Source organism: Pseudomonas sp. 7P_10.2_Bac1 (genome assembly GCF_025465935.1).
GTDB lineage: Bacteria > Pseudomonadota > Gammaproteobacteria > Pseudomonadales > Pseudomonadaceae > Aquipseudomonas.
Window position 1 is genome coordinate 1 of sequence record NZ_JANLNV010000023.1, and the last position, 57,671, is coordinate 57,671.

The 57,671-nt window shown below is 56.7% G+C and carries 48 protein-coding genes and 2 tRNA genes; 17 read left to right on the forward strand and 33 right to left on the reverse strand.

Annotated elements, in window-relative coordinates; all coding sequences use genetic code 11:
• Positions 1 to 29: 29 nt before the first annotated feature.
• The 9 genes from msrQ to mrcB form a co-directional block, all read right to left on the reverse strand.
• On the reverse strand, positions 30 to 641 hold the full coding sequence (gene msrQ, locus NTD86_RS04470; protein WP_262200967.1) for a protein-methionine-sulfoxide reductase heme-binding subunit MsrQ: 612 nt from the start codon (positions 639 to 641) through the stop codon (positions 30 to 32).
• Positions 641 to 1,654 carry a protein-methionine-sulfoxide reductase catalytic subunit MsrP gene (gene msrP / locus NTD86_RS04475; RefSeq protein WP_262200968.1) on the reverse strand — a complete coding sequence of 338 codons (1,014 nt, stop codon included), beginning with the start codon at positions 1,652 to 1,654 and terminating at the stop codon, positions 641 to 643. The genes msrQ and msrP overlap by 1 nt, the downstream gene beginning before the upstream one ends.
• Before the next feature lie 63 nt (positions 1,655 to 1,717).
• Positions 1,718 to 2,575, reverse strand: a complete 858-nt coding sequence (gene pssA, locus NTD86_RS04480; protein ID WP_262200969.1) for a CDP-diacylglycerol--serine O-phosphatidyltransferase — start codon at positions 2,573 to 2,575, stop codon at positions 1,718 to 1,720.
• 145 nt (positions 2,576 to 2,720) lie between these two features.
• Positions 2,721 to 3,737 carry a ketol-acid reductoisomerase gene (gene ilvC, locus NTD86_RS04485; RefSeq protein ID WP_262200970.1) on the reverse strand — a complete coding sequence of 339 codons (1,017 nt, stop codon included), beginning with the start codon at positions 3,735 to 3,737 and terminating at the stop codon, positions 2,721 to 2,723.
• Between the two features lie 50 nt (positions 3,738 to 3,787).
• Complete coding sequence (gene ilvN, locus NTD86_RS04490; protein WP_019410366.1) at positions 3,788 to 4,279, reverse strand: acetolactate synthase small subunit; 492 nt, start codon at positions 4,277 to 4,279, stop codon at positions 3,788 to 3,790.
• A gap of 2 nt (positions 4,280 to 4,281) precedes the next feature.
• Positions 4,282 to 6,006: an acetolactate synthase 3 large subunit gene (locus NTD86_RS04495; protein WP_262200971.1), complete on the reverse strand. Its 1,725-nt coding sequence runs from the start codon at positions 6,004 to 6,006 to the stop codon at positions 4,282 to 4,284.
• Positions 6,007 to 6,437: 431 nt separating this feature from the next.
• The gene (locus tag NTD86_RS04500) at positions 6,438 to 6,767 is read right to left on the reverse strand and encodes a YqcC family protein (RefSeq protein WP_262200972.1); all 330 of its coding nucleotides are present in this window, start codon (positions 6,765 to 6,767) and stop codon (positions 6,438 to 6,440) included.
• A gap of 7 nt (positions 6,768 to 6,774) precedes the next feature.
• Positions 6,775 to 7,527 (reverse strand): tetratricopeptide repeat protein, encoded by a 753-nt coding sequence (locus tag NTD86_RS04505; RefSeq protein ID WP_262200973.1) that lies wholly within the window; start codon positions 7,525 to 7,527, stop codon positions 6,775 to 6,777.
• A gap of 16 nt (positions 7,528 to 7,543) precedes the next feature.
• Positions 7,544 to 9,868 carry a penicillin-binding protein 1B gene (gene mrcB / locus NTD86_RS04510; protein WP_262200974.1) on the reverse strand — a complete coding sequence of 775 codons (2,325 nt, stop codon included), beginning with the start codon at positions 9,866 to 9,868 and terminating at the stop codon, positions 7,544 to 7,546.
• A 116-nt stretch (positions 9,869 to 9,984) separates the two neighbouring features.
• Between mrcB and NTD86_RS04515 the strand changes: the two genes are divergently transcribed.
• The 3 genes from NTD86_RS04515 (at position 9,985) to NTD86_RS04525 (ending at position 12,491) form a co-directional block, all read left to right on the forward strand.
• Positions 9,985 to 11,541, forward strand: a complete 1,557-nt coding sequence (locus NTD86_RS04515) for an AAA family ATPase (RefSeq protein ID WP_262200975.1) — start codon at positions 9,985 to 9,987, stop codon at positions 11,539 to 11,541.
• 89 nt (positions 11,542 to 11,630) lie between these two features.
• Positions 11,631 to 11,972 (forward strand): pentapeptide repeat-containing protein, encoded by a 342-nt coding sequence (locus NTD86_RS04520; RefSeq protein WP_262200976.1) that lies wholly within the window; start codon positions 11,631 to 11,633, stop codon positions 11,970 to 11,972.
• Between the two features lie 246 nt (positions 11,973 to 12,218).
• The gene (locus NTD86_RS04525) at positions 12,219 to 12,491 is read left to right on the forward strand and encodes a TfoX/Sxy family protein (RefSeq protein WP_262200977.1); all 273 of its coding nucleotides are present in this window, start codon (positions 12,219 to 12,221) and stop codon (positions 12,489 to 12,491) included.
• A gap of 233 nt (positions 12,492 to 12,724) precedes the next feature.
• On the opposite strand, the gene NTD86_RS04530 is transcribed toward NTD86_RS04525, so the two are convergent.
• Genes NTD86_RS04530 through NTD86_RS04540 form a run of 3 tightly spaced genes read right to left on the reverse strand, consistent with a single transcriptional unit; the run spans position 12,725 to position 15,401 of the window.
• The gene (locus NTD86_RS04530; RefSeq protein ID WP_410016951.1) at positions 12,725 to 13,495 is read right to left on the reverse strand and encodes a heme ABC transporter ATP-binding protein; all 771 of its coding nucleotides are present in this window, start codon (positions 13,493 to 13,495) and stop codon (positions 12,725 to 12,727) included.
• Complete coding sequence (locus tag NTD86_RS04535) at positions 13,492 to 14,475, reverse strand: FecCD family ABC transporter permease (RefSeq protein WP_262201084.1); 984 nt, start codon at positions 14,473 to 14,475, stop codon at positions 13,492 to 13,494. Before NTD86_RS04535 ends, NTD86_RS04530 begins: the two co-directional genes overlap by 4 nt.
• A 50-nt stretch (positions 14,476 to 14,525) precedes the next feature.
• Positions 14,526 to 15,401: a hemin ABC transporter substrate-binding protein gene (locus NTD86_RS04540; protein WP_262200979.1), complete on the reverse strand. Its 876-nt coding sequence runs from the start codon at positions 15,399 to 15,401 to the stop codon at positions 14,526 to 14,528.
• 171 nt (positions 15,402 to 15,572) lie between these two features.
• Here NTD86_RS04540 and NTD86_RS04545 point away from each other — a divergent pair, with 171 nt between their 5' ends.
• The gene (locus NTD86_RS04545; protein ID WP_262200980.1) at positions 15,573 to 15,911 is read left to right on the forward strand and encodes a Rieske (2Fe-2S) protein; all 339 of its coding nucleotides are present in this window, start codon (positions 15,573 to 15,575) and stop codon (positions 15,909 to 15,911) included.
• Here the strand turns inward: NTD86_RS04545 and sfsA are convergent.
• Positions 15,894 to 16,601: a DNA/RNA nuclease SfsA gene (sfsA, locus tag NTD86_RS04550; RefSeq protein WP_262200981.1), complete on the reverse strand. Its 708-nt coding sequence runs from the start codon at positions 16,599 to 16,601 to the stop codon at positions 15,894 to 15,896. The genes NTD86_RS04545 and sfsA overlap by 18 nt on opposite strands.
• Entirely contained in the window at positions 16,601 to 17,773 is a 1,173-nt protein-coding gene (locus NTD86_RS04555) for a pyridoxal phosphate-dependent aminotransferase (protein ID WP_262200982.1), read from the reverse strand. The genes sfsA and NTD86_RS04555 overlap by 1 nt, the downstream gene beginning before the upstream one ends.
• Positions 17,774 to 18,094: 321 nt before the next feature.
• On the opposite strand from NTD86_RS04555, the gene dksA reads away from it, so the two are divergent.
• The 12 genes from dksA (at position 18,095) to NTD86_RS04615 (ending at position 35,648) form a co-directional block, all read left to right on the forward strand.
• The gene (dksA, locus tag NTD86_RS04560) at positions 18,095 to 18,538 is read left to right on the forward strand and encodes an RNA polymerase-binding protein DksA (RefSeq protein WP_262200983.1); all 444 of its coding nucleotides are present in this window, start codon (positions 18,095 to 18,097) and stop codon (positions 18,536 to 18,538) included.
• Positions 18,539 to 18,634: 96 nt separating this feature from the next.
• A complete protein-coding gene (gene gluQRS / locus NTD86_RS04565; RefSeq protein ID WP_262200984.1) occupies positions 18,635 to 19,531 on the forward strand; it encodes a tRNA glutamyl-Q(34) synthetase GluQRS in 897 nt (298 codons plus the stop codon).
• A 239-nt stretch (positions 19,532 to 19,770) separates the two neighbouring features.
• Positions 19,771 to 22,725: a sensor histidine kinase gene (locus tag NTD86_RS04570; RefSeq protein WP_262200985.1), complete on the forward strand. Its 2,955-nt coding sequence runs from the start codon at positions 19,771 to 19,773 to the stop codon at positions 22,723 to 22,725.
• A 22-nt stretch (positions 22,726 to 22,747) separates the two neighbouring features.
• Positions 22,748 to 24,184, forward strand: a complete 1,437-nt coding sequence (locus NTD86_RS04575) for a sigma-54-dependent transcriptional regulator (protein ID WP_262200986.1) — start codon at positions 22,748 to 22,750, stop codon at positions 24,182 to 24,184.
• A gap of 752 nt (positions 24,185 to 24,936) precedes the next feature.
• Entirely contained in the window at positions 24,937 to 26,331 is a 1,395-nt protein-coding gene (locus tag NTD86_RS04580) for a polynucleotide adenylyltransferase PcnB (protein WP_262200987.1), read from the forward strand.
• A gap of 3 nt (positions 26,332 to 26,334) precedes the next feature.
• The gene (gene folK, locus NTD86_RS04585) at positions 26,335 to 26,835 is read left to right on the forward strand and encodes a 2-amino-4-hydroxy-6-hydroxymethyldihydropteridine diphosphokinase (protein WP_262200988.1); all 501 of its coding nucleotides are present in this window, start codon (positions 26,335 to 26,337) and stop codon (positions 26,833 to 26,835) included.
• A gap of 203 nt (positions 26,836 to 27,038) precedes the next feature.
• The gene (panB, locus tag NTD86_RS04590; RefSeq protein WP_262200989.1) at positions 27,039 to 27,839 is read left to right on the forward strand and encodes a 3-methyl-2-oxobutanoate hydroxymethyltransferase; all 801 of its coding nucleotides are present in this window, start codon (positions 27,039 to 27,041) and stop codon (positions 27,837 to 27,839) included.
• Positions 27,836 to 28,696, forward strand: a complete 861-nt coding sequence (gene panC, locus NTD86_RS04595) for a pantoate--beta-alanine ligase (protein ID WP_262200990.1) — start codon at positions 27,836 to 27,838, stop codon at positions 28,694 to 28,696. The genes panB and panC overlap by 4 nt, the downstream gene beginning before the upstream one ends.
• Positions 28,697 to 28,963: 267 nt before the next feature.
• Complete coding sequence (gene pgi / locus NTD86_RS04600; protein WP_262200991.1) at positions 28,964 to 30,628, forward strand: glucose-6-phosphate isomerase; 1,665 nt, start codon at positions 28,964 to 28,966, stop codon at positions 30,626 to 30,628.
• A gap of 47 nt (positions 30,629 to 30,675) precedes the next feature.
• Positions 30,676 to 31,545 (forward strand): oxygenase MpaB family protein, encoded by an 870-nt coding sequence (locus NTD86_RS04605; protein WP_262200992.1) that lies wholly within the window; start codon positions 30,676 to 30,678, stop codon positions 31,543 to 31,545.
• A gap of 56 nt (positions 31,546 to 31,601) precedes the next feature.
• Positions 31,602 to 32,615: a class I SAM-dependent rRNA methyltransferase gene (locus NTD86_RS04610; protein ID WP_262200993.1), complete on the forward strand. Its 1,014-nt coding sequence runs from the start codon at positions 31,602 to 31,604 to the stop codon at positions 32,613 to 32,615.
• Positions 32,616 to 32,723: 108 nt separating this feature from the next.
• A complete protein-coding gene (locus NTD86_RS04615; RefSeq protein WP_262200994.1) occupies positions 32,724 to 35,648 on the forward strand; it encodes a DUF748 domain-containing protein in 2,925 nt (974 codons plus the stop codon).
• Positions 35,649 to 35,940: 292 nt separating this feature from the next.
• Here NTD86_RS04615 and NTD86_RS04620 read toward each other — a convergent pair whose 3' ends face one another.
• The 16 genes from NTD86_RS04620 to rlmE all read right to left on the reverse strand — a co-directional run bounded on the left by NTD86_RS04620 (position 35,941) and on the right by rlmE (position 51,967).
• Positions 35,941 to 36,294, reverse strand: coding sequence for a BON domain-containing protein (locus NTD86_RS04620; protein ID WP_262200995.1), 354 nt, complete (start codon positions 36,292 to 36,294; stop codon positions 35,941 to 35,943).
• 280 nt (positions 36,295 to 36,574) lie between these two features.
• The gene (pnp, locus tag NTD86_RS04625) at positions 36,575 to 38,680 is read right to left on the reverse strand and encodes a polyribonucleotide nucleotidyltransferase (protein WP_262200996.1); all 2,106 of its coding nucleotides are present in this window, start codon (positions 38,678 to 38,680) and stop codon (positions 36,575 to 36,577) included.
• 225 nt (positions 38,681 to 38,905) lie between these two features.
• Positions 38,906 to 39,175, reverse strand: coding sequence for a 30S ribosomal protein S15 (rpsO, locus tag NTD86_RS04630; RefSeq protein ID WP_262200997.1), 270 nt, complete (start codon positions 39,173 to 39,175; stop codon positions 38,906 to 38,908).
• A 162-nt stretch (positions 39,176 to 39,337) separates the two neighbouring features.
• The gene (truB, locus tag NTD86_RS04635) at positions 39,338 to 40,255 is read right to left on the reverse strand and encodes a tRNA pseudouridine(55) synthase TruB (protein ID WP_262200998.1); all 918 of its coding nucleotides are present in this window, start codon (positions 40,253 to 40,255) and stop codon (positions 39,338 to 39,340) included.
• A gap of 3 nt (positions 40,256 to 40,258) precedes the next feature.
• A complete protein-coding gene (rbfA, locus tag NTD86_RS04640; RefSeq protein ID WP_262200999.1) occupies positions 40,259 to 40,657 on the reverse strand; it encodes a 30S ribosome-binding factor RbfA in 399 nt (132 codons plus the stop codon).
• Positions 40,658 to 40,815: 158 nt separating this feature from the next.
• A complete protein-coding gene (gene infB, locus NTD86_RS04645) occupies positions 40,816 to 43,341 on the reverse strand; it encodes a translation initiation factor IF-2 (protein ID WP_262201000.1) in 2,526 nt (841 codons plus the stop codon).
• Between the two features lie 27 nt (positions 43,342 to 43,368).
• Positions 43,369 to 44,850, reverse strand: coding sequence for a transcription termination factor NusA (gene nusA, locus NTD86_RS04650; protein ID WP_019410397.1), 1,482 nt, complete (start codon positions 44,848 to 44,850; stop codon positions 43,369 to 43,371).
• Positions 44,851 to 44,897: 47 nt separating this feature from the next.
• The gene (gene rimP, locus NTD86_RS04655; protein WP_262201001.1) at positions 44,898 to 45,356 is read right to left on the reverse strand and encodes a ribosome maturation factor RimP; all 459 of its coding nucleotides are present in this window, start codon (positions 45,354 to 45,356) and stop codon (positions 44,898 to 44,900) included.
• A gap of 143 nt (positions 45,357 to 45,499) precedes the next feature.
• A tRNA-Met gene (locus tag NTD86_RS04660) sits at positions 45,500 to 45,576 on the reverse strand.
• A gap of 97 nt (positions 45,577 to 45,673) precedes the next feature.
• Positions 45,674 to 45,759 (reverse strand) — tRNA-Leu (locus tag NTD86_RS04665).
• A gap of 29 nt (positions 45,760 to 45,788) precedes the next feature.
• Positions 45,789 to 46,172, reverse strand: a complete 384-nt coding sequence (gene secG / locus NTD86_RS04670; RefSeq protein WP_048373267.1) for a preprotein translocase subunit SecG — start codon at positions 46,170 to 46,172, stop codon at positions 45,789 to 45,791.
• Positions 46,173 to 46,176: 4 nt separating this feature from the next.
• On the reverse strand, positions 46,177 to 46,932 hold the full coding sequence (gene tpiA, locus NTD86_RS04675; protein ID WP_262201002.1) for a triose-phosphate isomerase: 756 nt from the start codon (positions 46,930 to 46,932) through the stop codon (positions 46,177 to 46,179).
• Positions 46,933 to 46,998: 66 nt separating this feature from the next.
• Positions 46,999 to 48,336 (reverse strand): phosphoglucosamine mutase, encoded by a 1,338-nt coding sequence (glmM, locus tag NTD86_RS04680; protein ID WP_262201003.1) that lies wholly within the window; start codon positions 48,334 to 48,336, stop codon positions 46,999 to 47,001.
• Between the two features lie 16 nt (positions 48,337 to 48,352).
• Positions 48,353 to 49,204 carry a dihydropteroate synthase gene (folP, locus tag NTD86_RS04685; protein WP_262201004.1) on the reverse strand — a complete coding sequence of 284 codons (852 nt, stop codon included), beginning with the start codon at positions 49,202 to 49,204 and terminating at the stop codon, positions 48,353 to 48,355.
• Between the two features lie 8 nt (positions 49,205 to 49,212).
• Positions 49,213 to 51,126 carry an ATP-dependent zinc metalloprotease FtsH gene (gene ftsH / locus NTD86_RS04690; protein WP_262201005.1) on the reverse strand — a complete coding sequence of 638 codons (1,914 nt, stop codon included), beginning with the start codon at positions 51,124 to 51,126 and terminating at the stop codon, positions 49,213 to 49,215.
• Positions 51,127 to 51,316: 190 nt separating this feature from the next.
• Positions 51,317 to 51,967: a 23S rRNA (uridine(2552)-2'-O)-methyltransferase RlmE gene (gene rlmE / locus NTD86_RS04695; protein WP_262201006.1), complete on the reverse strand. Its 651-nt coding sequence runs from the start codon at positions 51,965 to 51,967 to the stop codon at positions 51,317 to 51,319.
• Between the two features lie 107 nt (positions 51,968 to 52,074).
• On the opposite strand from rlmE, the gene yhbY reads away from it, so the two are divergent.
• Entirely contained in the window at positions 52,075 to 52,383 is a 309-nt protein-coding gene (yhbY, locus tag NTD86_RS04700) for a ribosome assembly RNA-binding protein YhbY (RefSeq protein ID WP_262201007.1), read from the forward strand.
• Positions 52,384 to 52,677: 294 nt separating this feature from the next.
• Here the strand turns inward: yhbY and greA are convergent, their stop codons facing one another.
• The 3 genes from greA to carA form a co-directional block, all read right to left on the reverse strand.
• Positions 52,678 to 53,154, reverse strand: a complete 477-nt coding sequence (gene greA / locus NTD86_RS04705; RefSeq protein WP_262201008.1) for a transcription elongation factor GreA — start codon at positions 53,152 to 53,154, stop codon at positions 52,678 to 52,680.
• The gene (gene carB / locus NTD86_RS04710) at positions 53,151 to 56,372 is read right to left on the reverse strand and encodes a carbamoyl-phosphate synthase large subunit (RefSeq protein ID WP_262201009.1); all 3,222 of its coding nucleotides are present in this window, start codon (positions 56,370 to 56,372) and stop codon (positions 53,151 to 53,153) included. The genes greA and carB overlap by 4 nt, the downstream gene beginning before the upstream one ends.
• Before the next feature lie 114 nt (positions 56,373 to 56,486).
• On the reverse strand, positions 56,487 to 57,623 hold the full coding sequence (gene carA / locus NTD86_RS04715; RefSeq protein ID WP_048373250.1) for a glutamine-hydrolyzing carbamoyl-phosphate synthase small subunit: 1,137 nt from the start codon (positions 57,621 to 57,623) through the stop codon (positions 56,487 to 56,489).
• Positions 57,624 to 57,671 lie beyond the last annotated feature (48 nt).

Here is a 57,671-nt window from a genome sequence, read left to right on the forward strand (position 1 = left end):
GAATTCCTGAGTCAAGCCTTAATTGCGTTTTATGTAACCACCGCTCTCTTCTTATATAGACGCGGGATCCGTCGCATCACCGCCGGGACCCGCAAGAGCAGAAGGCACGCACCTATAAAGGCATAGATCGACCACTCCTTCAGATCTGCACGCACAATCCAAAGCATGTGCAATAACCCCAGCCCCAATACCACATAGACCAAACGATGAAGCTTCTTCCAACTCGCCCCCATTCGTCTTTGGCTGAAACGATTGGATGTCACTGCCAGCGCCAACAGGCACAGAGCCCCTAAACTGCCGACAATAATATATGGCCGCTTGCTCAGTTCTACCCCCAACTGGGACCAGTCAAGCCCAAGCACAAAGAACAAGTAAGCACACAGGTGCAGCACTACGTAGGCGAAACACCACAGACCGATCTGACGACGGACCGCAATCCATCCTGGCCAGCCCGTCAGCTTTTGCATGGGCGTCATGCACAACGTCACTAGCAGCAAGATCAAGGTGCCAAGGCCAAGGCGATCAACCAAAACCTTCCCGGGGTCCGGCCCCAAGGCAAAACTCCATGCCTCATAGAGCCAATACAAAGGCCATATCCCCACGGCCGCAAACACACCAATACGCCAAAGTGGAAACTTCATCAGTAATTCTTCCGCAGATCCAGACCGGTGTAGAGAGAAGCCACTTCGTCCGCATAGCCATTGAACATCTGCGTATCGCGCACATTGGGGCTGAACAAACTGCTCGGTAGACGTCGCTCACGCGCTTGAGTCCAGCGAGGGTGATCCACTTGCGGATTCACGTTGGCATAAAATCCGTACTCATTGGACGCGATGCTCTGCCAAGTAGTTTTCGGCTGTTCTTCTACCAAGCTGATTCGTACGATCGATTTCACACTCTTGAAGCCATACTTCCACGGCACCACTAAACGCAGCGGTGCACCGTTCTGATTCAGCAGTTCACGGCCATACATGCCCACCGCCAGTATTGCCAATGGATTCATGGCTTCATCCAGACGCAGGCCCTCTACATAGGGCCAGTCAATCAACGCAAAATCAGAGCGCTGCCCCGGCATCACCTTCGGATCCTTCAACGTTTCAAAGCGGATGAATTTGGCTTTGGATGTGGGCTCAACTTGCTTAAGCAGCGCCGAGAGTGGGAACCCCATCCAGGGAATGACCATCGACCACGCCTCCACACAGCGCAAACGATAAATCCTCTCCTCCAGCTGATAAGGCTTCATAAAGTCTTCAAGGGCATAACGTCCCGGCTTACCCACCTCACCATCCACGACAACGGTCCATGGCTCGGTTTTCAAGCTCCCCGCGTTCTGCGCCGGATCGCCCTTGCTAGTACCGAACTCATAGAAATTGTTGTAATGCGTGGCATCCTTGAAAGGCGTGATCGCCTCCCCTTTGACCGTAATCGCTTGCCACTTGGTCTGCGGGAGCTTCTCTGTAAACCAGCCCGGTGCATGGCCCGGATCAACATCAGCGTAACGTGATGCATCATCCGCATTCGCCCAACGCGGCAGTGCGCTCACCGCCAATCCCGCAAGCGAACTGCCCAATAATGTACGGCGAGATAAATAGAGGGACTCAGGCGTAACGTCCGACTCTTTGCAGTCGGACGCTTTAGGCAACTTGATGAGCATGACAACTCCGCAGTATTGGAGGACTGATGCACCAATAGACTACGGAGTGTGGGAGAAATTACATCACTGGGCGTTTTTGTTACGGCGCAGATGCAATAAATATTGGATCGGGCCAGAGGCCGCATAGACCAGGAAAGCCAGCAACAAAATGCGCGGTGGATCACTGAACACTACAGCAAACACCAACACAACAGCCAGGATCGCCACGAACGGCACGCGGCCTTTCAAATCCAATTGTTTGAAGCTGTTGTACTTGATGTTACTGACCATCAGCATGCCTGCAGCAGCCACCAGCAAGGCAACCAGGAACGACATTTTAGAGCCCTGGATACCGTAGTCACTGAATGCCCAGACAATACCTGCCACCACACCCGCCGCAGCCGGGCTGGCCAGACCGATGAAATAACGCTTGTCCGCTGTACCGACCTGCGTATTGAAGCGAGCCAAACGCAAGGCCGCGCCCGCAACATAGATAAAGGCAACCATCCAGCCCACCTTACCCATGTCGCCCAACGCCCAGCCAAATGCCAAAAGCGCTGGAGCCACACCAAATGCAACCATATCTGACAAGGAATCATATTCAGCGCCGAAGGCACTTTCAGTATGGGTCATACGGGCAACACGACCGTCGAGGCCGTCCAGCAACATGGCGACAAAAATCGCAATGGCCGCAAACGCAAAATACTTGCTTGCCCCCGCCGCATCACCGGCGCTCATGGCGCTCTGAGCACTCATCGAGCTGATGATGGAATAAAATCCGGCAAACAGGTTTGCCGTTGTGAAAAGGTTCGGCAGCAGATAGATACCACGATGCCGGACTTTACGGCCTTCAGCGTCATGCCCTTCTTCGACATGCTCATCGATAGGCAGCAGGCTATCGGCGTCAGAGGCCGATTTTGGCTCTTCGGGACGTTCGCTCATGGACATTACCTTGCAACGATATGGAAAGTTTCAATAGAGGCTTGCAGACTCACCTTCACCCGCAAACGCTCCTGCTTTATACCAGAAGCCGCCGCTTAAACGAAAAAACGCGGCCTAGGCCGCGTTTTCTCAAGATCGTACAGACTTAGTTTTTGGCTTTGTCGACGATTTTGTTTGCACCGATCCACGGCATCATCGAGCGCAGTTGCTCACCGATGACTTCGATGCCGTGAGCAGCATTGTTACGACGCTTGGCGGTCATCGAAGGGTAGCCAGTAGCACCTTCGCTGATGAACATCTTCGCGTATTCGCCGTCCTGAATGCGCTTCAGAGCGTTACGCATAGCCTGACGGGATTCGGCGTTGATCACTTCCGGACCCGTCACGTACTCGCCGTACTCGGCGTTGTTGGAGATCGAGTAGTTCATGTTGGCGATACCGCCTTCGTACATGAGGTCAACGATCAACTTCAGCTCGTGCAAGCATTCGAAGTAAGCCATTTCTGGCGCATAGCCTGCTTCAACCAGGGTTTCAAAACCGGCTTTAACCAGCTCTACGGTACCGCCGCACAGAACAGCTTGCTCGCCGAACAGGTCGGTTTCGGTTTCGTCTTTGAAAGTGGTTTCGATGATACCGGTACGACCACCACCCACGCCCGAAGCGTAAGACAGTGCAACGTTTTTGGCGTTGCCCGAAGCATCCTGGTAGATAGCGATCAGGTCAGGGATACCGCCGCCACGAACGAATTCGGAACGTACAGTGTGGCCCGGCGCTTTTGGCGCGATCATGATGACGTCGAGGTCAGCACGCGGAACAACCTGGTTGTAGTGGATCGCGAAGCCGTGAGAGAAGGCCAGGGTAGCGCCCTTCTTGATGTTCGGCTCAATTTCGTTTTTGTACAGAGTCGACTGGAACTCATCCGGGGTCAGGATCATGACCAGGTCAGCTGCAGCAACAGCGCTGGCAACGTCAGTCACTTTAAGACCATGTGCTTCAGCCTTGGCAACAGTGGCCGAGCCTTTGCGCAGACCAACGGTCACATCCACACCGGAATCCTTCAGGTTGCACGCTTGAGCGTGACCCTGGGAGCCGTAACCGATAATGGCTACTTTCTTGCCCTGGATGATCGAAAGGTCGCAGTCTTTGTCGTAATAAACTTTCATGATTTTCCTTTATGTATCCAGGCCATTCAGGCCGTTAGCACTTGTAAGTTTTAGATGCTGAGAACTTTGTCGCCACGGGCAATGCCCGTCACGCCACTGCGAACTGTTTCCAGGATTGAAGCCGTACCAATCGACTGAATGAAACTGTCGAGCTTGTCGCTGGTGCCTGTCAACTGCACGGTATAAACACTGGCGCTGACATCCACGATCTGCCCACGGAAAATATCCGTGGTGCGCTTGATCTCTGCGCGCTGTGCACCGGTCGCCTTGACCTTGACCAACATCAGCTCACGCTCGATGTGAGCGCTCTCCGACAAATCCACCAGCTTGACCACTTCGATCAGCTTGTTCAGGTTTTTGGTGATCTGTTCAATCACCTCATCGTGGCCCACGGTGGTGAGCGTCAGACGCGACAAAGTCGGGTCTTCTGTTGGCGCCACGGTCAGGCTTTCGATGTTGTAGTTGCGTTGCGAGAACAGCCCGACAACACGAGACAAAGCACCGGGTTCGTTTTCGAGAAGCAAGGAAATAATGTGCCGCATGATTAAGTACGCTCCGTCTTGCTCAGCCACATGTCACGCATGGAGCCATCTTTGATCTGCATCGGGTAAACGTGCTCACTGGTATCAACCTGGATATCCAGGAACACCAGGCGATCTTTCATGGCGAAAGCTTCTTCCATTTTTGGTTTCAGATCCTTGAGATCAGTGATCCGAATACCAACATGGCCATACGCCTCAGCCAGCTTGACGAAGTCAGGCAGCGATTCCATATAGGAGTGCGAATGACGACTGCCGTAGTTCATGTCCTGCCACTGACGAACCATCCCCAGAACACCGTTGTTCAAGTTGATGATCTTGACCGGCAGGCCGTACTGCATGCACGTCGACAATTCCTGAATGTTCATCTGAATACTGCCCTCGCCCGTCACACACGCGACATCAGCATCAGGGAAGCTCAGTTTTACGCCCATTGCCGCCGGGAAACCGAAGCCCATCGTGCCCAGGCCGCCCGAGTTGATCCAGCGATTAGGCTTGTTGAAACGATAATACTGGGCAGCGAACATCTGGTGCTGACCCACGTCGGACGTTACGTACGCATCGCCCTTGGTAACCTCACAAAGCATCTCGATCACAGCTTGTGGCTTGATCTTGCTGCCGTCGCCCTTGTCGTAAGGGAACAACCCGCGGTCACCGCGCCACTCGTCGATCTGCTTCCACCAAGCGGCAACAGCCTCGGGATTTGGCTTCTCGCCGATCTCCTTGAGGATCGTAACCATCTCGGTCAGTACGCTGTCGACAGGGCCGACAATCGGCACGTCTGCCTTGATAGTCTTGGAGATCGAAGCCGGGTCGATATCGACGTGAATGATCTTGGCGTTAGGGCAGAACTTTGATGCGCCGTTGATAACGCGGTCATCAAAACGTGCTCCCACAGCCAGGATGACGTCCGCGTTGTGCATGGTCATGTTGGCGGTGAAGCTGCCGTGCATGCCGAGCATGCCAATGAACTGACGGTCAGTGCCCGGGTAGGCACCCAAGCCCATCAATGTATTGGTCACCGGAACGTTGAGCATTTTCGCCAGCTCGGTCAACGGTGCAGCACCGCCGCCCAAGATAACGCCGCCACCTGCGTACAGGACCGGGCGCTTGGCCGCCAACAGCATCTCGACTGCTTTGCGGATTTGCCCCGAGTGCCCACGTACAGCTGGGCTGTAAGAACGCAGCTTGGCTTTTTTCGGGAAAACGTATTCGAACTTTTCAGCCGGGTTGGTCATGTCTTTCGGGATATCGACCACGACCGGGCCAGGACGACCGGATTGCGCCAGGTAGAACGCCTTCTTCATGACTTCCGGAATTTCCGACGGATGCTTGATCATGAAGCTGTGCTTCACGATCGGCCGAGAGATACCGATCATGTCGGTTTCCTGGAAGGCATCGGTCCCAACCATAGTGCTAGGCACCTGACCAGAAATGACCACCATCGGAATGGAGTCCATGTAGGCAGTAGCAATACCGGTAATGGCGTTGGTAGCACCCGGCCCGGAAGTCACCAGTACCACACCGGCTTTACCGGTGGCACGGGCGTAACCGTCAGCCATATGGGTAGCAGCTTGTTCGTGACGAACCAGGATGTGGGTAACGTCCGGTTCCTTGAACAGTGCGTCGTAGACATGCAGGAGAGCACCACCCGGGTACCCGTAGATATATTTGACACCTTCGTCGCGCAAGAAGCGGACGACCATCTCACCGCCAGATAAAAGCTCCACGTTGTTCACCTCTAAAACGCCAGAATACCGCTCACAAAATACGAACGGGTCTTAATAGGTTTACTTCTCAGCAGAGCATGAGCGACGGTGGTCGCCGACTACGTCAGCACTGACTGAGCAAGTATTGGGAGCTCCCCAAGTATTGCGGGGTTTTCCCACCCAGCGCGAGGTAACGCGTTGCGGGTGTAACAGGTCGGCGCGGGTATGCGCCTCATGATCTGCTGAGAGGGTCTGCTTCTGGCAGTCCCTATACAGCGGTGTCTGGATTCTTCTGTTTCAGCCCCTCCAAGTCAAGCAATAATTGCGCTTTTTTCCAACTAAGCGCATGAGAACGCATAAGAAAGGGGCTTGAGAAGGGATAAAACTCGCCTAGATGGCGCAAAGCGGTAGAAATATGCGCAAGACTGCCGAAAAAACCGGCAGCCAGGCAATTAACGAGCGTCGACGATCAATTGGTCGAACTTTTTCAGCGCGGATCGCAGCCCAAGGCTCTCTTCAGGCTGCTCGGCATACACCATCTCGGCCATCTCCAAAATGCCCGAGGCATTAGGCAACGGAAGGTCCTGCTCAAGGATCTGCTTCATCCGGGTCAGGAAAATCCATTGCAGCCATTGGTGGAAGTCCAGCGTGTCAACCGAAAAAGGCTCGACACTGCTCAGTGCTTCAACACTGGGAGACACCTCGTCCCACCAGCCCTGCGCACGCAACTCCCGCTCAATCAGCAATAATTGTTCGGCAATCGCCGGAAAACGCTTATCCATCAGAAACTCACCGTGCTTTTTGACGGGCCAATGCAGCGCCAGCCGCATCACCTTGTTTATCTCGCGCTTGAGCGATCAAGCCCCACAAGCTCGCCTGCAAATCTGGGCGACCGCTCGCAAAGGACAACCCGCGACGGGCAAACTGCTCGGCCTGAGCCGCATCCCCTTGCGCCATGCGCACCTCTGCCAGGCGATAAAGCACTTGCGGCTCGCGCGGCGCCACACGCTGCGCACGCTCAAGACTCGAAGACGCGCCGTTCAGGTCGCCACTCGCCTGCTGCTGCTGAGCCGTAGTCAGCAACGCCAGGACTGGCCCGTCCAATTGCTCATCCGCTGCCAACCCACCGCTGTTAGACGGGATACCACTCGGCGTAACCGGGGCAGGCGCGGTATAAGTCGTTGATGGCGCGTAGCTGCCGGTACTGATCGGCGCTACTGCTGCCGGGCCAGTTGTAATAGGTCCTGGCGAAATAGGGCCCGGCGTAATCGGCTGGGTCTGGATCGGCGTCGATACGGCTGCACCGCCCCCCGGAATCATCACCACCACGCCCGAGTCCTGAGGAATCGCTTGTGCTTGTGCCTGGGCTGCACGCGGCGCCGAGGCCTGTGGATAATTATTCGTTGCGCGCTGCGCCGACACACGTTCGCTGTTCGACACAGGAACCCCAGAGTCGACCACAGGGATCGAGCCCTGTGGAACGCTGGCGCAACCATTGAGCAAAGCCAGGGCTGAAACAGCCGGAATCCACCACTTGTTCACGTCACACCCTCTTTGCTTAATTCAACCAGCCCTTGACCCAATCCATCACCGCCTCACCTGTTGCCGGCGCCTGCGCGCCACAACCGGCTCCAGCAGGCGGTTCACTGCCGCGAATATACGGCATCTGCACCGCACCAGGGCAGCTGGCATCAGACCCTTGCCCGGTATGCGGATCAATCCAGGCCTGAACAATATTGTCCGGTTGCGGCATATCAAGCGGTAACGGATCAGCCTTGCTCATAAAGCTGGTCCATACCTGCAAGGCTCCGCTCGCGCCGGTGAACGGGGTTTTACCGTTGTCATCGCGTCCCAGCCAGACCACTGCCAGCAGATCCTGGCTAAAGCCTGCAAACCAGCTGTCACGCGAATCGTTACTGGTACCGGTTTTACCCGCCAGCGTAAGATTTTTCGGCAATACGTTATAGACCGAACGCCCGGTCCCTTCTCGCATCACGTGCTGCATCGCGTTCTGGATCAGGTAGATGGACCCCGGATCGAAGCGCTGTTGAATCTGGAACGGATAACGCTTGAGCGGCTGACCTTCAGCCGTCAACACGCTGCGAATGCCGCGCATCGGCGTGTTGAAGCCTCCATTGGCCAGCGTCTGATACATCGTTGCCACTTCCATCGGGCTCAACGCCCCAGCGCCCAAAAGCATCGATGGGAATGCCGGGAAGTCACGCTCAACCCCTAGTCGCGCCAGCGTCTTGAGCACGTTAGGCACACCTACCTGCTGTCCTAGCCGAACGGTACCGAGGTTCAAGGAATTCATCATGACCTGATAAAGAAACATCGTGCCGTGAGAGCGGCGATCAAAGTTCTGTGGTGTCCAGACCTGACCATCGGCGCCTTTGATCGAGATCGGTTCATCCGACAACCAACTGGTCAGCGTGAACTGACTCGGACGCTCAAGTGCCGTCAGATAGACCGCTGGTTTGATCAACGAACCGATCGGGCGCACAGCATCCAGAGCCCGGTTAAAGCCGGCATAGCCCGGCAGACGGCTGCCAATCAATGCCTGGACTTCACCTGTTTCAGGGTTGGTAACCACCATCGCGGCTTCAACTTCGTCAGCGCCCTTACGACCACCCAGACGCTTGAAGGTGTCGCCCACGGCCGCTTCAGACTTCATCTGCAAGATCGGATCGAAGCTGGTGAAAATCCGCAGCCCCTCTTCGGTCAAGTCTTCGTCGCGATAGTCTTCACGCAGTTGGCGTTTAACCAGATCCAGGAAACCCGGGAACGAGCTGTCCGCCAGGCTGCCGCGCTTGGTCACACCCAGCGGCATCTTTTTAGCGGCTGCCACTTGTTCGGCGGTCGCAATGCCCTGCTGCTCGAGCAAGTCGAGCACCAGATTGCGTCGTTCCAGCGCACGCTCAGGGTAACGCCGCGGGTTATACGCAGACGGCCCCTTGACCATACCCACCAGCAACGCTACCTGATGCAGCTTGAGCTCAGACAATGGCTGACTAAAGAAGAACTGGCTGGCCAATCCAAAACCATGCACGGCGCGCTGGCCGTCCTGGCCTACAAACACCTCATTGAGGTACGCCTCAAGAATCTCGCGCTTGTCGTAATGCATTTCGAGCAGCAGCGCCATCATCGCCTCAGTCAGCTTGCGGCTGAGGCTGCGCTCATTGGTCAGGAAAAAGTTCTTGACCAATTGTTGCGTCAGCGTACTGCCGCCCTGACGCATTTGCCCCGACGAGGTGTTGACCCACAGGGCGCGGATGATCGACTTGGGCGACACGCCAAAATGATGATAGAAGTCGCGGTCTTCCACTGTCACCAGCGTATCAAGCAGATACGGCGGGACCTGATCGATATTGATGAGAATGCGGTCTTCGAGGTTTTTCGGGTACAGGCCACCAATCAGCAATGGCTCAAGCCGAACCACGGGCAATTTGGTGCCATTGGTCGAGGTCAGCTCCGACACATAATCGCCAGAAAAACGGACCCGCACCGGCTGTGCCTTCTCGGCACCTTCATAAAACTGGAAACCACGGGTGTTCAAGTCCACCGTGTTGCCATTCACCGAGGCTGCACCCGGGCCATTGGCCACACTTTCACGGCGATAGCCCAGCGCATCGAGTTCGGTCAAAAAGTCGTTCTTGCTCAGCTTCTGGCCGACGAACAATTCCAGCGGCCGGGCATACACCTTGGCCGGGATAGTCCAGCGCTTGCCGGAAAACTTCTCCTGCACGATGGCATCGAGATAGACAGCAAAACCTGCCAGCACAACCAGGCCGACGAGGCTGAGCTTAAGGGCCCAACCCAGCCAGGGCCGAAGGCCACCAGAAGGACGTTTGGAGCGGGAGCGAGGGGATCGAGTTCGAGTCATGGCGCGGGATTATACGCACTTTGTTCATGTTCAACATCCGCGTCCGGCGGTTTGCACGACCGCTGTCAACAGCCATAATGCCCCATTGAATTTTCCCGCCTTTAGAAGGACCGCCCGTGAGCCAGAACCTGATTGCCGCGTTACAAAATCCGAGCTTATACCCGCATGAAACTGACGGGTTTCAGGTTATCGAAACCCACATCTCCTGGGTCATCCTGACGGGTTCATACGCTTACAAAATCAAAAAACCGGTCAACTTCGGCTTTCTGGACTTCACCGAACTCAGTGGCCGCGAGTTCTTCTGCAACGAAGAACTGCGCCTCAACCAGCGCCTGACTGAAGGTCTGTACCTCGACGTATTGCCGATCACGGGCAGCGCAGACGCACCTCAACTGGACGGCCAGGGCCCAGTGATCGAATACGCGCTAAAAATGCGCCAGTTCCCTCAAAGCCAATTGCTCAGCACGCTTCAGACCAACGGCGAACTGACCACCGCGCACATCGACGAAATGGCTGTGCAAATCGCCCATTTCCATACCCATGCCCCGCATGTCCCGCTGGAACACCACCAAGGCACTCCAGACGCCGTGATGGAACCCGTGCGCCAAAACTTCGAGCAAATCCGCCCTTTCTTGTCAGATAAGGCTGATCTGCAACAACTTGAAGCACTTGAGGCCTGGGCAGAAGCCAGTTTCACCCGCCTCCATCCACTGCTGGAACAACGCAAGGCTGAAGGGTTTATTCGCGAATGCCACGGCGATATTCACCTGGGCAACGCCACGCTGATTGACGGCAAGGTGGTGATTTTCGACTGCATCGAGTTCAACGAACCGTTCCGTTTCACCGACGTCTACGCTGATACCGCGTTTCTGGCCATGGACCTTGAAGACCGTGGTCTGAAGTCCCTGGCTCGGCGTTTTGTCAGCCAATACCTGGAGCTGACCGGCGACTATCAGGGCCTTGAACTGCTGAACTTCTACAAGGCCTACCGCGCCCTCGTACGCGCCAAGGTCAGCCTGTTCAGCATGCCGGCAGAGGCCAGCGCCGTGCAGCGCGCAGCCACGCTGAGGCAATACCGCAACTACGCCAACCTTGCAGAAAGCTACAGCACCATTCCTTCACGCTTCCTGACCATTACCCACGGCGTTTCGGCAGTGGGTAAAAGCTCGGTTGCCATGCGACTGATCGAGTCACTGGGCGCTATTCGCTTGCGCTCCGATGTTGTTCGCAAGCAATTGTTTGGCGAGCAGGCCGGCGACAACACCGTCGGCCATGGCATTTACAACGCTGATGCCACTATCAAGACCTATGACAAGTTGCACGAACTGGCTGGCATCGTGCTGCGCGCGGGCTTCCCGGTAGTCATTGATGCCACCTACCTCAAACGCGAGCAACGCGACGCCGCGGCAAAAGTGGCTGAAGCCACGGGCGTACCGTGCCTGATCCTCGATTGTGTCGCGCCAGATGCGGTAATCGAAGGCTGGCTGACGCACCGCAAGAGCCTCGGCAACGACCCCTCTGACGCGACCATGGAGGTTGTCAAAGCCCAACAAGCCAGCCGTGAGCCGTTAGAAGCAGATGAAGTCCTGCGCAGCAAACGGGTTGAAACCAACAACAGTAAAAGCCTGGACACTCTGATCAGCGACATCCGCCAGCGCCTGCCCGGGCTATAAATGCCTGCGCGTGCCGCGAAATGCAAAGGTTTCGCGGCACGCCAATAGTGGCACTATAATATTGATGTACAGCCATCAGGAGACGCCCCATGAGCCGCCCTGCCTTGCTTTCATCGGCGCTCTACACGTTACTGCATGAAGATGACATCACCGGGTTTAACCAACAGCGCCCACCCGGCCACATTGATATGCGCGGCGGCGATTTTCGCGGGCTGGATTTGCGCGAGTTAAATGCGGACCAAGTGGATTTTACCGACGCTTATTTCCGCTCTGCCGACCTGCGCGGCCTAGATTTACGCACCGCCTGTATCGAAGGCGCCAGCCTCGCCCATGCGCAGATATCCGGTGCGTACTTTCCAGTCGAACTGACAGCCGACGAGATTCTGATGTCGGTTAATTTCGGCACCCGACTGCGCTACCGAACCAAATAAAACAAATACGACATGCCGCCAACGCCTGCCAGGCGTTGGTGCATGGCGACTGCGAACTCAAAATATCGCTCTAGCGCAAGCGTTTGCGCGACTGCCCGGCATCTCCTTAACGCCTTCCCCTTCACTTTTTGCACATGCTTGTTCCAAAAACGACTAACGCGCAGCGACTTTCTTATCAACCGCTACACTTCAGTACACCTGTTTCGATTGATAAGCGCTGAGCTCACGCCGTCGCAAGGAGAGCTGATGCAAGATGAACTCCAGCACCTAAAGAACCTCGGCAAAACCTCGGCGCAATGGCTGCATGCTGTTGGTATTCACAGCGCTTCGGAGTTAAGGCGCCGAGGTGCTGTCGAGTCGTACCGAGCAGTCAAGAAACGGGGGTTCCGTGCGTCCAAAGTGCTGCTTTATGCCATTGAAGGCGCACTGCTGGACATTCACTGGAACGATATCCCGCCCGAGAGAAAGGCATTCCTGAATGCGCAGGTTGAGGATTTGTTCAAGCCGAAAAACAGCTAGAAAACACCGTTTATCGGGGTCGTAAAAAAAGCTGAAAAACAGTTGTTGACTTGAAAATGAGAATTGTTATTATTACGCCATCTGGTCGCGAGGCCAGTCGATCTTCTGGAAGGCCCTTGGTTCGGACTCTCAGAAAATCTCCTCATCAGGCTAATCACGGTTATTTGACCCGGCTCTTGCCGGGTCTTTTTTTGCCTGCAAAAAGCGCCAGCCCGACGGCCTGGCAGGCTCACTCAACGCGCAATAATCACCGGATGCCCCAACTCGGGATGTGGCTGCACCAACACATCCAGGCCAAACACGTCTTTTAGCGCCTCAGGTTTGAGCACCTCCTGCGGGCTACCCAGTGCACGTGGATAGCCGTCCTCGAGCAACAACAAGCGATCGCAGTAACGCGCCGCCAGATTCAAGTCATGAAGAATGATCAATACTGCCGCCCCGCGATCGGCAAAGGCACGAATGGCTTTCAACGTTGTGTGCTGATGCAAGGGGTCCAGCATTGAGGTCGGCTCGTCGAGCAGCAACGTCTGCCCGTTTTGACCCGGCCATAACTGCGCCAGCACCCGCGCAAGGTGAACCCGCTGCCGTTCGCCACCGGACAACGCAAGATAGCTGCGCCCAGTCAAATGCCCAACATCGGCAGCCTCAAGAGCCGCGCAGATAATCTCGGCATCGCGAGCCGTACCGGTCTGGTGCGGCAAACGGCCCATACCGACCACCTCTTCAACTCGAAAGGCGAAATCCAGGGTCGAGGTCTGTGGAAGCACGGCAAGTCGCTGGGCACGCTCAGCCCCCTTCCATTGACCCAAGGCTTGCTGATCCAGCAAGACCAGCCCTTGTGTCGGGGACAGTTCACCGCATAACGCCGCCAACAGAGTGCTTTTACCTGCACCGTTAGGCCCTAAAACACCCAACACTTCGCCCGGCCTGACCTCAAGGTTGATGTCATTGAGCACTTGTTTGGCGCCGCGGTTAATCTGCAAGTGTTCTGTACGCAGCATCAGTGGCGGCCTCGCAACAGCAAGTAAAGAAAAAACGGCGCGCCTATAAACGCAGTGACAATACCAATCGGCATTTCAGCGGGCGCCAATGCCAAACGGGCGATCAGGTCAGCAAACAACAGCAAGCAGGCACCCGCCAGCACCGACGCAGGCAGTAACACTCGATGATCAGGCCCTGCCAGCAATCGCACGAGATGCGGTACCACCAACCCGACAAATCCGATCATCCCCGCCGCAGCCACTGCCGCCCCAACGCCCAGTGCGGTACAAAACACCAATTCACGCTTCAGACTTTCAACATTGATGCCCAAATGACTGGCTTCAGACTCGCCCAGCAACAATGCGTTAAGTGCCTTGGCCCGACGTGGCAACCACAGGGCAACGCCCGCAGTGACAAACAGCAGAGGCCACAAACGCGCATAACTGGCCCCGTTCAAACTCCCCAGGTTCCAGAAGGTCAGGGTGCGCAATGTCGCGTCATCGGCCAGATACGTGAACAAACCCACCGCTGCCCCCGCCAAGGCTGTGAGAGCGATCCCCGCCAGTAGCATCACGGCCACGCTGGTTTGCCCGTTGCGTCGCCCCAGTCGATAGACCAGCGCCGTTACGCCCAACCCGCCCAGAAATGCACAAAGCGAAAGCAGATACGGCCCCAATGAATCCGGCAAGCCACCTAATGCCGAGCCGCCAACAATCGCAATCGCGGCGCCCAGTGAAGCACCACTGGATACCCCCACCAAGCCAGGGTCAGCCAAAGGGTTACGAAACAATCCCTGCATCGCAACGCCGGACAACGCCAGCACGCCGCCCACTGCCAGACCGAGCAACGTGCGAGGCATACGAATTTGCCCCACGATCAATTCAGCCTGCTCCAGCCCATCACCATGAACCGGCAAGCCGATCAGGCGAAGGACCGCCCGCAAAGTGTCGAACAACGGCAAACTCACTGGACCCAACGCCAGCGACAACCAAATTGCCAGCAGGCACAGCCCACTTAGCCCGATAAATAACGGACGTGGTTTAACCAATGTCCTCATGGGTTGGCCGCAGCCGCGGAGTAAAAGTCAGCACTCAATTGTTTCAAGCTGGCCGGCAAGCGCGGGCCCAGGCCGCCCACCAGAAGGGTTGGGTCCAACTCATAAATGCGCCCCTCCTTGGCGGCCTTGAGCGAAGCCAGAATCGGATTTTCCTTCATCAGCGCCTTACGCGCCTCGTCGCCTGTCAGGCTGCGGTCTGCAAACACCAGCACATCCGGGTTCAAACCAGCCAACGCTTCTACCGAAAAGGTCTTGTAGCCCTCGTGAGTGGCCAGGTTGCGACCACCGGCTTGAGTCAGCAGCCAGTCGGCCGCGGTGTCCTTGCCGGCGATCAGCGGCTTGCCACCCGCATGCCCCAACAACAGCAACACGCCAGGCGCCTTGTGATTCGTTTGTAGCAGCTTGACATGCTGTTGTTGCTCATCCAGCTGTTGCTGATAAGCCTTGAGCACTTGCTCAGCTTTTGCCTCATCACCCAACAGACGGCCTAAATGCGTGAGCGTGGCCTCAAGCGTGGGCAGGTCGGCTTCGGCCGAGAACATCTCGACCGGCACGCCCGCATTACGAATCTGTGCCAACACCGGGGGTGGCCCCATTTCCTCAGTGCCGATCAAGACATCCGGCTTCAGGCTCAAAATCCCTTCTGCCGACAACTGGCGCTGATAACCGATACTTGGCAGGGATTTAAGTGTCTCTGGATGTTGACTGGTGGTATCGACCCCAACCAATTTAGACTCCGCCCCTAAAACACTGACCCACTCCGACAGCGCGCCCCCGGCACTGACCCAGCGTTGTGGCAACTCGTCAGCCAGGCTGACATGACTGATCATGAAGCCTGCACAAAGCATTATCAGGCGGGTACTCAGGCGCATACGGGGCGTTCCTTGGTAAGAGGGCTCAACGGAGCAACGACAGTGCCGCCAGTCAAACAGCACATTATGAAGCGGCCCGCCATTTGATAATTGTTTGCATTTGCACGTCAACCTCTTAACTCGTACCAACGAACGTATCGACGCCCCCATCAGGGTTCATTAAGGATTGTAATGAAGTTTGTATGCCCCTCAGAGGCACTGGCCGAAGGGAGCAGCCTCGGCTTCGAACAGGACGGCTGTCGCTGGTTCTTGGTTCGCCGGGCAGGCCAGGTTTATGCCTATAAAAATCGCTGCCCACACCGCGGCGTGCCGCTGGAATGGCAGGAGAACCAATTCCTCGACCCCAGCGCCAGCCTGATCCAGTGCGCGACCCATGCCGCATTGTTTTTGATTGAAAGCGGGGAATGTGTGGCCGGGCCTTGCGCCGGGCAGTTTTTGACCGCCCTTGGCTGCCATGAAGACAACCAAGGGATCTGGCTTACAGAGCCGAAATCAGAGGATCACGTCTAATCGACGATCAACCATCACCGCCTCAGGCGTCAGACTGACCCCATACGCCAGTACTTGTACGCCTGCTGCCACGGCTTCACGCAAGGCCGCCGCGTAGCCGGGATCAATCTCTTGCGCCGGGCGCACGGCATCAATTGCGGTCAGGTTGACGCAGTACAACTGCACCGCACGCACGCCCTCACGGGCCAGACTGGCCAATTCACGCAGGTGCTTGGCGCCGCGCTGGGTGACCGCGTCTGGAAACGCAGCCACTGACGTGTCATCAAACCCCAAGGTGACACTTTTGACTTCGACAAAGGCAAAACCATCGGGGTACTCCAGTCGGAAATCAATTCGGCTGTTTTCCTGCCCATAGGCGACTTCACGCCTGAGCGCAGTAAAGCCATTGAGTTCGGTGATCACCCCGGCCAACAGCGCTTCTTCGATCAACCGATTGGCACGCCCGGTGTTCACACACGCCAGGCGCCCTTGTGGGGTTTCACTGATCTCCCAAGTACCCGGCAGCTTGCGTTTGGGGTCGTTGGAGCGACTGAACCAGACCTGCCCGCCTTCAACCATGCAATTGAGCATTGAACCGGTATTGGGACAGTGGATCGTGAGCAACTCGCCGCTGGTCGTTTCGATGTCTGCCAGAAAACGCTTGTAACGCTTGAGCAAGCGGCCTTCTTCAAGGGGTGGAGAGAACTGCATCAGTGATTCCAACTCTGCAGACCACGAGCAATTCGCTCAACGGCTTCCTGCAGCCGCGGCAAACTCTGGGTATAGGCAAAGCGCACATGATGCCCGGCCTGATAGCGGCCAAAGTCCAGGCCTGGGGTGAAGGCAACGTGCTCGGTTTCCAGGAAATGACGACAAAAGGCGAAGGCATCATCACCGAACGCACTGATATCGGCATACAGGTAAAACGCACCTTCCGGCTCGACAGCAATGCCGAAACCCTGCTCGCGCAAGGCCGGTAACAAAAAGTCTCGGCGGCGCCCAAACTCGGCACGACGTTCTTCGAAAATGGCCAGCGTTTGCGGCTCGAAACAAGCCAGCGCTGCGTATTGCGCCATGCTCGGAGCGCTGATGTAGAGGTTCTGCGCAAGCTTTTCGAGGTCAGCAACGGCTTGCGGCGGCGCTACCAGCCACCCCAGGCGCCAGCCCGTCATGCCGAAATACTTGGAGAAGCTGTTGAGCACAAAAGCGCTGTCATCCACCTCAAGCACGCTGGCGGCATCACAACCGTACGTCAGGCCGTGATAAATCTCGTCCACCACCAAATGCCCGTTGCGCGCCTTCACCGCTGTCGACAATGACGCCAGTTCATCGCGGCTCAATACCGTGCCGGTCGGGTTGGCCGGAGACGCGACCAGCGCGCCCACACTGTCTTGATTCCAGTGGCGCTGGACCAATTCGGCGGTTAATTGATAGCGAACATCAGGCCCCACCGGAACCAATTGCGCGGCCCCTTCAACCAAGCGTAAGAAATGTCTATTGCATGGGTAGCCTGGGTCTGCCAATAACCAGTGTTTTCCCGGGTCAACCAGCAAGCTACTGGCTAATAGCAACGCGCCAGAGCCGCCAGGGGTTATCAGAATGCGCGAAGGGTCAATGTCCAAGCCATAGCGCTGCTGATAAAACCCGGAAATCGCTTCCCGCAACTCCGGCAGGCCGCGAGCCGCGGTGTAACGCGTTTTGCCCGCTGCCAAGGCCGCCTGGCCGGCTGCGATGATCGGCTCGGCCGTGGTGAAATCCGGCTCACCAATCTCCAGATGAATCACATCGTGCCCCGCGGCCTGCAGTTCGTTGGCTCGCGCCAGCAGCGCCATCACGTGGAACGGTTCGATCGCGCGACTGCGCGCACTGTAAGACTGAGCCATGAGCCTGCCTTCCTGGGTAAGCAAAATTGCGATTCTACCCAAGCACTGTCATAAGGGAGAGCGAAATAGGGTTTTAGACTGTTCTCGAGTAGAACCAAACGGCGTGAGCCTCGGTCATAGCTCGACGAAAATATTAATTGGCCACTAATCTTAAGCCCCACAGGGTTTGCACACGATTGCTGACAACAGGCTAGACAACCGGGAGTAGCGCGGTCCGATTTGATCTGGTAAGTTCGCCCGCTTGCAGCCGCAGGACCGGCAGGTGTCGGTAACGTTGCAATCCTGCGCAATGGATTAGAAGAATGAGAGGCGGTCCATTTCATGCCCACAAAAGCACAGCAACAGAATACTCAATCGCTTAGCGGCTTCGAGCCCTACGTTGAAAAGCCGGGTGAAGAGTACATGGGCGAGCCTATGCGCAAACACTTCACCAAGATTCTGCAGAAGTGGAAGCAGGACTTGATGCAGGAAGTCGACCGCACCGTTGATCACATGAAAGACGAAGCGGCCAACTTTCCAGACCCGGCGGATCGTGCAAGCCAGGAAGAAGAATTCAGCCTGGAACTGCGTGCCCGAGACCGCGAGCGCAAGCTAATCAAAAAGATCGACAAGACCCTGCAACTGATCGAAGACGAAGAGTACGGTTGGTGCGAGTCGTGTGGCGTCGAGATCGGTATTCGCCGCCTTGAGGCACGCCCCACTGCGGACATGTGCGTAGACTGCAAGACCTTGGCTGAAATCAAGGAAAAACAAGTCGGCAAATAATCGCCGGCTTGACCAAATGGGGCGTGCGAACGCCCCATTTTTGTTTCTGGATTTACATATTGACGTGGCCCGCTCCCACAAAAAATGCATGCCCCCATGACAGCCTCTCCAAACCCCTCCTACATCGGACGCTTTGCCCCGACGCCCAGCGGTCATCTGCACTTTGGCTCACTGGTGGCTGCCCTCGCCTCGTATCTGGATGCGCGCTCTGTAGGCGGCCGCTGGTTGTTGCGCATGGAAGACCTCGATCCGCCGCGTGAAATGCCGGGCGCCCAAGCCGCCATTCTGGATGCCCTGCAGCGCTATGGCTTTGAATGGGACGGCGAACTGGTTCGCCAAAGCGATCGCCATGAAGCGTACGCCCAGGTAGTGAACCGCCTGTTCAGCCAGGGCTTGGCCTATGCTTGTACCTGCTCACGTAAACAACTCGAAGGCTATAACGGGATTTACCCAGGATTGTGCCGCAATGCCGGCCACTCGATGGAAAACGCCGCCATACGCCTGCGAGTACCTGAGCTTGAGTACGCCTTTGAAGACCGTGTCCAGGGCACATTCCGCCAGCATTTGGGACGCGACTCAGGGGACTTTGTGATCCGCCGCCGTGACGGGTTGTATGCCTACCAACTGGCGGTGGTGCTTGATGATGCCTGGCAAGGGGTAACCGATATCGTGCGCGGCGCCGACCTGCTCGACTCCACACCGCGTCAGCTCTATATGCAGGAACTGCTCGGGTTGTCGCAACCTCGCTACCTGCATGTGCCGCTGATCGTGCAACCCGATGGCCACAAGTTGGGCAAGTCTTACCGTTCGCCACCCCTGACGCCCGAACAGGCGTCACCCTTGCTGCTTCGTGCCCTGCGCGCATTGGGTCAGGCCCCGGACCAAAGCCTTAGTGAAGCCAGTGCGCGTGACATCCTCGATTGGGGCATTGCGCACTGGGATGCCGGGCTGATCCCGCGCACGCTCACCCTGGCAGAAGCGCAATTACGCTGACAGCGCTTGCAGGTTGTCAGCCATCCGTTACCATCGCCGCACGTTTTTAGGGCATGCGGCCAGCAAAAGTGAGGGCAGGATGTATATCTATCGATTGGTCCTGTTGCTGGTTGTCGGGATCTACCTCTTTTCCCCCGCCATCATGGATTGGTGGATCGACGCGACGGGCGCCTGGTACAGACCGTATCTGCTTTGGCTGATTCTGATCGTTGTGACCTTTATTCTTCAGAGCCAAAAAGATGCCGATGAGCTTTAGCCTGACCCAGATGGTGCTGGTCAGCGCCGCATATTTGCTGGTGCTGTTTGCAGTAGCGTGGATCAGCGAACGAGGCATGATCCCGCGCGCCATCATCCGCCACCCGCTGACCTACACCCTGTCACTGGGCGTTTACGCCAGCGCCTGGGCGTTCTATGGCACGGTGGGCCTGGCCTATGAATACGGGTACGGTTTTTTATCCAGCTACCTCGGGGTTTCCGGAGCCTTTCTGCTGGCCCCCGTGCTGCTCTACCCCATTTTAAAAATCACTCGCACCTACCAGTTGTCATCACTGGCCGACCTGTTTGCCTTCCGTTTTCGCAGCTCCTGGGCCGGCGCACTGACCACGGTTTTCATGCTGATCGGCGTGTTACCGCTGTTGGCCCTGCAAATTCAGGCAGTGGCGGACTCCATCAGCATCCTGACCCGAGAGCCGGTGCAACACCGTGTCGCCCTGAGCTTCTGCGCGATGATCACCCTGTTCACGATCTTCTTTGGGTCGCGGCACATCGCAACGCGCGAGAAGCACGAAGGGCTGGTGTTCGCCATTGCCTTTGAATCGGTGATCAAATTGGTCGCCATCGGCGGCATTGGGCTCTATGCCCTGTATGGCGTGTTTGGTGGCCCGCAACAGCTGGAGGTCTGGCTGCTGCAAAACCAGAACGCCCTCGCCGCCTTGCACACACCGCTGCAAGAAGGCCCATGGCGGACCCTGCTGCTGGTGTTCTTTGCCTCGGCCATTGTGATGCCGCACATGTATCACATGACCTTTACCGAAAACCTCAACCCGCGCGGACTGGTTAGCGCCAGCTGGGGCTTGCCCCTGTTCCTGCTGCTGATGAGCCTCGCTGTACCGCTGATTCTCTGGGCCGGCCTGAAACTGGGCGCAACCACCAACCCCGAGTACTTCACACTAGGAATCGGCATCACCGCCAACAGCAAGGCCCTGGCGCTGCTGGCGTATGTCGGTGGGCTCTCGGCGTCCAGTGGACTGATCATCGTGACCACCTTGGCGCTGTCAGGCATGGCGCTCAACCACCTCGTACTGCCGCTGTATCAACCGCCCGCAGAAGGCAACATCTACCGCTGGCTGAAGTGGACTCGCCGTGCACTGATTGTGGCCATCATCATGGCCGGCTACGGGTTTTACCTGCTGCTGGGGGCTGAGCAAGACCTGGCCAACCTGGGCATCGTCGCCTTCGTCGCCACCTTGCAGTTCCTGCCGGGCGTGCTCTCGGTTCTGTACTGGCCAACAGCTAACCGACGCGGCTTCATTGCCGGTTTGCTGGCCGGGATCGTGGTGTGGATGGGCAGCATGCTGTTCCCGCTGATCGGGAACTTCCAGGGTTTCTATATCCCGTGGCTCGACGTGGTGTATGTGCTGGACGACACCAGTTGGCACATGGCAGCGATCGCCTCGCTCGCCGCCAACGTGTTGATGTTCACCCTGATTTCCCTGTTCACCAACGCCAGCCCCGAAGAAGCCAGCGCAGCCGAAGCCTGCGCGGTAGATAACGTGCGTCGTCCACAACGCCGCGAACTGCATGCAGCCTCCCCGCAAGAGTTTGCCACTCAATTGGCCAAACCGCTGGGCGCCAAGGCGGCGCAAAAGGAAGTCGAACAAGCCCTGCGCGATCTGTATTTACCCTTCGACGAGCGTCGACCTTACGCCTTGCGTCGCCTGCGCGACCGCATCGAGGCCAACCTGTCCGGCCTGATGGGCCCCAGCGTTGCCCAGGACATGGTCGAAACCTTCCTGCCGTACAAATCCGGCGGCGAAAACTACGTGACCGAAGACATTCATTTCATCGAAAGTCGGCTTGAAGACTACCACTCCCGCCTGACCGGCCTGGCCGCCGAACTCGATGCCCTGCGTCGTTATCACCGACAAACGCTGCAAGAGCTGCCCATGGGCGTGTGCTCGCTGGCCAAGGATCAGGAAATCCTGATGTGGAACAAAGCCATGGAAGAGCTGACTAGCATTCCCGCGCAGCGCGTGGTCGGGTCGCGCCTGAACACTCTGGGCAATCCTTGGCGTGAGTTGCTGCAAGGTTTTATCAACCTGCCCGACGAACACTTGCACAAGCAGCACCTGGCCCTGGACGGCCAGACTCGCTGGCTGAACCTGCACAAGGCGGCCATTGATGAGCCGCTGGCACCGGGTAACAGCGGGTTGGTGCTGCTGGTCGAAGACTTGACCGACACCCAGATGCTCGAGGACAAACTGGTGCACTCAGAGCGCTTGGCCAGCATTGGTCGACTGGCGGCAGGCGTGGCACATGAAATCGGTAACCCGGTGACCGGCATTGCCTGCCTGGCGCAAAACCTGCGCGAAGAGCGCGAAGGCGATGGCGAACTGACGGAAATCAGCAGCCAGATCCTCGAACAGACCAAACGCATCTCACGCATCGTGCAGTCTTTGATGAGTTTCGCTCATGCGGGCAGCCATCAGCACAATGACGAGCCCGTTTGTCTGGCCGAAGTCGCTCAAGATGCCATTGGTCTGCTCGCCTTGAACAGACGCAACTTTGAGGTGCAGTTTTACAACCTGTGCGACCCCGATCACTGGGTCGACGGTGATCCGCAACGCTTGGCGCAGGTGTTGATCAACCTGCTGTCGAACGCCCGCGACGCCTCGCCTGCCGGCAGCGCAGTACGGGTCAAGAGCGAAGCCAGCGAACACACGGTCGACCTGATCGTTGAAGACGAAGGCACCGGGATTCCGAAGAACATCATGGACCGATTGTTCGAACCCTTCTTCACCACCAAGGACCCTGGCGAAGGTACCGGCTTGGGCCTTGCACTGGTCTATTCCATCGTTGAAGAGCATTATGGACAAATCACCATCGACAGCCCGGCTGACATTCAGAGCCAACGCGGAACCCGTATTCGGGTGACACTACCGCGTCATGTCGAAGCGACGTCCGCTGTGAACTGAGACCGTCGAGAGAACCGAATCAATGCCGCATATTTTGATCGTCGAAGACGAAACAATCATCCGCTCCGCGTTGCGCCGTCTGTTGGAGCGTAATCAGTACCAAGTCAGCGAAGCCGGCTCGGTACAGGAAGCGCAAGAGCGTTTCAGCATTCCCTCGTTCGACTTGATTGTCAGCGATTTGCGCCTGCCCGGCGCTCCGGGCACCGAGCTGATCAAGCTGGGCCAAGGCAAGCCGGTGCTGATCATGACCAGCTACGCGAGCCTGCGCTCAGCCGTGGACTCAATGAAAATGGGCGCGGTCGACTACATCGCCAAGCCCTTTGATCACGACGAAATGCTGCAAGCCGTGGCGCGGATCCTCAGGGACCGGCAAAACAACCAGAGCGTCGCTGCCGAGCGGCCGGCCGCCAAGTCCGGCAACACCGACAAACACGCAGTGGACAACAGCAACGGCGAAATCGGCATCATTGGCTCGTGCCCACCGATGCTCGACATGTACAGCAAGATCCGCAAGGTAGCGCCCACCGACTCCAATGTGCTGATCCAGGGTGAGTCAGGGACCGGTAAAGAACTGGTCGCCCGCGCCCTGCACAACCTGTCCCGACGCGCCAAGGCGCCGATGATTTCGGTCAACTGCGCAGCCATTCCTGAATCACTGATCGAATCCGAACTGTTCGGCCACGAAAAAGGCGCCTTTACTGGCGCCAGCGCCGGACGCGCGGGGCTGGTCGAAGCAGCCGACGGCGGGACATTGTTCCTCGACGAAATCGGCGAGCTGCCTCTTGAGGCCCAGGCGCGTCTGCTGCGCGTACTGCAAGAAGGCGAAATTCGCCGCGTGGGTTCGGTGCAGTCGCAAAAGGTCGATGTGCGCCTGATCGCCGCCACCCACCGCGACCTCAAGAATCTGGCCAAGGTTGGCCAATTCCGTGAGGACTTGTACTACCGTCTGCACGTCATCGCGCTCAAACTCCCGCCTTTGCGCGAACGCGGTGCTGACGTCAACGAAATTGCCCGCGCCTTCCTGGCTCGCCAAAGCGCCCGCATAGGCCGTACTGATCTGAAATTCGCCCCCGATGCCGAACGCGCCATCAGCCATTACTCCTGGCCAGGTAACGTGCGCGAACTGGAAAACGCCGTGGAGCGCGCCGTTATCCTGTGCGAAAGCCCGGAAATCTCGGCTGACCTACTGGGTATCGATATCGAGTTGAGCGATCTGCAGGACGACGACTTCATCGGCCTGGCCCCGCAGCAGAGCATCAGTAGCGGTAACACCAGCCTGGATCCGACTGAAGACCTGTCATTGGAAGACTACTTCCAGCACTTCGTTCTGGAGCATCAAGACCATATGACCGAGACCGAACTGGCCCGCAAGCTGGGGGTAAGTCGCAAATGTCTGTGGGAACGTCGTCAGCGCCTGGGCATTCCACGCAGAAAAACGGGTGTCGCCAGCGAAAACTGAGGTGGGTAACGCCTGGGGTAACACGCCAGACAGAGAAAAAACTGTTACCGCTGACTAATCACGTAACAAAAGCCGGGGATTACGGTAACGAAACCCCGGCTTTTTTTGGTCCGAAAAAAAGTGAAAAGCCGGGAACCCCCTTATTTTGCTGGGCCTCGCAAAAGTTGGCACGCACCCTGCTATATGTATTCGTACAAGAACAATAAGAAACACAGCAGCACACAATAAAAATAAGACGTATCGGCTCACGCATAACAAAAACAACACGGCGGAGGCGCAGCTAACTGATTGTTTTGGAGAGGTGTTGTACATGGGGCTTGCCCCACGGCTAGGCAGAGAACAACAAAAACTGCACTTAAAGCAGAGCCTGAACTAGTTGGATCATTGATCACATCAACACAGCGACCAAAGCAATCCGTTTGCTCTTATCTCTCGATTTGAGAGGGTTACACAGGGTCAACCCTGGTAACCAGGGCACTTAACAAAAACAAAAAGCCCGCAATCGATAATAAAAATAGAGCATGCAACTAATTCTGGGGGAGCTTCGGCTCCCCTTGTGCTTGCTGCGATTAACACCTGTCTGTGACACGCTCTGGCTCAACGCTTTTGCCGCAGTTTCGCTTGCCGCTTGTAGCTTAGCGCGCAAGACAAGCTCAGCTTCCTACACCATCCCCTGACTAAATGCTAGAATCCCCGCCCATCATGCGGTCATTCTTCGTTTTGGCCGAACATTCCTTCAAACAGTGCATCCCATGCTGAAGAAGCTGTTCCAGTCACTCCGTACTCCCAAGCGTCGCACGCAACAACTGCGTAGCACCCCTGAAGTGCTCAACAGCAGCCAACATTCGCTGCAACGCGCCCAATTCAGCCGTTACGCCGTCAATATTGTCGAACGTCTGCAAAACGCCGGTTATCAGGCCTATCTGGTCGGTGGCTGCGTGCGCGACATGCTGCTCAACATCACGCCCAAAGACTTTGACGTCGCCACCAGCGCCACCCCAGAACAGGTGCGCGCCGAGTTTCGCAATGCGCGAATCATTGGTCGTCGGTTCAAGCTGGTCCATATCCATTTTGGTCGCGAAATCATTGAGGTCGCGACGTTCCGCGCCAATCACCCGCAAAACGACGAAGAGGAAGACAGCAACCAGTCCTCGCGTAACGAAAGCGGGCGTATTTTGCGTGACAACGTGTACGGCACACTTGAAGAAGACGCCCAGCGTCGTGACTTCACGATCAACGCCTTGTACTACGATCCGGTAAGCGAGCGAATTCTCGATTACGCCAACGGCGTGCACGACATTCGCAACCATCTAATTCGCCTTATCGGCGATCCTCAGCAACGCTACCAGGAAGATCCGGTGCGCATGCTGCGCGCCGTGCGTTTCGCTGCAAAGCTCGACTTTGGTATCGAGAAGCACACCGCAGCGCCGATCCGCGCCCTGGCGCCAATGCTGCGCGAGATCCCGTCTGCGCGACTGTTCGAAGAGGTCTTGAAGCTGTTCCTGTCGGGCAACGCGGCTGACACCTTCGAAATGCTGGTAGACCTGCAGTTGCTCGATCAACTGTTCCCGGCCAGTGCCGAGGCGCTGGAACACAACCCGACGTACACCCACACCCTGATCAGCGAAGCCTTGCGCAACACTGACCTGCGAATCAAGCAGGGCAAACCGGTGACCCCGGCCTTCCTGTTTGCCGCCTTGTTGTGGCCCGCCCTGCCGGCTCGCGTAATGCACCTGCAAGACCGTGGCATGCCAGCCATTCCTGCCATGCAGGAAGCGGCACACGACCTGATCGCCGAACAATGCACACGCATTGCCATCCCCAAGCGTTTCACGCTGCCGATCCGTGAGATCTGGGACATGCAAGAACGCTTGCCGCGCCGCAGCGGCAAACGCGCCGACATGCTGCTCGACAACCCGCGCTTCCGGGCAGGCTATGACTTCTTGCTGCTGCGTGAAAGCGCGGGCGAGCAGACCCACGGCCTGGGCGAATGGTGGACCGACTATCAGGACGCCAATGACAGCGGCCGTCGCGAGATGATCCGCGAATTGAGCACTGCTAAAGAAGACGGCGCAGGCCCTGCCCCGCGCAAACGTCGCCGTACCGGCAGTAGCAAACGCAAACGCAGTGCGGGCGCGGACGAGTAAGTGATGGAACGTATCTACATCGGCATGGGCAGCAATCTGGCTGAGCCGGCAGAACAACTGCGCAGTGCCGTCCAGGCATTGGCGCAACTGCCAGACTCACATTTGGCCGGGGTTTCGGCGTTCTATCAGAGCGATTCGTTACTGCCCGGTCAGCCGCGCTACACCAATGCCGTGGCAGCCATCGACAGCACTCTGGCGCCGCTGCAACTGCTCAATGCGCTGCAAGCCATTGAACTTGATCAGGGCCGTGAGCGCCACGAACGCTGGGGCCCACGCACCCTGGATCTTGACATCCTGCTCTTCGGTGATCATTTGATCGACGAACCTCGGCTCAAAGTCCCGCATTACCACATGCACGCCCGCCCTTTCGTTCTGTACCCATTGGCCGAACTGGCGCCAGCCTCGCTGGTTCTCGCAGATGGCCGCAGCCTTGAGCAATTACTGGCTCACTGCCCATTCGTCGGCCTTGAGCGTCTCGCACCACTCGCTGAAACGAATCAATGAGTGCGGTAACACTCAAGCGGTAACACCTCTAATTGACTTCCAGTGCCCCCGTCACGACTATAGGCATCCCGCCGCCCATTGGACGGCGCAATGTGAAAAGCAGGCGCTACAAGCACCGTCTCTAAAAGGTGTGTCTGCTTATACGATGAATCACGTGCGTGACACGCAGTGGTTATCACACTGCCTGACGAGGATCCTTTTTCATGCCGGCTATCACCCTGACCACCCTGCAAAGCCTTAAGCAAAAAGGTGAAAAAATCACCATGCTGACGTGCTATGACGCCACCTTCTCCCACGTCTGCAATCAGGCAGGCGTGGAAGTGTTACTGGTGGGCGACTCCTTGGGCATGGTTCTGCAAGGGCATGACAGCACTCTGCCAGTCACTACTGCCGAAATGGCCTACCACGTGGCCAGCGTCAAGCGCGGCAACCAAGACGCCTTGATTCTCGCGGACCTGCCGTTCATGGCCAACGCGACGACTGAGCAAACGCTGAACAACAGCGCCCAATTGATGCAGGCGGGCGCACACATGATCAAAGTTGAAGGGGCCGTGTGGCTCGCCGAATCGATCCGACTGCTGGCCGAGCGAGGCATTCCGGTGTGTGCCCACATGGGCCTGACCCCACAAACCGTCAACGTGCTGGGGGGCTATAAAGTTCAGGGCCGCAACGAAAATCAGGCTCGCCAGATGCGCGCCGATGCGATCGCCCTGGAACAGGCCGGTGCGGCCATGTTGCTGCTCGAATGCGTACCGAGCGAACTGGCCAAAGAAATCACCAACGCGGTCAAAATTCCGGTCATCGGCATTGGTGCCGGCAGTGATACCGACGGTCAGGTGCTGGTCCTGCACGACATGCTCGGCCTGTCGCTGACCGGGCGCGTACCCAAGTTCGTGAAAAACTTCATGACCGGACAACCCGACATCCAATCGGCAATCAGCGCTTATGTGGCTGAAGTCAAAGCCGTCAGCTTTCCTGGCACCGAACACGGATTCTCTGCATGAACACAGTCAAAACCGTTCGCGAGTTGCGCGCCGCTGTTGCCCGCGCCCGCAGCGAAGGAAAACAAATCGGCCTGGTGCCCACCATGGGCAACCTGCACAGCGGTCACGCGGCATTAGTGACCACCGCCGCCCAGCAAGCCGATTTCGTCGTCGCGAGTATTTTCGTCAACCCGCTGCAGTTCGGCGCCAATGAAGACCTGGACACCTACCCGCGCACGCTTGCGGCCGACCAGGAAACGCTCTTGCAGGCAGGCTGCAACCTGCTGTTCGCGCCGTCTGACGAAGAAATGTACCCCAACGGCATGACAGGCCTGACCCGCGTGACCGCCGCACAACTGAGCAATGAACTGTGCGGCAGTCGTCGTCCGGGGCATTTCGACGGTGTGACCACTGTCGTCAGCAAGCTTTTCAACATGGTCCAACCCGATCTGGCGATCTTTGGCCAGAAGGACTATCAGCAACTGGCCGTGATCCGTGCCATGGTCAATGACCTCAACATCCCGGTACAGATTATTGGCGAGCCCACCGTGCGTGCCGAAGATGGCCTGGCCTTGTCTTCGCGCAATGGCTATTTAAGCGATGAGCAGCGCCAGATGGCGCCCTCCTTGTACCGCCATCTGAACGAAATCGTTCAGGCGATCAAAGCCGGTGCGCGGGATTACCCTGAGCTGATTCGCCACCACTTGGCGCTGATCGAGTCTGAAGGGTTTCGCCCCGACTACCTGGAGATCCGTCAGGCACAGACCCTGCTGCCAGCGACCATCGATGATCGCGACGTGGTGATTCTGGTTGCAGCGTTCCTGGGCAGCACGCGCCTGATCGACAACATACACCTGAACCTTGAGGGTTCATTTTAAGAAGCGGTCTGCACGGAACAGCAGGTCCGCCCCCCAACCCATCACCTAACACTGAAAACTGTGTAGTACCCGAGTAACATGCTCGTGACAAAAGTTACGCAGTAGCGTCAGACAAAGCCGAGACAGAAGCGGGCGCGAGGTTTACTGTAATCGCCCTGCTTCTGAATGAAGCGCAGAATCAGACCGACCGAAATCTTGACCTCAGATCGAAGGTTTCGGTGTTTTCAGTGTCCAAAAGGCAGTTCAAGCAAAAGGATATTCGCAGCGATGGCGTACTACCGCACTCCTCACGACGTTACCGCTCTGCCCGCCTGGCAAGCGCTAAAACTGCACCGCGCCGACATGCAACATTTCAGCATGCGCGATGCCTTCAACAGCAACCCCAAGCGCTTTGAGGATTTCTCCTTAAGCAGCTGCGGGCTGTTTCTGGATTACTCGAAAAACCTGATCACCGATCAAACCCGCAACTTGCTGGTTAATCTGGCTAACGAGGCCGATCTCAAAAACGCGATCAAGTCGCTGTTCGAAGGCGACATCGTCAACGCATCCGAAGGTCGTCCAGCCCTGCACACTGCCCTGCGCCGTCCTGTGGCCGACAAGCTGTCGGTGAACGGCGTGAACATCATGCCGCAGGTGCATAAAGTCCTGAATCAAATGACCGAACTGGTCGGCAAGATTCACGACGGCCTGTGGCGCGGCTATACCGAAAAGCCGATTACTGACGTGGTCAACATCGGTATTGGTGGCTCATTCCTCGGCCCGGAGTTGGTCTCTGAAGCGCTGCTTTCCTACGCGCAAAAAGGCGTGCGCTGCCACTATCTGGCGAACATCGACGGCAGTGAGTTCCACGAACTGACCGCAAAACTGCGTGCAGAAACCACGCTGTTCATCGTGTCCTCGAAATCCTTCAACACCCTCGAAACCCTGAAAAACGCGCAAGCGGCACGGGCCTGGTACTTGGCTCAAGGCGGTTCGGAAGCTGAACTGCATCGCCACTTTATCGCGGTGTCGAGTAACAACGCGGCGGCCGTAGCGTTCGGTATTCGTGAAGAAAACATCTTCCCGATGTGGGACTGGGTGGGCGGTCGTTACTCGCTGTGGTCGGCCATTGGGTTGCCAATTGCGCTAGCGATCGGTATGTCCAACTTCAAAGAGCTGCTGTCCGGCGCCTACAGCATGGACCAGCACTTCCAGAACGCACCGTTCGAGCAAAACATGCCGGTGCTGATGGCCGCGCTGGGCGTGTGGTACGGCAACTTCTGGGGCGCACAAAGCCACGCGATCCTGCCGTACGACCACTACCTGCGCAACATCACCAAGCACTTGCAACAGCTGGACATGGAGTCCAACGGCAAGAGCGTGCGCCAGGACGGCACCCCGGTGTCGACCGATACCGGTCCGGTGATCTGGGGCGGCGTGGGTTGTAACGGTCAGCACGCCTATCACCAGTTGCTGCACCAAGGCACCCTGCTGATTCCCGCGGACTTCATTGTGCCGATTGTCAGCTTCAACCCCGTGTCCGATCACCATCAGTGGCTGTACGCCAACTGCTTGTCGCAAAGCCAGGCCTTGATGCTGGGTAAAACCCGCGAAGAAGCCGAGGCAGAACTGCGCGACAAAGGCCTGGGCGAAGAAGAAGTGCAAAAGCTGGCGCCGCACAAGGTGATCCCGGGCAACCGCCCGAGCAACACCCTGGTGGTTGAACGCATCAGCCCGCGCCGTCTGGGTGCGCTGGTGGCGCTGTACGAGCACAAGGTTTTTGTCCAAAGCGTTATATGGGGCATCAACGCATTCGACCAGTGGGGCGTAGAGCTGGGTAAAGAACTCGGCAAAGGCGTTTACAACCGCCTGACCGGTAACCTCGAAGAGCCAGCTGAAGACGCATCGACCCAAGGTCTGATCAACTACTTCCGCGGCCGTCATCGCGGTTGATGGATAGCCGGCCAGTCTCCCCGACTGGCCGGCACAGCCGAGGCACCATGGAATTTATTCGTCGCCCGATCGAACGCCAGATCATGAACCTGACCGGGCTTTCACTCGGTCGGCTCGACCTCGAAAACCCCAAAGGCGACCCTGGCCTGTTTGGACCCGATTCTCTCAGTTGGCGTGTGCACGGTGATTTCACCAGCATGCTGATTGGCGGCATCAGCGCCTTGATGCTGCAAGCCTTGCACCCGTTGGCTTTGGCCGGGGTGTGGGACCACTCCAATTTCCGCCAGGACATGCTGGGCCGTTTGCGCCGTACCGGCCAGTTCATATCCGGCACCACCTTTGGCTCCACCCAGGATGCCAACTGGCTGATCGACAAAGTGCGCACCATTCATTTGCAAGTGACGGGCACCGGGCTGGATGGCCGGCCATACGCCGCCAGCGACCCAGAACTGCTCACGTGGGTGCACGTGGCTGAAGTCAGCAACTTCTTGGCGGCGCATCTTCGCTACCGCAATCCGCACTTGTCTGATGAAGATCAAGACCAGTATTACGATGAAATTGCATCGGTCGCCGAACGCCTGGGCGCCAGGGACGTGCCGCGCTCGCGTCAGCAGGTTGCTCAGTATCTCGCGCGTGTTCGCCCGCAGTTGCTCTGCGATGAACGCAGCCACGAAGTGATTCGCTTGCTGCTCAATGCGCCCGCCCCCAGCCTGCTGGCCAAACCGTTCGGTGCGCTGATGATGCAGGCCGGGATTGATTTGTTGCCTGACTGGGCCAGCGATCAGCTTGGGCTTGTACAGCGCCCACTGACCCGCCAGTGCGTGCGCGCGGGTGTTAACAGTACCGCGCCAATTCTGCGCTGGGCTGTGCGCAACGGTTCGGTGCAGCGCGCACGGCGGCGAATGGGGCTTGGATGATTGACCTCAGGGTCTGGTAAACTGCCGCGCCTTATCTGTCCCCCAAGGCGCCTCGCATGTCTTCCTTGAATCAGGCGCTGCGCGCCGCCCTCGATAATCGCCACGATTTATTGGCTGAACTGCACTCGCAGGGCACTGACTGCTATCGCCTGTTCCATGGCAGCCAGGAAGGTGCGGGCGGCCTGACCATCGACCGCTACGGCCCTCAATTACTGGTGCAGAGCTTCCATCAGCGCCTTGAGCGCGCTGATTTGCTGCAACTGCATGCAGCTGTCAATCAGCATCTGGGCCTGGAACTTCTGCTCGTGTACAACGACCGCTCCCAGGGAAACTCACGCATTGATCGCGAAGACACGGTGTACCGTGCCGAAGACGCCGCGCTGGAGGATATGATCGGCCACGAGTGGGGGCTGAACTACCGGGTGCGTGGACGTCATGCTGGCCAGGACCCCTTGCTGTTTCTGGACCTGCGCAACGCGCGCGGCTGGGTCAAGCAACACAGTGCGGGCAAGCGTGTGCTTAACCTCTTTGCCTACACCTGCGGCGTAGGTCTGAGCGCAGCGGCGGGCGGTGCCAGTGAGGTTTGCAACCTGGACTTTGCCGAGGGCAACCTGGCCGTTGGCCGTGAAAATGGCCTGCTGAACCCTGAATTGAAGAAGATGACCTTCGTTCAGTCTGACTACTTCGCCGCGATCCGCCAATTGGCCGGATTGCCGATTGTTCAGCGCCGTCACAAACTGCCGGCCTACCCCCGCCTCGACCAACGTGAATATGACTTGGTGCTGCTCGACCCACCTGCCTGGGCCAAAAGTGCTTTTGGCACCGTCGACTTGCTGCGTGACTATCAGAGCCTGCTTAAGCCAGCGGTCCTCACCACCGCCCAGGATGGTGTCCTGATCTGCTGCAACAACCTGGCAAAAGTCAGCATGGACGACTGGCGCGAACAAGTACTGCGCTGCGCCGAGAAGGCCGGCCGCCCCGTGCGCGACTGGCAAGTGCTGACGCCCGCATCGGACTTCCCGTCTATGGATAATCAGCCGCCGCTGAAAACGCTGATTTTGCAGTTCTAAACGCCAGCAAAAAAGGGAAAAGTCCTGCCCAAAATTAGGCGCTCATATCGGAACCGGAAACGCGTGCCATACTCAAAGGCACTCCTGAACGTAAAGACGACGCCTCACATGCTCAAAGGATTGTTACGCGCCATTGGCGCAGTGTTAACGGCTATCGCGATTTATAGCGTGCTGGGCTTCTTTATTTTGCCCGGCGTCGGCTTGCGCATCATTAATCAGCAGCTAGCCCACTACGCCACCGTCCCGGCCAAACTTGACCGACTGGAGTTCAATCCTTTCAGCCTGGAGCTGACGCTGTGGGGCTTGAGGGTCGGTGAACCCGGCAAGGAACAAGTCGGGTTCGAGCGCCTTTACACCAACCTGCAAGTCGACAGCTTGTGGACCAAAGCCCTGCACCTGACCGACGTGCAACTGGACAAGCCCAAGACCGAACTGCTGTTCAGCAAGGATGGCACCTTCAATCTGGCCCAACTGTTCAAATTACCGGCCAGCGAACCAACGCCTGACAACCCCGACAGCAAACCTTTCCCGGTGCGCATCGACAACATCAAACTCGCCGACGGCTACCTGCATTTCATCGATCAACGCCCCAGTGAGCCGATCGAGTTTCTGTATGACTCGATGAACCTTGAGCTGAAAAACCTCAGCACCTTGCCCGAAGACAACGCCGATATGACCTTGGTCGCGATAGGTCCGGCAGGCGGCCGAATTGACTGGACCGGTACGCTGAGCCTGGTGCCTGTTGCATCCACGGGCAAGCTCACAGTTACCGACAGCCAAATGAAAGCCTGGTGGCCTTATGTGCGCGACGCGCTGCCATTGGCGCTTGAAGACGGCGTGGTGAATTTCAGCACCGATTACACGCTGAACCTGGCCAAGGACACAGAGCTGGTACTGAACAACCTGACCGCCAGCATTGCTCCTTTCAAGGTCAACGCTGCGGACGGCCGCCCACTGGTGCGCCTGGAACGTCTGGCGGTCAGCGACACCACGGTCGACCTGGCCAAACAACAAGTGGTGGTCGGCAAGATCCAGAGCAACAACCTGGAGACTTGGGCAGCCCGGGAAAAAGATGGCCAGCTCGATTGGCAAAAGCTGTTTGCCAGCCAACCCGTCAAACCGGCACCCAAAACTGACGACGTCGTAACCGTTGAGGCTCCAAAACCCACCCCGGCCGCGCCCAGCAAGCCGTGGCAAGTACTGCTCAAGGACGTTGAGCTGCGCGACTATCGCGTGCACCTGGCCGACAAGGAACCTAAAACACCGGTCGCGCTGGACGTCGGCCCGCTCAACCTGAACCTGAAAAACTTCGACAGCCTGAACCGGTCACCCTTCACGCTCACACTCGACACGGGTATTGGTAAACAGGGCAAGCTGACCGCCAGCGGTGATGTCAACTTGAGCCCCATCAGCGCGAAGCTCAAGGTCACCACCAAAGACATCGACCTGCGGGTCGCCCAGGCATACATCGACCCATTTATTCGCCTAGAACTGCGCAGCGGCATGCTCGACAGTGATCTGGCGGTCAATCTCAAAGGGGTCGAGCCGCTGGCCTTCACCGTAGAGGGCCGTGCCCAGGTAGACCAACTGCACACCCTGGACACGATGAAGAACCGCGACTTCCTGAAATGGCAGCGGTTGGTACTTGAAGACCTGAACTACCAGCATGACGCCAGCCTGTCGATTGCCAAGGTCAATCTGACACAGCCTTATGTGCGCTTCATGATCAATGATGATCGCACCACCAACATCGATGACCTGTTAATCCCGCAAGCCCCCGACAAAGGCGCCAAAGGCCCAGCCAAACCGGCGACGGCCGCCAGCAAGCCCTTGGCGATTCATGTAGGTGGGATCGCGATCAATGATGGCTCGGCGAACTTCGCCGACTTTACCCTGACACCGTTCTTCGCCACCGCCATCCAACAGCTCAACGGTCAGATTGGCACCATTGATAGTCGCCAGGCCAAACCGGCCAGCGTGAATGTGGCGGGAAAGGTTGACCGCTATGCACCGGTCACGATCAAGGGCAGCGTCAATCCTTTTGACCCAATGGCCAGTCTCGACATCGCCACCAGCTTCAAACGTGTCGAGCTAACCACATTGACGCCCTACTCCGGCAAGTTTGCCGGGTATCGGATTCGTAAAGGGCGCCTGAGCCTGGATCTGCACTACTTGATCACTCAAGGCCAGCTCAAGGCTGAAAACAAGGTGGTGATTGAACAATTGCAACTGGGCGAGAAGGTCGACAGCCCTGACGCCGTCAACCTGCCGCTGAAACTGGCGGTGGCCTTGCTTAAAGACACCAACGGTACGATCTCGATCGAACTGCCAGTGACAGGCGATCTGAACAATCCGCAGTTCAGTGTGATGCCGATTGTTTGGCAGACCCTGCGCAATCTGGTCCTGCGTGCGGCGCAAGCACCGTTCAAGTTCATTGCCGGCCTGGTCACCGGCGGTGGTTCAGAAGACCTCGGTACCGTGTCATTCGCACCGGGCTCCAGCGATCTGAACCCAGATGCACAAAAAGCTCTGATCACGCTGGCCGAGGCTTTGAAACAACGCCCGGCCTTGCGCTTGGAAATTGAAGGCACGGCTGCCCGCAGCAGTGACGGTCCACTGATTGCGCAAGAGCGACTGGAGCGTGAGTATCAGTACAACTACTACAAAATCCTCCAGCGCCGCGGTGACAAGGTCCCAGCCAGCGCAGGGCTGCTGAAGGTTCCAGACGATGAAAAAGGGCCGTTGCTGGAAGGTATCTACCGCGCACGGCTCAAACAACAGCCACCTGCTGAGTGGACCCAGCTGAGCCGCGACGAACGTGCGGCCAGGATGAGTGCCGCATTGATCGATTTCTGGAGCAAGAGCGATGTGCTCTTGCGTCAACTGGGCCAAGAGCGGGCGAGCAGCATCAAGGACTATCTGGTCGATAAAGGCGGCCTGGCTGACGAGCGCGTGTACTTCATCGACGCCACACTGGGTGAAGCCGAAAGCGATGGCCGGATAATTTCACCGCTGCATTTGGACAGTGAGTAAGGCATCAACCTGCGTGAGCTGCGATCTGTTTAACCGGCCAAAAGATCGCAGCCTTGGTGCCTCGGCAGCGCCTGCGACACATCTGTTCCCGCCATCCACCTCGCCCCAGGGTGGTGTCGTAGACTGCGATCTTGGGGTTGGCCCTGCAAAATAGAACAGCCCCCGGCGCACTACGCCGGGGGCTGTAATGACCACTTCCGTGTGGCCGTCGCATGAACCTATTCTGAAAGCTGCAGGCGTAACGCTTAAATCACCTGCTCCTGCTTTCCCCCGGCTCTACGAATTAGCGTGATTACTCTGCTTTCAGACCATCGGCCGAAACAGCTTTAACACCTTTGATCTTCTTGGTGATATCGACAGCGATTTTCTTTTGCGCTTCAGTGACCGCTACTGTCGAGGACAGGGAAACCACGCCTTTGTTGGTTTCTACCTTGATGTCCGAACCTGGAATGCCCTTCTCGGTCAGCAGGTCAGATTTAACTTTGGTCGTGATCCAGGTATCAGAAGTAGCTTCCTTGGCTTTGGTGACTTCACCAGCAGCCACGACCATCGGCGCCTGAGTAGTTGCTTGAGCAGCGAACGCAGCATTGGCCAGGGTCAAGGTCAGAGCGGTGGCAGTTGCGGCAGCAATAGCGAACTTCTTCATACAAGTAACTCCTGTCTTCTTAAAAATCTGCGCCGTGTCACAGCAGCAGGGTTATCAGTACCAGTGCAGGGCCTGTGCCAACTTTTTAAAAGAATAAAATCCTTAAAAATCAGATAGTTATGATCTCATCATTTTGGGCAGATCGTGCAGATTGCATGACGCCACTCAAAACAGCATGCAAGTTGCGGCTTTTCGATCATGGCCTTTTGCACTGCCTATTACTGTAGACATAAAAAAAGGATCCCGAAGGATCCTTTTTCAAAGCAGGTGTCTGCAGCGATTAAGCTTGCGACGCCTTGGCAGCCGCTACGTCCTTGATGGACAGCTTGATACGGCCGCGGTTGTCCACGTCCAGCACCAGCACTTCAACTTCCTGACCTTCTTTCAGAATGTCAGTCACTTTCTCAACACGAGCGTCGCTCAGCATCGAAATGTGAACCAGGCCGTCTTTGCCTGGCAGGATGTTGACGAATGCGCCGAAGTCGACGATGCGCTCAACCTTACCTACGTAGATTTTGCCGATTTCAGCTTCAGCAGTGATGCTCAGAACGCGCTGACGCGCTGCTTCTGCTGCTTCTTTGGACTCACCGAAGATCTTGATCGAACCGTCGTCTTCGATGTCGATCGAAGCCTTGGTTTCTTCACAGATTGCACGGATGGTCGCGCCACCTTTACCGATAACATCACGGATTTTGTCGGTGTCGATTTTCATCGCGATCATGGTCGGCGCGTTAGCCGACAGCTCGTTACGCGACTGACCGATGATCTGGTTCATCTGGCCCAGGATGTTCAGGCGAGCTTCCAGGGCTTGGCCCAGGGCGATCTCCATGATTTCCTCGGTGATGCCCTTGATCTTGATGTCCATCTGCAGCGCGGTAACACCTTTGGAGGTACCGGCTACTTTGAAGTCCATGTCGCCCAGGTGGTCTTCGTCGCCCAGAATGTCGGTCAGAACGGCAAACTTCTCGCCTTCCTTAACCAAGCCCATGGCGATACCGGCTACCGGAGCCTTCATCGGTACGCCCGCGTCCATCAGTGCCAGGGATGCACCGCAAACCGAAGCCATGGAGCTGGAACCGTTGGACTCGGTGATTTCCGAAACAACACGGATGGTGTACGGGAACACGTCAGCTTCAGGCAGCATGGCCTGAACCGAGCGGCGAGCCAGGCGGCCGTGACCGATTTCGCGACGACCAGCGCCACCCATGCGACCACATTCACCTACCGAGAACGGAGGGAAGTTGTAGTGCAGCATGAACGGGTCTTTTTTCTCGCCTTCAAGGGTGTCCAGCAGTTGTGCATCACGGGCAGTGCCCAGCGTTGCAACGACCAGAGCCTGGGTTTCACCACGGGTGAACAGCGCCGAACCGTGAGTTTTTGGCAGTACGCCAACTTCGATGTTCAGAGGGCGAACAGTCTTGGTGTCACGGCCATCGATACGCGGCTTGCCGTTAACGATGTTTTCGCGAACGGTGCGATATTCGATTTCACCGAAGGCAGCTTTGACGTCGCTGGCAGAAGGCTGACCTTCTTCACCGGACAGTTTGGCAACCACTTGGTCTTTCAATTCACCCAGGCGAGCGTAACGGTCAGCCTTGACGGTGATGGTGTAAGCCTGGGAGATCGCTTCGCCGAACTCGGAGCGGATAGCGCCCAGCAGGTCGGTGGCTTCTGGAGCAGCAGCCCAGTCCCAAGTCGGTTTGGCAGCTTCTGCAGCCAGCTCTTTAACCGCCTGGATTACCACTTGGAATTCATCGTGAGCGAACAGTACCGCGCCCAGCATCTGGTCTTCGGTCAGCTCTTTGGCTTCCGATTCAACCATCAATACGGCTTCCGACGTACCGGCAACTACCATGTCCAGGCTCGAGGCCGCCAGTTGCTCGTAGGTCGGGTTCAACAGGTAGCCGGTGCTTTCGTGGTAAGCAACGCGCGCTGCGCCGATTGGACCATCGAAAGGAATACCGGAAATGGCCAGTGCAGCCGAAGTACCGATCATCGCAGCGATGTCCGGATCGGTTTTCTTGCTGGTGGACAGAACGGTGCAGACAACCTGCACTTCGTTCATGAAACCTTCCGGGAACAGTGGACGGATCGGGCGGTCAATCAAACGCGAGGTCAGGGTTTCTTTTTCGGAAGGGCGACCTTCACGCTTGAAGAAACCGCCTGGGATTTTACCCGCAGCGTAGGTTTTTTCCTGGTAGTGAACAGACAGAGGGAAGAAGCCCTTGCCTGGATCAGCTTGCTTGGCACCTACAACCGTCACCAATACGCTGACGTCGTCGTCAACGGTGACCAATACTGCGCCGGAAGCCTGACGGGCGATACGGCCAGTCTCGAGGGTGACGGTCGACTGACCGAACTGGAATTTTTTGATAACCGGGTTCACGGTGTCCTACCTTCTCTTTGTGACTCTTGGGGAACGGGTTTCTTGCGAAAAACGTGTGCACCGCCGGGACGTGCCCGACTCAAGATGCTTACGAAAACAGCCTCGCGGGTGAGCTTTCGTAAGAATCCGTCTGGTCCAGATAAAACTTGAGGCTGGAAGCCTGCCGCACGCCTGCGGGAAACCCGCAGGTGCATGACAGACAACCAGCCTCTAGCAACATCGCTATTAGCGACGCAGACCCAGGCGAGCGATCAGCGCAGCGTAACGGCTGATGTCCTTGCCTTTCAGGTAGTCCAGCAGCTTACGACGCTGGTTTACCATGCGGATCAGACCACGACGGGAGTGGTGGTCTTTACCGTTGGCCTTGAAGTGACCTTGCAGCGTGTTGATGTTAAAGGTCAGCAGTGCAACTTGCACTTCTGGAGAACCTGTATCACCTGGAGCGCGTTGGAAGTCAGCTACGATTTGTGCTTTGTGTTCAACTGTCAATGCCATGTCGGCTTTCCTTTCATTAGGGGTCTGCTTGCAAGCAAGACAGATCCAATAGGCCGAGGACAAATCCTCGTATTTAAAAGTGAGATGTGACCGTGCCTAATAACAGCCACCCTCTTTCCAGTTCGGCCCGGGGCGGTTAAGCCCAGAACCGGCCTGCTCCGGTCATTCTGACCGAATCAGTCGACGCGGCGCGATGCGCCCGTCTTCGCTCACTTCACCGATACCGATAAAGCGACCGTTGTGATCTTGCACCCGCACCATACCGAACTTCGGTGCATCGGGAGCACGTACCGGCTGGCCATTGAGCCAATAGAACGCGCTGGCCTCCGAAAAGTGCAGCAATGGCCAGTCCAGCAACCCACTGTCCGATGGCATCAGGAAGCGATCTACAGCTTCGTTGCCACCTTCGGCGTGTACGGCTTCCAGCTCTTCCAGTGTCACGGTTTGTGCCAGGCTGAAAGGACCGGCGTGTGTGCGGCGCAGTTCTGCAACGTAGGCACCACACCCCAATTCTTCACCGATATCTTCCACCAGGGTACGGATATAGGTGCCTTTGGTGCAGCCTACGGACAAGCGCGCAGTACTACCTTCGCTGGCCAGTAATTCGAGGCGGGTAATAGTAACAGAACGCGGTTCACGCTCCACCACTTCGCCAGCACGTGCCAGCTTGTAAAGTGGCTGGCCATCGCGCTTGAGCGCCGAGTACATCGGCGGTATCTGACTGATTTGCCCACGAAATTTAGGCAAGACAGCTTCGATATCGGCGCGACCAACGGTCACTGGGCGCGTCTGTAAAACTTCACCTTCGGCATCCGCAGTACTGGTGGTCTTGCCCAATTGCATCAGGGTTTCATAGCCCTTGTCGGAATCGAGCAGGTATTGCGAAAACTTGGTGGCCTCGCCAAAGCACAGTGGCAATACACCGCTGGCCAATGGATCGAGACTGCCGGTGTGCCCTGCCTTCTCGGCATTGAGCAGCCAGCGAACTTTCTGCAGGGCCGCATTGGAGGTGAATCCAAGCGGCTTATCGAGCAGGATGATGCCGCTGACGTTACGACGGATACGCTTGACCTGAGCCACCGCTTACTCCTTGGTGTCTTCAGGAGCAGAGGCTTCGTGCTGGTTGTCCTCAGCCACTGCTCGCTCGATCAAAGCGGACAGGTGGGCACCACGTGCAACGCTTTCGTCGTAGTGGAAGTGCAATTGAGGAACGCTGCGCAGCTTCATTTCGCGTGCCAGTTGCATACGCAGGAAGCCCGCAGCGGCATTCAATACCTTGATGGTCTGAGCGATATCTTCTGCGTTGTCCTGGCCCATGACGGTGATAAAGATTTTGGCATGACCCACGTCACGACTCACTTCAACCGCTGTAATGGTGACCAGACCCACGCGCGGGTCTTTGACTTCGCGACGGATCAGTTGGGCCAGTTCGCGCTGCATCTGATCGCCGATACGTTGGGTACGGCTGTATTCTTTTGCCATGTCTTGTTACCTGTTACTCACCCATGGGAAACCCATGCGTTCTGAAAGCGGCAAACGCCCGGCCAGACAGAAGCCGGACCGGGCGTTGCGTTTAGAGTCCGGGGCGAACCCATTGCATGGTCATGCAACGGCTCGTCCTTGCTCTTGAGGCTCGCGAATTAGAGGCTGCGAGCAACCTGGACCTTCTCGAACACTTCGATCTTGTCACCGACTTTGACGTCATTGTAGCTCTTGACGCCGATACCGCATTCCATGCCGGCACGCACTTCCGACGCGTCATCCTTGAAGCGGCGCAGGGATTCCAGCTCGCCTTCGAAGATAACGATGTCGTCGCGCAGTACACGGATTGGACGGTTACGGTGAACAACACCTTCCACAACCATACACCCTGCGATTGCACCGAACTTAGGCGAACGGAACACGTCGCGGACTTCAGCAATACCCAGGATGTTCTCCCGAACGTCGCTGCCAAGCATGCCGGTAAGGGCTTTCTTGACGTCTTCGATGATGTCGTAGATGACGTTGTAGTAACGCATGTCCAGGCCTTCTTGCTCGACGATCTTGCGAGCGCCGGCATCGGCACGCACGTTGAAGCCGAACAATACAGCGTTGGAGGCCAGTGCCAGGTTAGCGTCGCTTTCGGTGATACCACCGACACCGCCGCCGACTACACGCACTTGCACTTCTTCGTTACCCAGGCCGCTCAGAGCACCCTGCAGCGCTTCCAAAGAACCACGAACGTCAGATTTGAGGACGATATTAAGCGTCTTCTTCTCTTCCTGACCCATGCTCTCGAAGATGTTTTCCAGCTTGCCTGCGTGAGCACGCGCCAGTTTCACTTCGCGGAACTTGCCTTGACGGAACAGGGCCACTTCACGTGCCTTCTTCTCGTCGGTCATTACGCTCATTTCGTCGCCAGCATCTGGCGTACCGTCCAGACCGAGGATCTCGACCGGGATCGATGGACCGGCTTCCTTGATGGCCTTGCCGTTCTCATCGAGCATGGCACGGATACGGCCGTAGTTGGAACCGACCAGAACCATGTCGCCTTGGCGCAGGGTACCGTCTTGAACCAGAACAGTCGCAACAGGACCACGGCCTTTGTCCAAACGGGACTCAACCACTACGCCACGGCCAGGAGCCGATGGGGTGGCCTTGAGTTCCAGGACTTCAGCTTGCAGCAATACGGCTTCGAGCAACTCGTCAACGCCGGTACCCATTTTCGCCGAGACCGGAACAAACGGAGTGTCACCACCCCACTCTTCCGAGGTCACGCCGTGAACGGACAGTTCGCTACGGATGCGATCGAGGTCAGAACCTGGCTTGTCGATTTTGTTCACTGCAACCACCAGCGGCACGCCAGCTGCTTGCGCATGCTGAACAGCTTCGATGGTTTGCGGCATCACGCCGTCGTCTGCAGCCACAACCAGAATCACGATGTCAGTCGCCTTGGCACCACGTGCACGCATTGCGGTAAACGCGGCGTGACCCGGGGTGTCGAGGAAAGTGACCATGCCGCGTTCGGTTTCAACGTGGTATGCACCGATGTGCTGAGTAATACCACCCGCTTCGCCAGCGGCTACCTTGGCACGACGGATGTAGTCGAGCAGGGACGTTTTACCGTGGTCAACGTGACCCATTACGGTCACAACCGGTGCACGGGAGAACGACTCTCCTTCAAACTTCAGGGACTCAGCCAGGGAATCTTCCAGGGCGTTGTCGCTGACCAGCGTTACCTTGTGGCCCAGTTCTTCAGCAACCAGTTGGGCAGTTTCCTGATCCAGTACCTGGTTGATAGTGGCTGGAGTACCCAGCTTGAACATGAACTTGATGACTTCAGCGGCCTTGACCGACATCTGTGCAGCCAGATCGCCGACAGTGATGGTCTCGCCAATTTGTACGTCACGCACCACAGGACCGGTTGGGCTCTGGAAACCGTGAGCGTTACGCTTCTTCAGCTTGCTCTTGCCACGGCCACCGCGACGGAAGCTGTCGCTTTCTTCGTCGGAAGTGCGTGGAGCAACACGTGGAGCCGGCGCTTTCTCTTTAACAGAAGCACGGTGCGGCGCGTTTTTACGCTCGCCATCACCACCACCACGACGATTGTTATCGTCAGCTCGTGGTTTATCAGGGCGGCGCTGTTCGTCACGCTTGCGGGTATCTGCTGCAGGCGCCGGAGCCGGGGCGGCCTGCGCAGGCGCGGCTACTGGAGCTGCTTGCACAGGTGCAGGGGCGGCGGCAGGAGCAGGAGCCGGGGCAGGAGCAGCGGCAGGCTGGCGGCGCGCTTCTTCTTCGGCGCGACGCTTGGACTCTTCTTCAGCCTTTTGACGTGCAGCATTTTCAGCTGCACGGCGCTCATCAAGCTCACGCTTGCGCTCGGCTTCGATTTCTTCCGGGCTGCGCTGTACGAAGACTTTCTTCTTGCGTACTTCTACGCTGATGCTTTTGCTACCAGCAACACGCAGGGTACTGGTGGTTTTGCGCTGCAAAGTGATCTTGCGCGGTTCTTCCACTTTCGCCTTGTGGCTGCTTTTCAGGTGAGTCAGCAGAGCCTGCTTCTCACTGTCGGTCACATTCTGCTCGGCGGCGGTGTGCGGCAGACCTGCCTCACGCATCTGCTGCAACAGGCGCTCAACCGGTGTTTTGACCTCATCGGCCAGTTGTTTCACCGTGACTTGCGTCATGCATTTCTCTCCTCAGGCCGCGCCTAATTACTCGAACCAATGGGCTCGGGCGGCCATGATCAACTTGCCGGCACGATCATCGTCAATGCCGTCGATGTCGAGCAGGTCGTCAATAGACTGCTCGGCCAGGTCTTCGCGGGTAATTACGCCGCGCACCGCCAGTTCCATCGCCAAATCCTTGTCCATACCCTCAAGCGAGAGCAGGTCTTCGGCCGGATGGGCGTCTGCCAGCTTTTCCTCAGTAGCGATGGCTTTAGTCAACAAGCGATCCTTGGCCCGAGCGCGAAGCTCGTTGACGATATCCTCGTCAAAGCCGTCGATGTTGAGCATTTCTTCCACCGGTACGTAGGCAATCTCTTCCAGGCTAGTGAAACCTTCATCAACCAGCACCTGCGCCAACTCTTCATCAACTTCGAGCTCTTCGATGAAGTTGCGCAGGATGTCACCGGTTTCTGCTTGCTGCTTAGCCTGGATGTCCGATTCGGTCATCACGTTCAAAGTCCAGCCAGTCAACTGGCTAGCCAAACGTACGTTCTGACCGCCGCGACCAATCGCCTGGGCCAGATTGTCTGCGCCAACGGCGATGTCCATGGCATGGGCATCTTCGTCGACAATAATTGCGGCTACTTCTGCGGGCGACATTGCGTTGATCACGAACTGCGCCGGGTTGTCATCCCAAAGGACGATATCCACTCGCTCCCCGCCCAATTCGCCGGACACTGCCTGGACGCGTGAACCACGCATACCAATGCAGGCACCTTGCGGATCGATGCGCTTGTCTTTGGAGCGAACGGCTATTTTAGCGCGTGATCCTGGATCGCGGGAGGCCGCCATCACTTCGATCAGGCCCTCGGAGATCTCTGGAACTTCGATACGGAACAGCTCGATCAACATCTCTGGCGCTGTACGCGACAGGATCAGTTGAGGACCGCGGTTCTCGGTACGAATTTCTTTGAGCAGCGCGCGAAGGCGTACGCCGACACGGAAAGTCTCGCGCGAAATGATGTCTTCACGGGCCAGCAACGCCTCAGCGTTGTTACCCAGATCGACGATCACGTTGTCACGCGTCACTTTCTTAACGGTGCCAGAAATGATTTCGCCCAAACGCTCACGATAAGCATCGACTACTTGAGCACGCTCAGCTTCGCGGACTTTTTGCACAATGACCTGCTTGGCCGTTTGTGCAGCAATCCGACCGAACTCGATAGAATCGATTTTCTCTTCGATAATATCGCCAGCTACCGCGCCTGGCTGTTTCGCCTGTGCCTGGTCTACGGCCAACTCGATTGCTGGATCATCCAGATCTTCGTCTTCGACCACAGTCCAGCGACGGAAAGTCTCATAGTTACCGGTGTGGCGGTTGATTTCCACACGCAGATCGACTTCGTCCTCAAAACGCTTTTTGGTAGCGGTGGCCAGAGCCAGCTCCAGCGCTTCAAAAATTACGTTTGCCGGTACGCCCTTTTCATTGGACACCGACTCAACAACCAGCAGTACTTCTTTGCTCATCGTACGCCTCGCCTTTCGCAAGCCATTGGATCCGCGGGATCCGCGTCTCAGTCAAAACTGGGAATAATGTTGGCCTTGTCGATCATATCGATCGGCAACAAGAACTCGTGGTCATCTACTTGCACCACAACGTCCTGTTCCTCTACGCCGCGTAGAAGGCCCTGAAAGTTGCGCCGTCCTTCAAAAGGAGAACGCAGCTTGATCTTTACTTGCTCACCGACAAATTGGGCAAACTGCTCGAGAGTGAACAGTGGGCGTTCCATGCCAGGAGAGGAAACTTCAAGGGTGTATTCAACAGCGATAGGATCTTCGACATCCAGAACGCCGCTGATTTGACGACTGACAATTGCGCAGTCATCCACCAGTACGCCGCCTTCTTTGTCGATATACACACGCAACATTGAATGGCGGCCCTGAGCCGTAAATTCAATACCCCAGCATTCATAGCCAAGGGCCACGACCACCGGGGCCAACAAGGCCTGCAACTCTTCTAGCTTGCTCGACACCTGAACCCCCTAGTGCATGTTTGTGCATGCTGTGCAAAATAAAAAAAATGGGCGAATCGCCCATCTCTGAAACGTCGCTGAATATCGACGCTATAAAGTGTCCAGTTAACAAAAAGCCCCTGAAAAAGGGGCTCCGCTAAAACTGGTTGCGGGAGCCGGATTTGAACCGACGACCTTCGGGTTATGAGCCCGACGAGCTACCAGACTGCTCCATCCCGCGACAAAGCTGGAGCGGAAGTATACGGTTGATCCTTGGCAGGGTCAAATCCAGCCTTCCACATACAAGAAAGCCCGCAACTGCGGGCATTCTTGATAATTGGTACCGAGAAGGGGACTCGAACCCCTACACCCTATGGGCACAACCACCTCAAGGTTGCGTGTCTACCAATTCCACCACCTCGGCAATACAACAGTTACATCATGAAACCCGTTTTACTTCTGCTCTTGAGCCGGAGGTACGTCAGTCGCTGGAGTAGCCGACTTTTGCTCATTAAGCACCGGCACATCATCTGAAGCCGGTTTTTGCTTTGGTGCTTCCAACACTGCTGGATCTGGCAAACCTACTTGAGTCAGCTCATGAGCTTTCTCTTTAGCAAAGTAACCTAACCCTAAGCTGGTTATGAAAAAACCTGCGGCAAGTATAGCAGTAAACTTACTAAGAAAGGTAGAGGAACCTTGGCTTCCGAACACAGTATTTGATGCACCTGCTCCGAAAGATGCTCCAGCATCCGCACCTTTACCCTGTTGCAGCAATACCAGGGTAATTACACCCAATGCAGCCAACAGATGAAAAACCACTACGACTGTTTCCAGCATTTTCTCAGTTTCCCGCGGCGCGACAAATCGCACCGAACTCATCTGCATTCAGGGAAGCCCCACCAATGAGCCCCCCATCGATATCCGGCATGCTGAACAGTTCGACCGCATTGGCCGCCTTCACGCTGCCGCCGTATAGAAGCCGCACATGTTGTGCCACTTCAGGATTCTTCTGCGCCAGCTGTGCGCGAATGGCCGCATGCACATCTTGCGCTTGCTGCGGTGTTGCAGTCAGCCCGGTACCAATGGCCCAGACCGGCTCATATGCAATCACTGCGCTTGCAAAGACATCAATACCGAACTCATCAATCACTGCGCTCAGTTGATGCTCTACAACCTCAAGCGTTCGCCCCGCTTCACGCTGTTCCAAGGTTTCCCCTATGCACAGCACCGGCGTTAAGCCAGAAGCTTGAGCAGCTGCAAACTTGCGATTCAGCGTCTCGTTCGACTCACCCAGAATCAGGCGTCGCTCAGAGTGACCTACCAACACCAGCTTGCAACCCGCATCTACCAACTGGCTGGGTGAAATCTCCCCAGTCAGCGCACCCTGCTTAGCGTCTATCGCAGCATCCTGAGCACCAACCGAAATTGGCGCATCTTTCAAGCCATTGATTACACGATCAATAAACAAGTCAGATGGGAATACCGCGACATCAACACCGCTCGGCAAGTCCAGATTACGCAGACCATCGATCAGCTCAGCGACGCTAGCGCGGGTACCGTGCATCTTCCAGTTACCAGCTACCATAGTGCGACGCATGCTTTACCTCGTCGGTCAAAGTGGGCGCAGATGTTACCCAACCCGTTCATCGCTTGCAAGCCGAAATCAGGCACAAACTTCACTTACCAGTTTTGTCAGCTCTTCTGCGTAGCCACGAACCATCTTTTCGTCGTCACCTTCGACCATGACGCGCACCAAAGGCTCAGTGCCGGACTTGCGCAGCAACACACGACCACGGCCGTTCATTTCGCCGGTTACCCGTGCACAGGCTTCCTTGACAGCCGGATGTTCGACAGGATCAACCCCCCCACCAAAACGCACGTTCAACAGTACTTGCGGGCACTTGCGCAGCGCCTGACGCGCTTGAGCCAGGCTTTCACCACGGCGACGCAATGCCAGCAACACTTGCAGCGCCGCAATAATCGCATCGCCCGTTGTCGTGTGCTGGAAGCAGACAATGTGTCCGGAGTTTTCACCGCCGACCTGCCAGTCGCGCTCTTGAAGCGCTGCAATCACATAACGGTCGCCGACACCAGCACGCACAAATGGAATACCCAGGTCAGCCAGCGCCAACTCAAGCCCCAGGTTGCTCATGAGCGTGCCAACCACACCCCCCTGCAACTTGCCGCGCTCATGCAGGTCACGAGCGATGATAAACAGCAACTCATCACCATCAACTACAGCGCCAGTGTGATCCACCATCAGGACGCGGTCGCCGTCGCCATCGAAAGCGATACCCAGATCAGCCTTCTCGGAAAGAACGGCCGCCTGCAAGGACTCCATGTGTGTCGAGCCACAGTTATCATTGATGTTCAAGCCATTGGGCTGGGCCGACAACACCGTGACGTTTGCACCCAACTCCTTGAATACACTTGGAGCAACCTTGTAGGTAGCACCATGGGCGCAATCGAGGACAACTTTCAAGCCACTGAAGTTGGTGCTGGTCGGTACACTGCTTTTGCAAAACTCGATATAACGACCCGAGGCGTCATTGATACGCGACACTTTGCCGAGCTTGTCTGAGTCCACAACGGTCATCTGAGCATCCAGCAGCTCTTCGATCATCAGCTCAACCTCGTCAGGGAGCTTGGTACCCTCCCCCGAGAAGAACTTGATGCCGTTATCGTCATGAGGGTTGTGTGAAGCACTGATCACAATGCCCGCTTCTGCGTGGAAGGTGCGGGTGAGATAAGCAATGGCCGGCGTCGGCATCGGCCCCAGCAGCATGACATCTGCACCGGCGGCCGACAGGCCCGCTTCCAGCGCCGACTCAAACATGTAACCGGAAATACGCGTGTCCTTGCCCACCAGGATCCGACAGGCCCCCATGCTACGAAACGCCATGCCCGCCGCCCAACCCAACTTGAGCATGAAATCCGGGGTAATCGGATAAACGCCGACCCGACCACGAATACCGTCGGTGCCAAAATACTTCTTCGTCATAAGTGCTCCATCATTCTTAGTCGGCGGACTCTACCGCTGCGATCATCCGTACCACATCAACCGTTTCGGCCACATCATGGACACGCAAAATGCGCGCCCCCTTGGTCATGGCAAGTGCTGCCAGCGCTAGGCCGCCAGACAAACGCTCAGTGACAGGCCGATTCAACGTCTGACCAATCATACTTTTACGTGACACACCCACCAGCAAAGGGTGCCCCAGCGCATGCAGGGCCTCCATATGCTTGAACAAGCTCAAATTGTGCTGCAGTGTTTTGGCGAAGCCAAATCCCGGGTCCAGGACAATGCGCTCCGCGGGGATGCCAACAGCCACGCATTGTCGTGTGCGCTCAACCAGAAACGCCGAGACCTCACCCACCAGATCGACGTACTGCGGATTATCCTGCATATCGCCAGGCTCGCCCAACATATGCATCAAACACACAGGCAACCCGGTAGCCGCCGCCGCCTGCAAGGCACCTTCACGGCGCAAAGAGCGAACGTCGTTGATCAACCCCGCGCCCAGGCGCGCAACCTCAGTCATTACGATTGGCGCGGAGGTATCGACCGAGATAATCACATCTAGTTCACGACTGATGCGCTCAACCACCGGAGCAACCCGATCAAGCTCTTCCTGGGGCAGTACCACGCGCGCGCCTGGGCGGGTCGATTCCCCCCCAACGTCAATCAGGGTTGCGCCTGCTAGCGCCATCGATTCCGCATGGCGCAAAGCTGCATCTGCCGGAGCAAAGCGCCCGCCATCGGAAAAGGAATCAGGGGTTACGTTGAGAATACCCATAACATGCGTACGGGTTAAATCAAGAACCCGGTTGCCGCAAGGCAACCGGGTCAGGGACTGAACAGAAGTCATTTCAAGCCTTAGTGATCAGCTGCAGGACCGCCGATAGGGGCTTCCGGACGATCGGTCTTGTCGAGCGTCGGTGGCGGAGTTGGCGTGCCCTTGCCGCTATCATCCCAATCACGCGGCTCGCGTGGCGGGCGACCTGCCATGATGTCGTCAATCTGTTCAACATCAATCGTTTCGTACTTCATCAATGCATCAGCCATTGCTTCAAGCTTGTCACGGTTGTCAGTCAGGATCTGCTTGGCCGTGGTGTAGCACTCATCAATGATGCTGCGCACTTCAAGGTCAATCATCTTGGCCGTCTCGCCCGAAATGTTGGCACCTTGACCGCCACCGCCACGCCCCAGATAAGACTCGTCATCCTCGGCATACATCAACGGTCCTAGCTTCTCGGAGAGGCCCCACTTGGTCACCATGTTCCGAGCAATCTGGCTCGCACGCATGATGTCGTTGGAGGCACCGGTGGTCACACCGTCAAAGCCCAAGGTCATTTCTTCCGCGATGCGACCACCGTACAGCGAGCAGATCTGACTGATCAGAGCGCGCTTTGACAAGCTATAGCGGTCTTCTTCCGGCAGGAACATCGTCACACCCAACGCACGACCACGCGGAATGATGGACACCTTGTAAACCGGGTCATGCTCTGGCACCACGCGCCCCACGATGGCGTGACCCGCCTCGTGATAAGCCGTGTTGCGCTTTTCCTTGTCCGACATAACCATCGATTTGCGCTCGGCGCCCATCATGATCTTGTCTTTGGCCAGCTCAAACTCTTTCATTTCGACAATGCGTTTGCCCGTTCGCGCAGCAAACAGGGAGGCCTCGTTCACCAGGTTCGCAAGGTCGGCACCCGAGAAGCCCGGAGTACCCCGCGCAATTACGCCAGCCTGAACATCGTCACCCACCGGCACTTTGCGCATGTGGACTTTGAGGATCTGCTCACGACCACGGATGTCTGGCAAGCCCACGACAACCTGACGGTCAAAACGACCTGGACGCAGCAGCGCAGGGTCGAGTACATCAGGACGGTTGGTGGCGGCAATCACAATGATGCCGTCATTCATTTCAAAACCGTCCATCTCAACCAGCAACTGGTTGAGGGTCTGCTCACGCTCATCATGACCGCCGCCCATACCGGCGCCACGGTGACGACCGACAGCGTCGATTTCATCAATGAAGATAATGCAGGGTGCGTGCTTTTTCGCTTGTTCAAACATGTCGCGAACGCGGCTTGCACCAACACCCACGAACATTTCTACGAAATCAGAACCCGAAATCGTGAAGAACGGCACTTTTGCTTCGCCGGCAATGGCCTTGGCAAGCAGGGTTTTACCAGTACCGGGCGGGCCAACCATCAGCACACCACGAGGAATCTTGCCGCCCAGGCGCTGGAACTTGCCCGGATCACGGAGAAACTCAACCAACTCGCCCACTTCTTCTTTAGCTTCATCACAACCCGCCACATCAGCCAGGGTCGTTTTGACCTGATCTTCGGACAGCAGGCGCGCCTTGCTCTTGCCAAAGCTCATTGGGCCGCCTTTACCGCCGGCACCGCCTTGCATTTGACGCATGAAAAACATGAAGACAGCGATGATCACCAGAATCGGGAAGCTCGCTACCAGCAGTTGAGTCCAGATGCTTTGCTGCTCAGGCAATTTACCTTCAACGGTTACGTGGTTATCAACCAGATCGCCGATCAAACCGTTGTCCTGAATGGCAGGACGAATGGTCTTGAAGGTGTCGCCATCACTGCGTTTGCCGGTGATCACGTAGCCATCCACGGCAACGCGCTCGACTTTGCCATCCTTAACTTGCTGGATGAAGTCGGAATAGTTGAGGGTTTGTGGCTCGTTTGGACTGGAGAAGTTGTTCATCACCGTCACTAGGACAGCCGCGATGATCAACCACAGGATCAGATTCTTTGCCATATCGTTCAATTAGCTACCCTCTGAAGCAAGCCCCGCTACTGAAGCGTGCTTCGCATGATATTCACCGGCATAACTTACTACATTGCCTACAACCCTTGCAGGCTCCGTCTGTAACCCTTTGTGAAACTTGACTACACAATATTCGTTATGTCAGTTCTGTAAAGCGATACAAAAAAAACTATCGCTTTGGTTAGAGGCGCTCATCGCTGGCCGAACCTTCGATGCCACGGAAGCCACGCCCCAATAAATACTGCTCGCGAGACCGATCTCGTGACGACGACGGCTTGCGCATCTGCACTTTATCAAAAAGTTTGCGGATGTCTTTGTGGTATTGGTCGAAGCCTTCGCCTTGGAAAACCTTGATCAGGAAATCACCACCTGGACGCAGTACACGCCCGGCAAGATCCAGCGCCAATTCGCACAGGAACATTGCACGCGGCATATCGACAGCGGCCAATCCACTCATATTGGGGGCCATATCTGAAATCACAAGGTCTACTTGTGTATTTCCGACGGCCTCAAGAATTTGCTCCAGCACAGCGTCTTCCGTGAAGTCACCCTTGATGAAGGTCACATCCGGGATGCTGTCCATGTCCAGAATGTCGGAAGCGATCAAACGACCCTGACCACCAATCAGACGGCTGGTCACCTGTGACCAGCCACCCGGGGCCGCCCCCAGGTCAATTACGGTCATGCCCGGACGGATCAAACGATCACGCTCCTGGATCTCCAGAAGCTTGTAACTTGCACGTGAGCGGTACCCATCCTTTTGCGCCATTTTGACGTATGGGTCGTTGAAATGCTCTTTAAGCCAGTTAAGGCTAGTCTTGGAACGGGCCACGGGCCACCTCAAAAAATATAAACGGGTCGTGATTAACTGGGCGGTCCCGGACTCGCTCGGGTAAACTGGCCGCCGCTTTTTACAAGATCAGACACAGGGGTCAGATTATGCCGCTCACTCAAGAGCAGAAGAAACAGTACAAATCCATTGGCCACCATCTGAAACCAGTATTGACTGTGGCTGATAATGGTTTGACTGAAGGTGTTTTAGCCGAGCTTGAACGCGCACTGAGCGATCACGAGCTGATTAAAATCAAAGTCAACATCCTGGACCGCGAATCTCGCCTGGAAGCCATTGCAGAACTCTGCAAGGCCGGCAAAGCGGAACTGGTACAGGTTATCGGCAAAATGGCGCTTCTGTACCGCAAGAACGTCAATGTTAACAAGAACCTGTCGAACATCCATCGCTTCAAGTGATGTCGACAAGAGTCAAGGGTGCGTCCGACGCGCCCTGACACTCTTGCTGAGCAATAGCAAAACTGCCCGCGCAACGCATCAGGCAATACGATACGCCCACCGCAAGACTTCCCACCTAACGCCAATATCGCACCGCTCTTGAGGCGCGTGTACTGATGCCTTGCTCAAAACCGATGCCAGCCTATTTTGACCAGCATCGCCGAAATTCTGCGCGCTAACAGCGCTGACCGCCAGGCCCGCAACATCCGGGCCGACCGCCAAAGCAGAACGCCCGCACGAAGCGGGCGCTCTTACTTAGATGTGACGCACCTCAATAATCTCGTACTCAATGACGCCACTCGGTGTTTTCACCGCCACCACGTCACCCTCTTCCTTGGCAATCAAGGCGCGAGCAATAGGTGAACCTACCGAGATTTTTCCGAGCTTAATATCAGCCTCATCCTCACCCACGATCTGATAAGTCACAGACTCGTCAGTTTCAACGTTCGCGATTTCAACCGTGGTACCGAAAATCACCTTGCCGGTATGAGGGATAGTCGTGACATCAATGATGACCGCATTCTGCATGCGGCCTTCGATGTCGCGAATACGTGCCTCAACCATACCTTGCTGCTCGCGGGCAGCATGGTATTCAGCGTTTTCTTTCAGGTCGCCCAGCTCACGTGCCGTGCCGATATCCTGGCTCAGCTTGGGCCGAACAACCTTGGTCAGGTGTGCGTGCTCTTCTTCCAGGGCTTTCGCACCCTGGACCGTCATTGGGTATTTGATCATGCCTTCAATCCTGCGTGTAAATCCTGCAAGCGACGTACGGTTTTTTCAGGACCGAATTTAAGCGCCTCACAGATCGCCGCGCCAGCAGCAATGGTCGTCGTGCAGTAAATCTTGTGCTGCAGAGCGTTGCGGCGGATGGAGTAAGAGTCAGCAATCGACTGACGACCTTCGGTGGTGTTGATGATCAACGTCACTTCGTCGTTTTTGATCATGTCGACAACATGCGGGCGACCTTCAGTCACCTTGTTCACGCGACGCACTTTGAGACCGGCGGCTTCGATGAACTTAGCCGTGCCAGCAGTCGACACGATTTCAAAACCGAGGTCGATCAGGTCACGTGCTACAGCAGCGACCAACGGCTTGTCGTCGTCACGCACACTGATAAATGCAGTACCGCCAGTTGGCAGCACTTCGCTGGCACCCATTTGCGCCTTGGCGAATGCTTCACCGAAAGTATCGCCCACACCCATCACTTCACCGGTGGACTTCATCTCTGGGCCGAGGATCGGGTCAACACCCGGGAATTTGGCGAACGGGAAGACCGCCTCTTTCACGCTGTAGAAGTCAGGAATGATTTCTTGCGTGAAGCCCACTTCCTTCAGGGTCTTACCAGCCATCACGCGAGCAGCGATCATTGCCAGGGAAACACCGATGCACTTGGACACAAAAGGAACAGTACGCGAAGCACGCGGGTTCACTTCGATCACGTAGATGTCTTCGCCTTGCAGCGCCAACTGCACGTTCATCAGGCCTACAACGCCCAACTCCAATGCCATTTTCTTGACCTGCTCGCGCATCTCGTTCTGGATGTGCAGCGGCAACGAATAAGGTGGCAGCGAGCATGCAGAGTCACCAGAGTGAACACCCGCCTGCTCGATATGCTGCATGATTGCGCCGATCACAACGTCAGTACCGTCACAGACAGCATCAACGTCCATCTCGATTGCGCAGTTCAGGAAGTGATCCAGCAGCACCGGGCTGTCGTTGGACACTTTCACTGCATCACGCAGGTAGCGTTTGAGTTCTTCTTCTTCGTACACGATTTCCATCGCGCGGCCGCCCAATACGTAGGACGGACGAACAACCAGCGGGTAACCAATCTTACCGGCAGCACGAATCGCTTCGTCTTCACTGCGCACGGTAGCGTTAGGCGGCTGACGCAGGTTCAGGCGCTCAACCATTTGCTGGAAGCGTTCACGGTCTTCTGCACGGTCGATGGCATCAGGGCTGGTACCGATGATCGGCACGCCGGCTTCTTCCAACGCACGGGCCAGTTTCAGCGGAGTCTGGCCGCCGTAATGAACGATCACGCCTTTCGGCTTCTCGACACGGACGATTTCCAGCACGTCTTCCAGTGTCACGGACTCGAAGTACAGACGATCCGAGGTGTCGTAGTCGGTGGACACTGTTTCCGGGTTGCAGTTGACCATGATGGTTTCGTAACCATCGGCGCGCAACGCCAGCGCCGCATGAACGCAGCAGTAGTCGAACTCGATGCCCTGACCAATACGGTTAGGACCACCCCCCAGAATGATGATCTTGTCACGATCCGACGGATTGGCCTCGCACTCTTCCTCATAGGTCGAGTACATGTAGGCAGTGTCAGTCGCGAACTCGGCCGCGCAGGTGTCAACGCGCTTGTATACCGGGAACACTTCAAGCTTGTGACGATGACGACGCAGGTTCTTCTCGGTCACACCCAGCAATACAGCCAGACGCGCATCAGAGAAGCCTTTGCGCTTGAGGCGGTACATGGTGTCGCGATCGATCGCAGACAGACCCATGGTCTTGATCTTCTCTTCATCCTTGATCAGATCTTCGATCTGTACCAGGAACCAAGGATCGATCATGTTCATGCCGAAGATGTCTTCAACCGTCATGCCTGCACGGAACGCATCAGCCACGTACCAGATACGCTCGGCGCCCGGCACAGTCAGCTCGCGCTTGAGAACGGCCATGCTTTCTGGGTTGCTCAAGTCCAGCTTTGGATCAAGACCGCTAACACCTACTTCCAGACCGCGAAGAGCTTTTTGCAAGGATTCCTGGAAGGTCCGGCCAATGGCCATTACTTCACCCACGGACTTCATTTGCGTGGTCAGGCGCGCATCGGCTTTAGCAAACTTCTCGAAAGCGAAGCGTGGCAGCTTGGTCACAACATAGTCGATGGACGGCTCGAAGGACGCCGGGGTCGCGCCGCCGGTGATTTCGTTTTGCAGTTCGTCCAGGGTGTAACCGATCGCCAGCTTGGCAGCGATGCGCGCAATCGGGAAACCAGTGGCTTTGGAAGCCAGCGCCGACGAGCGGGATACACGCGGGTTCATCTCGATCACGACCATACGGCCAGTGTTCGGGCAGATACCGAACTGAACGTTGGAACCACCGGTTTCAACGCCGATTTCACGCAGTACCGCCAACGAGGCGTTACGCATGATTTGGTATTCTTTGTCGGTCAGGGTTTGTGCTGGAGCCACGGTGATCGAGTCACCGGTGTGCACGCCCATCGGGTCAAAGTTTTCGATCGAGCAGACGATGATGCAGTTGTCCTTCTTATCGCGGACAACCTCCATTTCGTACTCTTTCCAGCCGATCAGCGATTCGTCGATCAGCAGCTCTTTGGTTGGCGACAGGTCCAGACCGCGGGAGCAGATTTCTTCAAACTCTTCACGGTTGTAAGCAATACCGCCACCGGTGCCGCCCATGGTGAAAGAAGGACGAATGATGCACGGGAAGCCCAGCTTTTCGAGAACCGCGTTGGCCTCTTCCATGCTGTGAGCGATACCCGAACGCGGGCAATCCAGACCGATAGACTTCATGGCCTTGTCGAAACGCGAACGGTCTTCAGCCTTGTCGATGGTGTCAGCGTTGGCGCCGATCATTTCTACGCCGAACTTCTCCAGAACGCCTTCGCGCTCCAGGTCCAGTGCGCAGTTCAGGGCAGTTTGGCCGCCCATGGTTGGCAGCAGAGCGTCTGGACGCTCTTTTTCGATGATCTTGGCAACCGTTTGCCACTTGATCGGCTCGATGTAGGTCGCATCAGCCATGTCCGGGTCGGTCATGATGGTGGCTGGGTTAGAGTTCACCAGGATGACGCGGTAGCCCTCCTCACGCAGAGCCTTACAGGCTTGGGCGCCGGAGTAGTCGAATTCGCACGCCTGGCCGATCACAATCGGGCCAGCGCCGAGAATCAGGATGCTTTTAATGTCTGTACGTTTTGGCATGGGTTTGTCACTCAAATCCGCAGGTCAGTCGGCAAGCCGTCGATCAGGTTGCTGAGCCGCCCGAGGGGCCGCCGATATCGGGGCCGCCTTGGGCTACTCATTACAAAAGGCTGATCAGCGGCGCTTGGCCATCTCATTGATGAAGCGATCGAACAGCGGCGCAACGTCGTTCGGGCCAGGGCTTGCTTCAGGGTGGCCCTGGAAGCTGAAAGCGCTCTTGTCTGTGCGCTCGATACCTTGCAGCGTACCGTCGAACAGCGACTTGTGGATGGCACGCACGTTGGCTGGCAGGGTCGCCTCATCAACCGCAAAACCGTGGTTTTGGCTGGTGATCATCACAACACCGGTGTCCAGGTCTTGAACCGGGTGGTTCGCCCCGTGGTGGCCATGACCCATTTTCACGGTCTTGGCACCGGAGGCCAGTGCCAGCAGTTGGTGACCCAGGCAGATACCGAATACCGGAATCTCTGTTTTCAGCACTTCCTGGATAGCGGTGATTGCGTAGTCGCAAGGCTCAGGGTCACCTGGGCCGTTAGACAGGAACACGCCATCCGGGTTGAGCGCCAATACATCGCTGGCAGGGGTTTGCGCCGGTACAACAGTGACGCGGCAACCACGCTCAACCAACATGCGCAGGATGTTCCACTTCACGCCGTAGTCATAAGCCACTACATGGTAAGGCAGATCGCTGGCTTCGATAGTCGGGTGACTGTCGGTTGCCAGGTTCCAGACGCTCGAACGCCATTCATAGGTTTTGTCGGTGCTGACAACTTTCGCCAGATCCATCCCTTTCAGGCCAGGGAAGCCGCGAGCCGCTGCAATGGCAGCTTCGTCAGAAATGTTGTCACCGGCCATGATGCAGCCGTTTTGCGCGCCTTTCTCACGCAAGATGCGTGTCAGGCGGCGTGTGTCGATACCGGCGATTGCCACAACATTGTTGGCTTTGAGGTAGTCAGACAGCGACATCGTGTTACGCCAGTTGCTGGCAACCAGCGGCAGATCACGGATTACCAAACCTGCGGACCAAACACGATCAGACTCGGCATCTTCCGGTGTAGTGCCGGTATTGCCAACATGCGGGTAAGTCAGGGTCACGATTTGCTGAGCATAGGAAGGATCCGTCAGGATCTCCTGGTAGCCAGTCATTGCGGTGTTAAACACCACCTCACCAACGGTCTGACCGTCGGCCCCAATGGCTTCGCCGCGAAAAATGCTGCCATCAGCGAGGGCGAGTATGGCTTGCTTAGTCAAGAAGACCTCCCGTAAATAAAGCCTGAAAGGGCGATCGCAGGTTGTAAA

What these genes read in the sequence shown, in the direction of transcription:
- NTD86_RS04575 (WP_262200986.1), top strand. Translation starts at nt 22,748, where the DNA reads ATGCCGCATATTTTGATCGTCGAAGACGAAACAATCATCCGCTCCGCG.
- infB (WP_262201000.1), bottom strand. Translation starts at nt 43,341, where the DNA reads ATGACGCAAGTCACGGTGAAACAACTGGCCGATGAGGTCAAAACACCG.
- NTD86_RS04545 (WP_262200980.1), top strand. Translation starts at nt 15,573, where the DNA reads ATGAAGTTTGTATGCCCCTCAGAGGCACTGGCCGAAGGGAGCAGCCTC.
- ftsH (WP_262201005.1), bottom strand. Translation starts at nt 51,126, where the DNA reads ATGGCAAAGAATCTGATCCTGTGGTTGATCATCGCGGCTGTCCTAGTG.
- glmM (WP_262201003.1), bottom strand. Translation starts at nt 48,336, where the DNA reads ATGACGAAGAAGTATTTTGGCACCGACGGTATTCGTGGTCGGGTCGGC.
- ilvC (WP_262200970.1), bottom strand. Translation starts at nt 3,737, where the DNA reads ATGAAAGTTTATTACGACAAAGACTGCGACCTTTCGATCATCCAGGGC.
- dksA (WP_262200983.1), top strand. Translation starts at nt 18,095, where the DNA reads ATGCCCACAAAAGCACAGCAACAGAATACTCAATCGCTTAGCGGCTTC.
- panC (WP_262200990.1), top strand. Translation starts at nt 27,836, where the DNA reads ATGAACACAGTCAAAACCGTTCGCGAGTTGCGCGCCGCTGTTGCCCGC.
- NTD86_RS04570 (WP_262200985.1), top strand. Translation starts at nt 19,771, where the DNA reads ATGCCGATGAGCTTTAGCCTGACCCAGATGGTGCTGGTCAGCGCCGCA.
- NTD86_RS04500 (WP_262200972.1), bottom strand. Translation starts at nt 6,767, where the DNA reads ATGGATAAGCGTTTTCCGGCGATTGCCGAACAATTATTGCTGATTGAG.
- NTD86_RS04605 (WP_262200992.1), top strand. Translation starts at nt 30,676, where the DNA reads ATGGAATTTATTCGTCGCCCGATCGAACGCCAGATCATGAACCTGACC.
- NTD86_RS04525 (WP_262200977.1), top strand. Translation starts at nt 12,219, where the DNA reads ATGCAAGATGAACTCCAGCACCTAAAGAACCTCGGCAAAACCTCGGCG.
- secG (WP_048373267.1), bottom strand. Translation starts at nt 46,172, where the DNA reads ATGCTGGAAACAGTCGTAGTGGTTTTTCATCTGTTGGCTGCATTGGGT.
- greA (WP_262201008.1), bottom strand. Translation starts at nt 53,154, where the DNA reads ATGATCAAATACCCAATGACGGTCCAGGGTGCGAAAGCCCTGGAAGAA.
- folK (WP_262200988.1), top strand. Translation starts at nt 26,335, where the DNA reads ATGGAACGTATCTACATCGGCATGGGCAGCAATCTGGCTGAGCCGGCA.
- NTD86_RS04555 (WP_262200982.1), bottom strand. Translation starts at nt 17,773, where the DNA reads ATGGCTCAGTCTTACAGTGCGCGCAGTCGCGCGATCGAACCGTTCCAC.
- rpsO (WP_262200997.1), bottom strand. Translation starts at nt 39,175, where the DNA reads ATGGCATTGACAGTTGAACACAAAGCACAAATCGTAGCTGACTTCCAA.
- ilvN (WP_019410366.1), bottom strand. Translation starts at nt 4,279, where the DNA reads ATGCGGCACATTATTTCCTTGCTTCTCGAAAACGAACCCGGTGCTTTG.
- gluQRS (WP_262200984.1), top strand. Translation starts at nt 18,635, where the DNA reads ATGACAGCCTCTCCAAACCCCTCCTACATCGGACGCTTTGCCCCGACG.
- NTD86_RS04540 (WP_262200979.1), bottom strand. Translation starts at nt 15,401, where the DNA reads ATGCGCCTGAGTACCCGCCTGATAATGCTTTGTGCAGGCTTCATGATC.
- mrcB (WP_262200974.1), bottom strand. Translation starts at nt 9,868, where the DNA reads ATGACTCGAACTCGATCCCCTCGCTCCCGCTCCAAACGTCCTTCTGGT.
- rbfA (WP_262200999.1), bottom strand. Translation starts at nt 40,657, where the DNA reads ATGGCAAAAGAATACAGCCGTACCCAACGTATCGGCGATCAGATGCAG.
- folP (WP_262201004.1), bottom strand. Translation starts at nt 49,204, where the DNA reads ATGACTTCTGTTCAGTCCCTGACCCGGTTGCCTTGCGGCAACCGGGTT.
- yhbY (WP_262201007.1), top strand. Translation starts at nt 52,075, where the DNA reads ATGCCGCTCACTCAAGAGCAGAAGAAACAGTACAAATCCATTGGCCAC.
- carB (WP_262201009.1), bottom strand. Translation starts at nt 56,372, where the DNA reads ATGCCAAAACGTACAGACATTAAAAGCATCCTGATTCTCGGCGCTGGC.
- panB (WP_262200989.1), top strand. Translation starts at nt 27,039, where the DNA reads ATGCCGGCTATCACCCTGACCACCCTGCAAAGCCTTAAGCAAAAAGGT.
- msrQ (WP_262200967.1), bottom strand. Translation starts at nt 641, where the DNA reads ATGAAGTTTCCACTTTGGCGTATTGGTGTGTTTGCGGCCGTGGGGATA.
- NTD86_RS04620 (WP_262200995.1), bottom strand. Translation starts at nt 36,294, where the DNA reads ATGAAGAAGTTCGCTATTGCTGCCGCAACTGCCACCGCTCTGACCTTG.
- pgi (WP_262200991.1), top strand. Translation starts at nt 28,964, where the DNA reads ATGGCGTACTACCGCACTCCTCACGACGTTACCGCTCTGCCCGCCTGG.
- pssA (WP_262200969.1), bottom strand. Translation starts at nt 2,575, where the DNA reads ATGAGCGAACGTCCCGAAGAGCCAAAATCGGCCTCTGACGCCGATAGC.
- msrP (WP_262200968.1), bottom strand. Translation starts at nt 1,654, where the DNA reads ATGCTCATCAAGTTGCCTAAAGCGTCCGACTGCAAAGAGTCGGACGTT.
- tpiA (WP_262201002.1), bottom strand. Translation starts at nt 46,932, where the DNA reads ATGCGTCGCACTATGGTAGCTGGTAACTGGAAGATGCACGGTACCCGC.
- nusA (WP_019410397.1), bottom strand. Translation starts at nt 44,850, where the DNA reads ATGAGCAAAGAAGTACTGCTGGTTGTTGAGTCGGTGTCCAATGAAAAG.
- NTD86_RS04520 (WP_262200976.1), top strand. Translation starts at nt 11,631, where the DNA reads ATGAGCCGCCCTGCCTTGCTTTCATCGGCGCTCTACACGTTACTGCAT.
- NTD86_RS04580 (WP_262200987.1), top strand. Translation starts at nt 24,937, where the DNA reads ATGCTGAAGAAGCTGTTCCAGTCACTCCGTACTCCCAAGCGTCGCACG.
- sfsA (WP_262200981.1), bottom strand. Translation starts at nt 16,601, where the DNA reads ATGCAGTTCTCTCCACCCCTTGAAGAAGGCCGCTTGCTCAAGCGTTAC.
- NTD86_RS04610 (WP_262200993.1), top strand. Translation starts at nt 31,602, where the DNA reads ATGTCTTCCTTGAATCAGGCGCTGCGCGCCGCCCTCGATAATCGCCAC.
- NTD86_RS04615 (WP_262200994.1), top strand. Translation starts at nt 32,724, where the DNA reads ATGCTCAAAGGATTGTTACGCGCCATTGGCGCAGTGTTAACGGCTATC.